We start from the raw sequence: 57,488 nt of genomic DNA, 5'->3' as shown, positions 1-57,488 counted from the left end.
AAGCTTGCTCGCAAGCGCCGGGCCGACAAGGCACGCGCCGAGAAGTAGTGGTGTCCTTACCGGGCATCGGCGACCGTACGCAAGACGGGGCACCCTGGGGTGCCCCGTCTGTCATCACGACTCGGTCCATCGTGCTGTCCGAGCGCTTGCGGGCATGCCGTTTCCCGCCAGCGGGCCCCGTCGATGACGGGCCCGCTGGCGGTCGACTTACAGCTCGTCCGGCAGGTCAGCGGCGCCTGCACCACTGTCGTTGCGGTTCGGCTGTGCGGCACGCGGGTCGATGTCGAGGTCCGGCACGATGACGGTTTCCTTGTCGATGTCGCCGCTCTTGTCGATGGTGGAAAGCACATCGCCGTCGAAATTCAGCGTGACGCGCTTGTTGATGATCTCGCCGTCCGCTTTCTTGAGGCGATATACGTAGTCCCAGCTATTCTCACTGAAGGGAGCGGTTAGCAGCGGTGAACCCATCACATAGATGACCTGTTCGCGGCTCATGCCCGGCTTCAATTGCTCGACCATTTCCGGCTTGATCAGGTTGCCCTGTGGAAGGTCGCGCTTGTAGACGCTGAAGTAGCTACACCCGGTGAGCAGCGACAGGGCGCTGCAAAAGGCGACTGTTTTGATCAAGTTTTGCATTTGCCCTGAAGATTCCCTATCGTTTTGCCTTGGCCGATCATACCTGATACATCAAGCGACTGCGAAGAGTACCCCAGCATGGCCGATCAGAACCATGAACTGCGCAAGGCGGGACTCAAGGTAACCCTACCGCGAGTCAAGATCCTGCAGATCCTCGAGAAATCGATGGATCGACACCTGAGTGCCGAGGACGTGTACAAGGCGTTGCTTGAGGCTGGCGAAGATGTCGGTCTGGCGACGGTTTATCGTGTGCTCACCCAGTTTGAAACTGCTGGACTGGTGATGCGTCACAATTTCGATGGCGGCCATGCTGTCTTCGAATTGTCCCAGGAAGAACACCATGACCACATGGTATGTCTGGACAGCGGCGAGATCATAGAGTTCTGTGATCCCGAGATCGAGCGCCGCCAGCGCGAGATCGTCGAGGAGCATGGCTATGAGCTGGTCGAGCATGCGCTGGTGCTCTACGTGCGTCCCAAGGACACCAAGAGCGACAGCTGATGCTCAGGCCTCGCCTGTGTCAGGGATGACAAGGTTCGCTGCAGGACAGAAACACCAACGGCCGCCCCACAGGGGCGGCCGTTGGTGTTTCTGGCGTTCGAACTGCCAGGAGGTTCATTGGACGAATGGACGTCGGGAAGGCGGCCTGTCGGGGCTCAGTGACGGCTGTCCGCCGCGCTGAGCATCTCGCGAGCGTGTGCCAGGGTCTGCTCGGACAGGTGAATGCCGCCCAGCATGCGTGCCAGTTCCCGCACGCGGCCACTCTCGTCCAGCAGTGCCATGTGGGTACGTGTGGTGTTCTTCTCTGCCTGCTTCTCGATATGCAGATGTTGATGCGCCTGGGCCGCGACCTGAGGCAGGTGGGTGACGGTCAGCACCTGACCCTTGTCGCCCAGTCGGCGCAGCAGCTGACCGACGATCTCGGCGGTCGCACCGGAGATGCCGACATCCACTTCATCGAAGACCAGGCTGGGAATGGTCGAGCGACTGGCGGCCACCACCTGAATGGCCAGCGAGACGCGGGACAGTTCACCGCCCGAAGCGACCTTGGCCAGCGCCCGCGGCGGCTGCCCCGGGTTGGCACTGATGCGGAAGTGGATGCGCTCCATGCCTTCGGGTTGCGGGCGCTCGCGTGGCTCGACGGCAACCTCGAACGTCGCCTTGCCCATGCCGAGGAAGGCCAGTTGATCCTGGATGTCGCTGGCCAGCTGGGGGGCGGCAGCGGCTCGTGACGTACCGACCTCAGTAGCCAGGATCTTCCAGGCATCCCGGCGGGCCGCCACTTCCTGACGCAGGGCCTCGATGGCCTCCTCGTCACCCCCGAGCCCTTCCAGCTCCTCGCTCAGTCGCTGGTGCAGGCCATGCAGCTCCTCGGGCAAGACATGATGCTTGCGGGCGATCTGGTGGATGCGCCCAAGGCGCTCATCGACGAAGGCCAGGCGCTCCGGGTCGAGTTCGGTGACTTCGACGAAGCGGTTCAGCTCGCGTGCCGCTTCTTCTATCTGGATGCGTGCCTCTTCCAGCATGCCCAGTGCGCTGGCCAGCGAACCCTGCTCGCTGCCCGGCAGGTGTGTCAGTCGCGCCACGGCCTGATTGAGGCGCGCGAGGGCGCCTTCATCATCATGATCGCAGCACTCGGCGGCGGCCTGCGCCTCGCTGAGAATCTGTTCGGCATTGGCCAGGGTTTCCTGCTCTTGCTCCAGTGCCTCCAGCTCGCCCTCGCTGAGTGCCAGCTCATCAAGCTCCTCGACCTGATAGCGCAACAGCTGGCGACGAGCGCGTACCTCGTCGCCATCATTGCTCATGCGCTTGAGGCGGCGATGTGCCTCCTGCCAGTGGCGGAAGTCCTCGCGCAGCTGCGTGACCTGCGTCTCGATCCCGGCGTACTCGTCGAGCTGACGCAGGTGCGTCTCTTCCTTCAGCAGCGAGTGGTGGGCGTGCTGGGAATGGATGTCGATCAGGTGCTCACCCAGTTCCCGCAGGTCCGCGATGGTGCAGGGGGTGCCGTTGATCCAGGCCTTCGAGCGTCCGCTGGCGGTGATCACCCGGCGCAGCAGGCAGTCGTCGCTGCCCAGCTCGCGTTCGTCCAGCCACTCGCGCGCGTCGCTGAGGCTTGTGATATCGAAGCGTGCGATGAGATCCGCGCGATCCGCGCCGTGTCGCACGCTGCCAGCATCGGCACGTTCGCCCAGGCACAGGCCGAGTGCACCGAGCAGGATGGACTTGCCGGCACCCGTCTCGCCGGTGATGGCGGTCATGCCGCGGCGAAAATCGAGTTCCAGTGTCTCGACGATGGCGAAATCTTGAATGGCGAGCTGTAGCAGCATGACTACCTCCGAAGGGAAGCTGGGGCGTACGCCGTGCCGATCATTGCCCGTTTCGGGGGTGACTACGGAGTCGCCATACAGGATGTACATACAGTGTATATGGCTTTTTATACAGCACGCTCCGTCGGCCTTCAATCCATGCCGGACTCAGCTGGCAGAAAAGCCGCATCGAAGGCTTGAGAAGCCGAGTGCCGGCCCCATATAAAGGCCCTGACACTCATCGTCGGCAGCAATGGCGCGGCCTTGCTGCCCTACAGGCAACTCATGGCCTGTCTTCAGGGGCTTGCCATCGTCGTCTCGAGGCAGGCTCCGCAGGCCACGAACAGGGCAATGGCGCACAGACGTCGGCCCGCAGGAGAACAGCATGGCTCAGGATCCGCAGACCCCGATGGATGAAGAACTTCAGCGTGCCGCTCGCGACGCCGAGCCGCAGCCGGAAACTCCGGAAGGCGAAGTGATTGAAGACATACTGGATGCCACCGATGTCGCCGCCGAAAGCGAAGGTGAGCTGATCGACAATCCGGAAGCCGAGATGCTGGCCGCTCAGGTCGAGGAACTCGAGCAGGCGGTGAAGGAGGCGAAGGACCAGGCGCTGCGTTCAGCTGCCGAGGCGCAGAACGCGCGCCGTCGCGCCGAACAGGATGCCGAGAAGGCTCGCAAGTTCGCGCTGGAGAAGTTCGTCAAGGAAATGCTGCCGGTGGTGGACTCGCTCGAGAAGGCGCTTGAGTCCATGAGCGACGACGAGGCAGCCAAGGCACATGTCGAAGGTATCGAGATGACCTTGAAAATGCAGCTGGATGCCCTGAACAAGTCAGGCGTCGAGCAGCTGGACCCGCACGGCGAGCCCTTCGACCCGGAATACCATCAGGCGGTCGCCATGGTGCCATCTCCGGATGCCGAGCCGAACAGCGTCATCGACGTGATGCAGAAGGGCTACACCCTCAATGGTCGCCTGGTGCGTCCGGCGATGGTCGCGGTCAGCAAGGCCAACTGAGGCCCTGCGGGGTCGAGTGGCCATGAGGGCATGTGTCGTGATGGCACATGCCCGCCCTGCGGGGCTTCAAGGAGGATCAGGGCGGCAAAAAATGCCAGCACACCCTTGAAAGCCTGACGCGCGACCCCACTTATTGAAGCAAGTTCAGGTGCCGACACAAGGTACCGACAACCAGACTCATCTTTCAGGCTAGCAACAGATTCGAGGTATACGATTATGGGACGCATCATCGGTATTGACTTGGGTACTACCAACTCTTGTGTGGCAGTGCTCGACGGCGACAAGACCAAGGTCATCGAAAACGCTGAAGGTGGCCGCACCACGCCGTCCATCATCGCCTACACCGACGACAACGAGATCCTTGTTGGTCAGTCGGCCAAGCGTCAGGCAGTGACCAACCCGGAGAACACCCTGTTCGCGGTCAAGCGTCTGATCGGTCGCAAGTTCAAGGATGATGTCGTCCAGAAAGACATCAAGATGGTGCCGTACAAGATCGTCGAAGCCGACAATGGCGATGCCTGGGTCCAGGTGAAGGACAAGAAGATGGCACCGCCGCAGATCAGTGCGGAAATCCTCAAGAAGATGAAGAAGACCGCGGAAGACTACCTCGGTGAAGAAGTCACCGAAGCGGTCATCACCGTGCCGGCCTACTTCAACGACTCCCAGCGTCAGGCGACCAAGGACGCCGGCCGCATCGCGGGTCTCGAGGTCAAGCGCATCATCAACGAGCCGACTGCCGCGGCACTCGCCTACGGCATGGACAAGTCTCGTGGTGACAAGACCATCGCGGTCTACGACCTGGGTGGCGGTACCTTCGATATCTCCATCATCGAAGTCGCGGACGTCGACGGTGAGACCCAGTTCGAAGTGCTCGCCACCAACGGCGACACCTTCCTGGGCGGTGAAGATTTCGACATGCATCTGATCAACTACCTCGTTGACCAGTTCAAGTCCGACAGCGGCATCGACCTGTCCGGCGACAATCTCGCCATGCAGCGTCTGAAGGAAGCTGCCGAGAAGGCCAAGATCGAGCTGTCCAGCGCTCAGCAGACCGACGTGAACCTGCCGTACATCACCGCAGACAACACCGGTCCGAAGCACCTGAACGTCAAGGTGACCCGTTCCAAGCTCGAGTCGCTGGTCGATGAGCTGGTCGCTCGCTCCCTGAAGCCGTGCCAGACCGCTCTGGCCGATGCCGGCCTGTCCGCTTCCGAGATCGACGATGTCATCCTGGTCGGTGGTCAGACTCGCATGCCGCTGGTGCAGTCCAAGGTCGCTGAATTCTTCGGCAAGGAAGCGCGCAAGGACGTCAACCCGGATGAAGCGGTCGCCGTCGGCGCCGGTATCCAGGGTGGCGTGCTGGGTGGCGACGTCAAGGACGTGCTGCTGCTGGACGTGACGCCGCTGACGCTGGGCATCGAGACCATGGGTGGCGTGCTGACTCCGCTGATCGAGAAGAACACCACCATCCCGACCAAGAAGTCTCAGGTGTTCTCCACCGCTGACGACAACCAGGGCGCGGTGACCATCCACGTCCTGCAGGGTGAGCGCAAGCAGGCGGCACAGAACAAGTCCCTGGGTCGTTTCGACCTGGCCGACATTCCGCCGGCCCCGCGTGGTGTGCCGCAGATCGAAGTCGCCTTCGATCTGGATGCCAACGGTATCCTGAACGTGTCCGCCAAGGACAAGGCCACCGGCAAGGAACAGTCCATCGTCATCAAGTCTTCCGGCGGCCTGTCCGACGAAGAGATCGAACAGATGGTGCGTGACGCGGAAGCCAACGCCGACGAGGACAAGAAGTTCGAGGAAATGGTCCAGCTGCGCAATCAGGCCGATGGCATGATCCACGCGACCAGAAAGACCCTGACCGAAGCCGGTGACAAGGCCGAAGCCAGCGAGAAGGAAGCCATCGAGACGGCGATCTCCGAGCTGGAAGAAGCCCTGAAAGGCGATGACAAGGACGCGATCCAGGCCAAGCTGGATGCGCTGACCGAAGCCTCCGGCAACCTGGCGCAGAAGATGTACGCCGAGCAGGGTGCCCAGGGTGAGCAGGCTGGCGACGGTCAGGCTGACAAGAAGCAAGACGACGACGTGGTTGACGCCGAGTACGAGGAAGTCAACGACGACAAGAAGTCCTGAGGGATCTCTTGAACGACGTCTGATGACAGCGCGGGAGCCTTGCGAAGGTGTCCCGCGTTGTCGTTTGCACCGGTAGCGTATCGCGTGGGCGCACGCTGTCGGTGACAGCCGATATCCCAGAACAGACAGGCAGCCTTGGGCTGCCAGCAATCCAGGCGGACCTGATCCATGTCCAAGCGTGATTATTACGAAGTGCTTGGTGTCGAGCGTGGCGCCGACACCAAGGACATCAAGAAGGCGTACCGACGCCTGGCTCAGAAGCATCACCCTGACCGCAATCCGGATGATGAGGCCTCGGCGGAGAAGTTCCGCGAAGTGTCGGAAGCCTATGAAGTGCTGTCCGATGCGGACAAGCGCGCGGCCTATGACCAGTTCGGTCATGCCGGTGTCGACGGCCAGGGCGGCGGTGGCTTCGGCGGCGGTGGCTTTGGTGGTGGTGCCGGTGGCTTCGGCGACGTGTTCGGCGATGTCTTCGGTGACATCTTCGGTGGCGGCGGTGGTCGTCGCAATCCGAACGCTCCTCAGCGTGGCAGCGACCTGCGCTACAACCTTGATCTCGATCTGGAATCGGCGGTCGCCGGTACCACGGTCGACATCCGCGTGCCGCGTCTGGCTGCCTGTGGTCACTGTGATGGTGACGGCGCCGAGCCGGGTTCCACCAAGGAAACCTGCCCGACCTGCAACGGCATGGGCAAGGTGCGCATGCAGCAGGGCTTCTTCGCGGTCGAGCAGGCATGTCCGACCTGCCACGGGCGTGGCGAGAAGATCAGCGTACCGTGCCGCAAGTGTCACGGCGAAGGCCGCGTGCAGGAATCCAAGACCCTCTCGGTCAAGATTCCGCCGGGCGTCGACACCGGTGACCGTATCCGCCTGAACGGCGAAGGCGAGGGCGGTGTCAACGGCGGGCCGTCAGGTGATCTGTATGTCCAGGTCAATCTGCGCGAGCACGAGATCTTCAAGCGTGATGGGCGTCACCTGCAGTGTGAAGTGCCGATCAGCTTCGTGGATGCAGCGCTCGGTGGTGAGCTCAACGTCCCGACGCTGGATGGTCGTGTCGTGCTCAAGATTCCGGCCGAGACCCAGACGGGCAAGTTGTTCCGACTGCGCGGCAAGGGCGTCAAGCCGGTGCGTGGTGGCCCTGCCGGCGATCTGCTGTGCAAGGTGGTCATCGAGACACCTGTCAGCCTGAACGAAGAGCAGAAGGAGCTGCTGCGCCAGTTCCAGCAGAGTCTTGGCGATACCGGCAAGAGCCACTCGCCGAAGGAGAACAGCTTCTTCGATGGCGTGAAGAAGTTCTTCGAGGATATGAAGCCCTAGGCTGCGTCTTCGTTCTCCTCCGCGCTGGCGGATGCGCAACGCGAAAGCCCCACCCCGATGACTCGGGTGTGGGGCTTTTTCATTGTCAGGGCTCGCCTGACATGTCATCAGCGATGCGCTGTCAGGCGATGTTTCACTCTTGAGAGGCTGGCGTGAAGGCCTCGGGCTCGATCACCGCGAAACAGCTCAGCAGCGTGGTCTGGAAGCTGCTGAAGTTGTCATCCGAGACCATCAGGAAGCGATTGCCCTCCAGGTGCGTGAGCCCTTCGAAGTTGTCCAGTGACCACCCCTCGCCACTCGACAGGCGGGCAAGGGTGCGGACCTCGACGGTCGTCCCCGGCTCTCCCAGATGTGCGCGACGCAGGCTGATGACCAGCGGATAGGGCGGCGAGAAGGCGCGCTCCAGCATCAGGATGTCCCCGTCCGGCAGCATCTCCATGGCGGTCAGGCTCGAGCCCGTGTCGCTGGCCAGGGGGTAGCGCCATTCCTGCTTGCCATCCAGCGTAAACAGGCGCGTGGTGCCTTCGTCCATGCCCTCCGGGGTGGCTTCCAGACCGGCGAGCAGGCCGTACTCGGGGTGCAGGGTCAGCGCCTCCATGCCATTGTTGGGGGCGGCACCGCGTACGCCCACGGGGGTGGCGGGTTCGCTGATCGCCAGTCCGCTGGGCAGGAAGTGCTCGACTCGGGGTTGCTGCTCGAAGCTGATGACCAGACGGGTATCGCCGCGCCGGCCGTTGTGGTCCTTCAGCAGCTGCATGCCTTCGGCATCGCTCAGGGCGCCTTGCAGGGAGATGTCGGTCTCGTCGCGCAGCGTATAGGTCTTGAGTGCCTTGGCACCGACCAGCTCCCCATGGCGGAAGGCCAGGCGCAGACGGTGCAGCCAGCCCCGGTCCGACACGGCGTACAGCAGGGATTCATCCTTGTCCCAGCCGATATCGGACAGGCCGCCGACGGGGGTGCCATCCAGCCACTTGCCTGGCAGCTTGAGGGTGCCGCACCACTGGATCTCCGGCAGCTGGCTCATCTGCTCCGGCGAGGCCAGCGAGTAGGGGCGCGGGTGAACGCCACAGGCACTCAGCAGGCCGGCAACTGCCGTGGCAAGGGTCGCGAGGCGCAGCAGGCGCCAATGACGAATGGCATAACGATGAAGTAGCGACATGCTGACTCCGGGAACTGAGCGGTGAAGAGGGAGTGGCGTGGACGGGCAGGAACTCAGTCTCCCGCTACTCTAGCGCGTAACGAGGGCAAATACATGACGTCAGCCAACGCTGCAGGCGGCTGATATACTCGCGGGGACAGCACAGGTGGCACACCCTCATCATCGCCGTGGGGTGGCTGCCCTCAAGACCCACAACAGGCAGGAGTCAGCATGACCCGTATCGCAATCATGGGCGTCGCCGGACGCATGGGACGCACGTTGGTCGAGGCCGTCGGTGCCGTGGAAGGCCTGACGCTGACAGCGGGCATCGTCGAGGCCGGCAGCTCCCTGGCAGGTGCCGACATCGGCGAGCTGGCGGGGCAGGGGCGTCTGGGTGTGGTCGCCAGTGACAGTCTGGCCGCCGTGGTGGATGACGTTGATGTCGTGATCGATTTCACCGCGCCGCAGGTGACGCTGGCCAACCTGGCGCTGTGCTCGGAGCACGGCAAGCGCATGGTCATCGGCACGACCGGTTTCAGCCCGGAGCAGCTCGAGCAACTGGATGGCTATCGCGACAGCGTGCCCTTCGTGTTTGCCGCCAACATGAGCTCCGGCGTCAATCTGACGCTGAAGCTGCTGGAAACGGCAGCCCAGGCACTGGGGGATGCGGGGTATGACATCGAGATCATCGAGGCGCACCACCGCCACAAGGTCGATGCCCCCTCCGGCACGGCACTGGCGATGGGCGAGGCGGTGGCACATGCCATCGGTCGTGATCTCGAGACCCACGGTGTCTTTGCACGCGAAGGGCAGTGTGGCCCGCGTACCGACAAGGAAATTGGCTTCGCCACCGTGCGTGCCGGTGACATCGTCGGCGAGCATACCGTGATGTTCGCCACCGAAGGCGAGCGCATCGAGATCACCCACAAGGCCTCAAGCCGCATGACCTTCGCCAAGGGTGCGGCGCGTGCCGCCGAGTGGCTGTCAGCGCGTGGCGTCGGACGCTACGACATGCAGGACGTGCTGGGTCTCAAGTGATGTCCCGTCGGGGGCTCGGGTCGAGAACGCGTCCTGGGCACTCGATTTGCCGCGTTCGAGTGGCTTCCGGGAGCATCGTGGAAGCTGTCACTGCCGACAGGATATTGTCGGTCGGCGGTGATGGATGTTGCACCTTGCGGCGGGAAACGTTCCTGGCAGGTGATTCGGGGGACAGGCTCGCGATCACTCCCGATGCTCCGCAAGCTGACTGCTGTGACGAAACGACCGTATGGTGGGCACTGCCGCCCGCTCGCGGTGCAGTCATGGGGTGGTCAGCACCGCAGGATTCGGGTAATCTCTACCCAATTTGGCCGCACTCTTGGGGCCGCTGTGACAAGCAATATTCCGAAGAATGATAACAAGCGGGATGAAGCCTGATTTTTCGGTTTCGTCCCGCTTTTTTGCAGCCTGAATTTGCCGCTTCCGGCGAGCGCTCCTCACATGGGGAAGGCGCGTGGGAAGAGTGGCAGCGGGACCCAGACTCGGCGTCAGCCGAGTACGACAATCAAGCAGCATGTCCGGTGTTCGACCGCGGATTCCGGGCAGGAAAGTGGACACTTAGGGGAGGACGTTGCGTTGATCAAACCCGCGATACTGGCCTTGGAAGACGGCAGTGTATTTCACGGCAGCGCCATCGGCGCTGATGGGCAGACCAGTGGCGAGGTGGTGTTCAACACTGCCATGACCGGCTACCAGGAAATCCTGACCGATCCCTCCTACACCCGACAGATCGTCACTCTGACGTATCCGCACATCGGCAATACCGGCATCAACGACGAGGACAACGAGTCCGATCATGTCGCGGCCGCCGGCCTGGTCATCCGCGACCTCCCGCTGCTGGCCAGCAACTTCCGCTCCACTCGCTCTCTCGATCAGTACCTGCGTGACGAGAATGTCGTCGGCATCGCGGATATCGACACGCGTCGTTTGACGCGCATCCTGCGCGAGAAGGGCTCGCTGAACGGCGCCATTCTCGCCGGTGAGGATGCTCAGGGAGATGACGCCGTCGAGCGTGCGCTGGAAGCCGCTCGTGCCTTCCCTGGCCTCAAGGGCATGGACCTGGCCAAGGAAGTCTCCTGCCGCGAGTCATTCGAGTGGCACGAAGGCGAATGGACCCTGGGAGAAGGCTACGCCGACACCCGTGAGTCAGAGCGCCCCTTCCACGTGGTCGCCTACGACTACGGCGTCAAGCACAACATCCTGCGCATGCTGGCATCGCGTGGCTGCCGTCTGACCGTCGTGCCGGCGCAGACGCCTGCCGCCGAGGTGCTGGCGCTCAACCCGGATGGCATCTTCCTGTCCAACGGTCCGGGCGACCCCGAACCCTGCGACTACGCCATCACCGCGATTCGTGAAGTGCTCGAGACCGAGACGCCGGTCTTCGGTATCTGCCTCGGTCACCAGCTGCTGGCCCTGGCCTCCGGTGCGAGCACGGTCAAGATGGGCCACGGTCACCATGGTGCCAACCACCCGGTGCAGGATCTCGACAGTGGTGTGGTGATGATCACCAGTCAGAACCATGGCTTCGCGGTGGATGAAGCCGGTATGCCGAGCCATCTGCGCGCGACCCACAAGTCGCTGTTCGACGGCAGTCTGCAGGGCATCGAGCGCACCGACCGTCCGGCCTTTAGCTTCCAGGGTCACCCGGAAGCCAGCCCCGGCCCGCAGGACGTCGCCCCGCTGTTCGATCGTTTCATCGAGATGATGCGCGCGCGACGCTGAGCCGAGCGCAGGCCCGAGGGCCTGATCCATCGTTGAGTTCAGTCACCAGATCATTGCGGGAAGAGACATGCCGAAACGTACAGACCTGAAAAGCATCCTGATCATCGGCGCCGGCCCCATCGTCATCGGCCAGGCGTGCGAGTTCGACTATTCCGGCGCACAGGCCTGCAAGGCCCTGCGTGAAGAGGGTTACCGGGTCATCCTGGTCAACTCCAACCCGGCCACCATCATGACCGACCCGGTGATGGCCGACGCGACCTACATCGAGCCGATCACCTGGGAGACCGTGGCGCGCATCATCGAGAAGGAGCGTCCGGACGCCATCCTGCCGACCATGGGTGGCCAGACCGCACTGAACTGTGCACTGGCCCTGGAGCGCGAAGGCGTGCTCGAGAAATTCGGCGTCGAGATGATCGGTGCCAACGCCGATACCATCGACAAGGCCGAAGACCGTGATCGCTTCGACAAGGCGATGAAGAAGATCGGCCTGGCGTGCCCGAAGGCCAAGGTCGCACACTCCATGGAAGAGGCCTGGGAAATCCAGGCCGAGCTGGGCTTCCCGTCCATCATCCGTCCCAGCTTCACCATGGGCGGTTCCGGCGGCGGCGTGGCGTACAACCGTGAAGAATTCGAAGAGATCTGCCATCGCGGTTTCGAGCTGTCGCCGACCCGTGAGCTGTTGATCGACGAATCGCTGCTGGGCTGGAAGGAATACGAGATGGAGGTCGTTCGTGACAAGAACGACAACTGCATCATCGTGTGTGCCATCGAGAACTTCGACCCGATGGGCGTGCATACCGGTGACTCCATCACTGTCGCCCCGGCACAGACCCTGACCGACAAGGAATACCAGCTGATGCGTGATGCATCGCTGGCCGTCCTGCGCGAGATCGGTGTCGAGACCGGTGGCTCCAACGTCCAGTTCGGCATCTGCCCGGACACCGGTCGCATGGTCGTGATCGAGATGAACCCGCGCGTGTCGCGCTCCTCTGCGCTGGCCTCCAAGGCGACCGGTTTCCCGATCGCCAAGATCGCCGCCAAGCTGGCCATCGGGTATACCCTGGACGAGCTGCAGAACGACATCACCGGTGGCAAGACGCCGGCGTCCTTCGAGCCGTCCATCGACTATGTCGTCACCAAGATTCCGCGCTTCACCTTCGAGAAGTTCCCGCAGGCCAATGACCGTCTGACCACGCAGATGAAGTCGGTCGGCGAAGTCATGGCCATCGGTCGTACCTTCCAGGAATCCCTGCAGAAGGCACTGCGTGGCATGGAGACCGGTGTCGATGGTCTCGATTCCATCGTGGCCGACTACGGCGACGAGAACATGGCGCGCATCAAGGGCGAGCTGCAGGCCGCCGGTGCTGAGCGTATCTTCTACATCGCCGACGCCATGCGTGCCGGCCTTGGCATCGAAGAGATCTTCCGTCTCACCAACATCGACCGCTGGTACCTGGTGCAGCTGGCCGACCTGATCGCTCAGGAAGGCGAAGTGGCGGCAAGTTCTCTGGGCGAGATGGATGCCAATCGTCTGTTCCGTCTCAAGCGCAAGGGCTTCAGTGATGCCCGTCTGGCGCGCCTGATGGGCGTGTCCGAGAAGGCCTTCCGCAAGCATCGTCAGCAGCAGGGCATCCGCCCGGTCTACAAGCGTGTCGATACCTGTGCCGCGGAGTTCGCTTCCGACACCGCCTACATGTACTCCACCTACGAGGAGGAGTGTGAGGCCGAGGTCAGCGACAAGAAGAAGATCATGGTGCTGGGCGGTGGTCCGAACCGCATCGGTCAGGGCATCGAGTTCGACTACTGCTGCGTCCACGCCTCCCTCGCCATGCGCGCGGACGGCTACGAGACCATCATGGTCAACTGCAACCCGGAAACCGTGTCCACCGACTACGATACCTCCGATCGCCTCTACTTCGAGCCGGTGACGCTGGAAGACGTGCTGGAGATCGCCGACAAGGAACAGCCTGTCGGTGTCATCGTCCAGTTCGGCGGTCAGACGCCGCTGAAGCTGGCCCGTGAGCTCGAGGCCGCCGGTGTGCCGATCATCGGTACCACGCCGGACGCCATCGATCGCGCCGAAGACCGCGAACGTTTCCAGCAGATGATCGAGAAGCTCGGTCTCATCCAGCCGGAAAACGCCACCGCACGCAGCTTCGAGGAGGCCTTCGTCAAGGCCGAAACCATCGGCTACCCGCTGGTGGTGCGTCCGAGCTACGTGCTGGGCGGCCGCGCGATGGAAATCGTCTACTCCGCCTCCGAGCTCGAGAACTACATGACCCACGCGGTCAAGGTCTCCAATGACTCGCCGGTGCTGCTGGATCACTTCCTGAATGCCGCCATCGAGGTCGACATCGACGCGGTGTCCGACGGCAAGCAGGTCGTGATCGGCGCCATCATGCAGCACATCGAGCAGGCTGGTATCCACTCCGGTGACTCGGCGTGCGCACTGCCGCCTTACTCGCTGCCGGCAGACGTCCAGGAAGAGATGCGTGAGCAGGTCAAGCGCATGGCGCTGGAGCTCAACGTCGTCGGTCTGATGAACGTTCAGCTGGCCTGGCAGGATGGCGTGATCTATGTCATCGAGGTCAACCCGCGTGCCTCGCGTACCGTGCCGTTCGTCTCCAAGTGCATCGGCCAGTCACTGGCGCAGATCGCCGCGCGTTGCATGGCCGGCCAGACCCTGGAAGAGATCGGTTTCACCCAGGAAATCGTGCCGACCTTCTACAGTGTCAAGGAAGCGGTGCTGCCGTTCGCCAAGTTCCCGGGTGTCGATCCGATCCTGTCACCGGAGATGAAGTCCACCGGTGAAGTGATGGGCTCTGGCGATACCTTCGCCGAGGCCTTCTACAAGGCGCAGCTGGGCGCCGGGGAAGCCATCCCGACATTGACGGGCGATCGCAAGGCGTTCCTGTCCGTGCGCGAGTTCGACAAGGCGGGCGTTATCGAGGTGGCCCGCTCTCTGGTAACATTGGGCTTTACGCTTTGTGCTACCCGTGGCACGGCAGAGGTGATTGCCGCTGCCGGGCTCGAGGTTGAACCCGTCAACAAGGTGTTCGAGGGGCGGCCGCATATCGTCGACATGATCAAGAACGGCGAGATCGCCTACATCGTCAACACCACTGAGGGACGTCAGGCCATCAATGACTCGTCCGTGATTCGCCGCACTGCGCTGGCGCACAAGGTGCCCTATGCCACGACGCTGGCGGGTGCCAATGCCGTGTGCATGGCGCTCGAGTACGGAAACGATGTCAAGGTCCGTCGTCTCCAGGATCTGCATGCAGGAGTCATGATATGAGTAGAAGTCCGATGACCGTCGAGGGCGAAGATCGCCTGCGCAAGGAGCTCGAGCACCTCAAGGGCACGGAACGCCCCAAGGTCATCGCTGACATCGCGGAAGCACGTGAGCACGGCGATCTCAAGGAGAACGCCGAGTATCACGCCGCGCGTGAGCAACAGGGTTTCATCGAGGGGCGTATCCAGGAGATTGAAGCCAAGCTCTCGATGTCCCAGGTCATCGATGTCACCAAGCTGCCCAAGACAGGCAAGGTGATCTTCGGTACCACGGTTGATCTGATGAACCTCGATGACGACAGCGAAGTGCGCTATCGCATCGTGGGTGAGGATGAGGCCAGCATCAAGGACGGCAAGATCTCCGTTACCTCACCGATCGCGCGTGCGCTGATCGGCAAGGAAGAAGGGGATGTCGTGGTCGTGCGTACCCCGGGTGGCGATGTGGAGTATGAAATCTCCGAAGTGCATCACATCTGAAGCACGTCACATCTGAAGAGCATCGCCTCTGATTCGTCAGATCCTGATGTCGTGACAGCCCTGCCGGTCATCCCGGCAGGGCTGTTTTTTTGCCTGCGGGCACGAAATCCTTCAGGGAGGGAGTAATGGAAGTACAGGGAAGTCAGCCGGAAAAGCGCATCATGGCAACCTCCATGGTGGCCATCTTCATGGTGCTCGGGTTCATGCTGTTCGGGGTGGCATATGTGGTCTCCCAGTCGTTTGCCTATCGGTACACCGGGGACTCGGCGCTATTGACGCCGTCATTGGTCCTGGGGAGTGCCCTGTTGGCGAGGGGAGTTTTCCACTTGGTGGTGCCGCTGGCGCACTTCGGCAATCAGTCGCTTTATCTGCGGCCGTCACCACTCATGGGGTGTCGCAAGATCGAGTATGAGCTGATCGAGGATTTCACCTTCGACAAGAAGACGCTGGTCATCAAGTATCGTGATGCCGGCAGCGGTGAGGGGGAGTCCAGACAGACGACACTCAAGCGTCATCAGGTCACCCAGCGGGCGCTGGACGACATCACCTTTGAGCTGAATCAGCGCGTCAGGTCGTGATTGTCAGTCACAGAAAATAGAAACGCCGCCCTCGATGAGGGCGGCGTTTCTGTCTGCGGCAGGCGTGGCGTGCGAGGTGAGCCTCGTCAGGCCTGGGCCCGGCGGCTTACTTCTCGCTGAAGCGCTGTACGTTGGACAGCTTCGGCTTGGCCTGCGGGTTGCGGCGATACAGCAGGGCGATCTTGCCGATGCTCTGGATCAGGGTCGCGCCGGTTTCGCTGCACAGGTGGCGAGCCACCTCGCCACGGGCTTCGCGATCATTGATCGCCAGCTTCAGCTTGATCAGTTCGTGATCGTGCAGTGCGCGCTCGAGTTCGGTCACGACGCCGTCGGAAAGGCCGTTTTCCGAGACGGTGACGATCGGGTCAAGATGGTGCCCGATGCTGCGAAATGCTTTCTTTTGTGACTGTGACAAGCTCATGGTATCGTAAAGTTTCCCTGTTGGCGTCCGATGGGAGCGGGGAGCGTAGCGAAAGACAGGGTCGACTCCAGGGCTTGAAATCCAGGGGTGTGAACCCGTCTGTTGCGCAGGCAATGTCTGTGCCCGCGGGCGGAACCGCGCGCAGGACCCGCCATTCTACTCCATGACGACGCTCATGACACGACCCGTGCGCAAGCTTGCCACGCCTTTCGTGACGTCGTTATCCCCCCCGCACCATCTCCCGCCAGTATTCGATTTCCCCCGACATTCCAGGTGACAACGTGGCTCACCCCAGCAAGAGCAGCGCTGGCTGGATGAAGGAACACTTTGATGACGCCTATGTCCAGCGCAGCTGGGCCGATGGCTATCGTTCCCGTGCCAGCTACAAACTGATTGAAATCGATGACAAGGACCGCCTGCTCAAGCCGGGCGCTACCGTCATCGACCTAGGTGCCGCCCCCGGTGGTTGGAGCCAGATCGCCGCGGATCGCGTCGGCATGGAAGGCGTGGTCATCGCCTCCGACATCCTTGAGATGGACGCCCTGGCCGGTGTCGATTTCATCCAGGGTGACTTCACCGAAGAGACCGTGCTGAACCAGATTCTGGCCACCTTGGGGGATCGCCCGGTGGATCTCGTGATCTCCGACATGGCACCCAACATGAGCGGCATGAGCGCGATAGATCAGCCTGCCGGCATGTATCTGGTCGAGCTGGCGCTGGATCTGGCGCGCCAGACGCTCAAGCCGGGTGGCAACTTTCTGGTCAAGGTCTTCCAGGGAGAGGGCTTCGATGCCTACCTGAAGGACATGCGTGGCAGCTTCAACAAGGTCGTCACGCGCAAGCCGGAAGCGTCGCGCGCCCGCTCGCGCGAGGTCTACCTGCTTGGGCAGGGGTTCAAGGGCTGACGTTGCCCTCGATGCCAGGCGATCCCGATTTCTGCCCCGGACGACGACTTCATCACCGGTTAAGGCGGCCGATGGCATACTTGGTCAGGCTGGAATCATTGTGCCTCGGTCGAAGTCGTTGTATCTCTGATATAGGCCGACTATCGGCTGAATAGTCCGGTGCCGGCCTTTAAGCAATGGTTGCCGGCCCCCATCTGGTGTAGTGTCGATAGCATTGGGCCTTGAGCACGGAGGGCCGGTAACAGGTTGATGAGATGCCAAGGTCGCATCATCATCGATCGGCAAGCAGAACAACGCAGGCAAGCTTTGAGTGACTCGGTAGGCAAGGCGGCGTGTTGCGTCGTTTGATACCCCGCAGGCACGATCAGATAGCATGGCAGGCCACCACAAGACGGCAGTCGGAGTATTCACGGCATGCCAAGACAGATTCATGCAATGAGGGTGTCCCCTTGAACGACATGGCGAAGAACCTGATTCTCTGGTTGATCATCGCGGCAGTGCTGCTGACGGTGTTCAACAACTTCAGCGTCGATACCTCGCCGCAGGCGATGAACTATTCACAGTTCGTCCAGCAGGTGCAGAACGACCGGATCAAGAGCGTGACCATCGATGGCTACACCATCGAGGGTGAGCGGGCCGATGGCTCCAGCTTTACCACCATCCGGCCGGCGGCGTCCGATCCCAAGCTGATGGATGACCTGCTCTCCAACAAGGTGGAGGTCATCGGCAAGAAGCCTGAGCAGCAGTCGCTGTGGACACGTCTGTTGATTGCCAGCTTCCCGATTCTGATCATCCTGGCCATCTTCATGTTCTTCATGCGCCAGATGCAGGGTGGTGGTGCCGGCAAGGGTGGCCCGATGAGCTTCGGCAAGTCGAAGGCCAAGCTGCTGAGCCAGGATCAGATCAAGACCACCTTCAGCGACGTCGCGGGCTGTGACGAAGCGAAGGAAGAGGTCGAGGAACTGGTCGACTTCCTCAAGGACCCCAGCAAGTTCCAGCGTCTTGGCGGTCAGATTCCGCGTGGCGTGTTGATGGTGGGTCCGCCGGGTACCGGCAAGACCCTGCTCGCCAAGGCGATTGCCGGCGAGGCCAAGGTGCCGTTCTTCAGCATCTCCGGTTCTGACTTCGTCGAGATGTTCGTCGGTGTCGGTGCCTCCCGTGTGCGTGACATGTTCGAGCAGGCCAAGAAGCAGGCGCCGTGCATCATCTTCATCGATGAGATCGACGCCGTCGGCCGCCACCGTGGCTCCGGCATGGGCGGTGGTCACGATGAGCGCGAGCAGACTCTGAACCAGCTGCTGGTCGAGATGGATGGCTTCGAAGCGAATGACGGCATCATCGTCATCGCGGCAACCAACCGTCCAGACGTGCTTGACCCTGCGCTGCTGCGCCCGGGCCGTTTCGACCGCCAGGTCATGGTAGGCCTGCCGGACATCCGTGGCCGCGAGCATATCCTCGGCGTTCACCTGCGCAAGGTGCCGATGGGCGACGACGTGGTGCCGGTCAATATCGCACGGGGTACGCCGGGCTTCTCTGGCGCGGATCTGGCCAACCTGGTCAATGAAGCGGCCCTGTTCGCTGCACGTCGCAACAAGCGCCTGGTCGGCATGGAAGAGCTCGAGCTGGCCAAGGACAAGATCATGATGGGCGCCGAGCGCAAATCGATGGTCATGTCCGAGAAGGAGAAGCGCAACACGGCCTATCACGAGTCCGGTCACGCCATCATCGGTCTGGTGATGCCAGAGCATGATCCGGTCTACAAGGTCTCGATCATTCCGCGAGGCCGTGCGCTGGGTGTGACGATGTTCCTGCCGGAAGAGGATCGCTACAGCTATTCTCGCCAGCAGATCATCAGTCAGATCTGCTCGCTGTTCGGCGGTCGTATCGCCGAAGAGATGACGCTGGGGCCGAATGGTGTCACCACCGGGGCTTCCAACGACATCAAGCGTGCCACCGAGCTTGCCCACAACATGGTCGCCAAATGGGGTCTCTCCAGTGAAATGGGCCCGATCATGTACGATGAGGACGAGTCTCACCAGTTCCTCGGCGGTCCGGGTCAGGGCGGCGGCAAGCTGAAGTCGGGCGACACCACCTCACGTCTCGACAAGGAAGTGCGTCGTATCATCGACGAGTGCTACGCCAAGGCACAGCAGATCCTTGAGGAGAATCGCGACAAGCTGGATGCGATGACCGAGGCGCTGATGACCTACGAGACCATCGATGCCGAGCAGCTGGCCGACATCATGGCAGGGCGTACTCCGCGTCCGCCCAAGGACTGGGGTGGCCCGGCCGGTGGTGGTGACAGTGGTCTCGTCGCACCGGTGGCCGACACGCCGAAAGCTGAGGCGCCTGAGGCCCCCGGGTCTGACAGCGATGACGCAGACACTGACGACGGTGAGGAAGATACGCGCCGCCGTCCGTCAGATCCGCTGGGTGGTCCAAGCGGTCACTGAGCCATGAATCAGCCATCATCGCGCTGACTCTCACAACGCCCGAGCGGACCTTCCGCTCGGGCGTTGTCGTTTTCGGGGCAGACATTCGCGGCGCCCTGGATGCCCCGAGGCGGCTGATGGCAGATGATGTCATCCGCGATCAGGCGTCGGGGTGAGCCGGGTAAGTGTGGGTGAGGCGGTGTGACTCACTATCCTGCGCGGCGTGGCTCAGGTTCCTGGCCCTGATCAGATGATTTGCCTGGGCAGATGGCGTTGCCATCTGCTGACGCCCCATGTGGCGGCCGTTCGACGCCTTGCGCGGCCGATGAGGCCTCTTTAAAGTGGGTGCCCGATTCCTTCTCCGGCAGCCATGATGTTCGTCCTGGCTGCCCGTTTTCTGCATGGGTGATCATGTCGACTTACGCTGATTCACTGCCACGCGAGCCCGTGGTGGGCCATTCAATGGCGCTTGACTGCGGTGGACGCACGCTTGACCTGTCACGCCCGCGTGTCATGGGGATTCTCAATGTGACCCCGGACTCCTTCTCGGATGGTGGGCGCAGCGCGACCTTGGATGCCGCGCTGCGCCATGCCGAGCGGATGCTGGCCGATGGCGCTGCCATCATCGACGTGGGCGGTGAGTCGACCCGCCCGGGGGCGAGCCCTGTCAGTGCGGATGAGGAGCTGGCACGTGTCTGTCCGGTCGTCGAGCGGCTGGTGAGCGAGCTGGGGGCGCTGGTGAGCGTCGATACCAGTACCCCGGAGGTGATGCAGGAAACGGCGCGTCTCGGGGCTGGCATGATCAATGACGTGCGTGCATTGCGTCGTGAGGGCGCCCTTGAGGCGGCCGCACGCAGCGGCCTGCCGGTGTGCCTGATGCACATGCGTGGCGAGCCGGACACCATGCAGCAGGATACCGCCTATGCGCAGTCGATCGAGGATGAGGTCAGTGACTTTCTAGCCGAGCGCATCACCGTCTGTGAGGCCGCAGGGATCGAGCGTTCGCGTCTGTTGCTGGACCCCGGCTTCGGCTTCGGCAAGTCCCTGCAAGACAATCTGCGTCTGTATCACCGCATGGCGCAGCTGCACGAATTCACCCTCCCGCTGCTGATCGGCACCTCTCGCAAGAGCATGATCGGCAATGCGCTCGGGCGCGCGGTAGAGGATAGACTGGCTGGCAATCTGGCGCTGACGGCACTTGCCGTCCGTGAAGGTGCCCGATTGCTACGCGTTCACGACGTGGCCCCGACTGTCGATGCTGTCGACATGACGTGGGCCGTGCTACAGGAAGGCACGATACGATGAGTCGACGTTATTTTGGTACGGATGGTATTCGCGGCACGGTCGGTGAATTCCCGATCACGCCAGACTTCATGCTCAAGCTGGGCTGGGCGGCCGGGCGTGTCTTTGCACGCCATGGCCGCGGCAAGGTACTGATCGGCAAGGACACGCGCATCTCGGGGTACATGTTCGAGTCGGCGCTCGAGTCCGGTCTTTCTGCCGCAGGCGTGGATGTCTCCCTGCTGGGGCCGATGCCGACACCGGGCATCGCCTATCTGACGCGGACCTTCCGCGCGGATGCCGGTATCGTGATCTCGGCCTCGCACAATGCCTATCCGGACAATGGCATCAAGTTCTTCTCCGCGGCCGGCACCAAGCTGGATGATGCGCTGGAAGCCGAGATCGAGGCCGAGCTGGATCGCGATATCGAGATCGTCGGGCCGGATAGCCTCGGCAAGGCCTCGCGCATCCAGGATGCCGCCGGCCGTTACATTGAATTCTGCAAGTCCACCCTGCCGGGCCGTCTGGGCCTGCATGGCATGAAAGTGGTGCTGGATTGCGCGCATGGCGCGACCTACCACATCGCGCCGAATGTCTTCCGTGAGCTGGGCGCCAAGGTCAGCGTCATCGGTGGCGAACCAGATGGTCTGAACATCAACCAGGATGTCGGCTCCACCAACCCGCAGGCACTGCGTGCGGCCGTGATCGAGCAGGGCGCCGATCTTGGCGTGGCCTTCGATGGCGACGGGGACCGTCTGATCCTGGTCGATGCCGATGGCCGGGTCATCGATGGCGATGACATCCTCTACATGATCGCGCGGGATCGTCACGAGCGTGGGGTGCTGGGGGGCGGTGTCGTCGGCACGCTGATGTCCAACTTCGGTCTGGCGGCAGCGCTGGAAGGTCTGGGAATTCCCTTCGAGCGTGCCAAGGTCGGTGACCGCTACGTCATCGAGCGTCTGGAAGCCAATGGCTGGCAGTTGGGGGGGGAATCCTCCGGTCACATCGTCTGCAGCCATATCCAGAGCACCGGCGATGGCATCGTCTCCGCGCTGCAGGTGCTGGCGATCATGGCGCGTGAGGAATGTTCTCTCAGTGAGTTGCTGGTCGGTTTCGAGAAGGCGCCGCAGGCGTTGATCAACGTGCGTCTGACTCCGGGCTGTGACAACCAGGCGCTGATGGCGGCGGATGCCGTCCAGGCCGCGGTAGCGGAAGTGGAAGAGACGCTGAGCAGCGAAGGTCGCGTACTGTTGCGTCCCAGTGGTACCGAGCCACTGATCCGTGTCATGGTCGAGGGGCGGCCGCACTTTGATGTGCAGGCACTGGCCCGTCAGATCGCCTCGGCGGTCGAGGCCAGCATGCAGGCCCGCTGATATCACCCGCGGTCATCAGAATCGACGACAGGCGCCCAGTGCGCCTGTCGTCGATTCTGAGCGTAATGAAAGGCCCGATCGAGCGTGCCTGCAGGGCTTGACAGTTCGCGATGAGGTTGTCAGTCAGGGGCCGCTCCATTACCATCCTCGCACTGCTCATAAGGGAGAAGCACATGCGTACACCGCTGATTGCCGGTAACTGGAAGATGAATGGCGATCTTGCCCTGATCGACGGGTTCGCCGACGCACTGGGGGCCGCAGCGCTGCCCCAGGGTGTTCAGGTGGCGTTGGCATTGCCTTTCCCTTATCTGAGCGCTGCGCGCGAGCGGCTGCCGGCGACGGTCCTGCTGGGCGCCCAGACGTTGAACCCGGCGGAATCAGGCGCCTTCACCGGTGAGGTGGCAGGCAGCATGCTCAAGGATGTGGGCATGACGCTGGTGCTGGTCGGGCACTCCGAGCGTCGCAGCCTGTATGGCGAGGACGATGCTGCCGTGCTTGCACGAGTCAATGCGGCTCTCGCGTCAGGCCTCACGCCGGTACTGTGCATCGGTGAGACACTGGAAGAGCGTGAAGCCGGTGAGTCGGAGCGTGTCGTGCTGGGTCAGCTGGAGGCCGTGTTCTCCGAGCTGTCCGCTGAGGCGCGTGCCCGTCTTGTCGTGGCCTATGAGCCGGTCTGGGCGATCGGTACCGGCCGCACGGCATCGCCTGAGCAGGCGCAAGCCATGCACGCCGCTATCCGTGCACGCCTGGGCGAGTGGTCCGCGTCTCTCGCGGATGCCATGCAATTGCTGTACGGCGGTAGCATGAAAGCTGCCAATGCCGCCGAGCTGCTCGCGCAGCCGGATATCGACGGCGGCCTGGTGGGAGGTGCTTCTCTCCAGGTCGACGAATTCCTAGCCATTTGCCAGTCTGCAGGTTGAATCTCATGCAAGTAGCCGTTCTGATGGTCCATGTGGTACTCGCGGTCGCACTGATCGTGCTCGTCCTTCTCCAGCAGGGCAAGGGTGCCGAAGCTGGCGCTGCCTTCGGTGGTGGTGGTGCTTCCCAGACCGTTTTCGGGTCCAGCGGTAGTGGCAACTTCCTCGCGCGCTTCACCGGCGTGCTGGCAGCAGGCTTCTTCGCGACGTCCCTGACCCTGGCCTGGTTCGCCTCCAATGCCAACCAGACCTCCGTGGAAGCGGGCATCCCGAATGCCACCGTGATCGAGCAGCAGAAAAATTCACTGCCATCACTTGACGACTCCAGTGAAAGTGTGGAGAATACGTCGCCAGTGCTCGAGGAAAGCGGCAACGCAGACCAACCAGTACTCTAAGGAATTCAAGGCATTATCGTTTGAATTCTTCCGGGTAACGTCTCAGGCGATACCCGCCCCCGTGCCGAAGTGGTGGAATTGGTAGACACGCTATCTTGAGGGGGTAGTGACCTTATGGTCGTGGGGGTTCAAGTCCCCCCTTCGGCACCATCCTGTTAGATCGATTGGCAGTCTGGACGCAACTCTGCCACCTTTGAAAGACGTCATTCCTTGACCTCCTTTTACGGTGACATTACCATCGTCCGACTATTGTTGCGGGGTGGAGCAGTCTGGTAGCTCGTCGGGCTCATAACCCGAAGGTCATCGGTTCAAATCCGGTCCCCGCTACCAAGTTTCTTGAAAGGCCCCTTCCTATGAAGGGGCTTTTTGTTAGCACCAGTGCCAATCAGCCACCTAGCTCTCCTCTCTACTCCCGGTCAGGTGCCTGATGCAACTGCTGTAGGAGCCTCGTCTGTGTCAACCAAGGACGCTACGCTTAAAGCGCTTATCGATCCCGTCGTTTCTGCTCTGGGCTTCGAGCTCTGGGGTATCGACTATCTCTCCCAAGGCAAGCAGTCCCGTCTGGTGATCTATATCGACCATTCCGATGGCATTTCCGTGGATGACTGCGCAAGCGTCAGTCGTCAGGTCGGAGCCGTGCTGGATGTCGAGGACCCCATCACGGGCCAGTTCCAGCTTGAAGTTTCATCCCCAGGCATGGATCGTCCGCTGTTCACGCTTGATCAGTACGAGCGCTACATCGGTCATGTGGTGGCACTGCGACTGCGTCAGGCCTTCGATGGCCAGCGCAAGTACCAGGGGCTGGTGACTGGCACCGAAGACGGTGATGTCGTGATCCGGGTCGACGAAGAAGAATACTGCTTTCCGATCGAAAGCATCGACCAGGCACGCATTGTGCCGCAGTTCAAATAACTGACGTTGTCGGCACATTGCTCGCTTGGCGAGCTCGAGTCGATGCGCAAGGACAGGTTTCTGGCGAGGCAAAGTCATGAGCAAAGAGATTCTGCTGGTCGTTGACGCCATCTCCAATGAGAAGGGCGTGCCGCGGGATGTGATTTTCGAGGCCGTCGAGGCGGCACTGGCTTCGGCTTCACGCAAGCGTTTCGATCAGGAAGAGGCGGATATCCGCGTCAAGATCGATCGTGTCACCGGTGATTATGCGACCTTCCGTCGCTGGGCCGTCGTGGAAGACGACGAGTTCGAGACGCCGGACTACGAGATCAAGGCCAGTATCGCCGAACAGCGCGAAGAGCCGCTGGCGCTGGGCGCCGTGGTCGAGCAGCAGATCGAGTCCGAAGCCTTCGGTCGTATCGCTGCCCAGACGGCCAAGCAGGTCATCGTACAGAAGGTGCGCGAAGCCGAGCGTGCCGAAGTCGTTCGCCTGTACGCGGAGCGTGAAGGCGAGCTGGTCGCGGGGATCGTCAAGAAAACGACACGTGACGGCCTGATCATCGACCTGGGCGACAACGCCGAAGGCTTCCTGCCGCGCGGCGAGATGATCCATGGCGAGCGTTACCGCTTGAACGAGCGAGTACGCGCATTGCTCTGGAAGGTTGATACCGAGGCGCGTGGATCCCAGTTGATACTCTCGCGGACGCGTCCGGAGCTGATCATCGAACTGTTCAAGATCGAGGTGCCGGAAATCGCCGAGCAGCTGATCGAGATCAAGGGCGCGGCTCGCGATCCGGGCTCGCGGGCCAAGATTGCGGTCAAGAGCAATGACAAGCGCATCGACCCGATCGGTGCCTGTGTCGGCATGCGCGGCTCGCGTGTGCAGGCCGTGTCAAACGAACTGCGTAATGAACGCGTGGATATCATCCTGTGGGATGACAATCCTGCCCAGTTGGTCATCAACGCCATGGCACCGGCCGATGTCGGCTCCATTCTGGTCGACGAAGACACCCATTCCATGGATGTCGCTGTCGCCGCGGACAATCTGGCACAGGCCATTGGTCGTAGCGGTCAGAACGTGCGCCTGGCCAGTGAGCTGACAGGTTGGTCGCTCAATGTCATGACCGAGGCGGAAGCCGAGGGCAAGCGCGAGCAGGAAATCGACAGCTTTGTCGAATATTTCATCACTCATCTCGAGATTGAAGAGGATCTAGCCCGTGTCCTGGTGGACGAGGGCTTCACCTCACTCGAGGAAATCGCCTATGTCCCGCTCGAGGAAATGCTCGAGGTCGAGGGCTTTGACCAGGATCTGGTCGAGGAGCTGCGCGCTCGGGCCAAGGATGAACTGCTGAATCTCGCCATCGCCACTGAAGAGCAGCTGGACGGCGCACAGCCGGCCGAAGATCTGCTCAACATGGAAGGCATGGAGAGTCATCTGGCATACATCCTGGCCAGCAAGGGTATCGTCACCATGGAAGACCTTGCCGAGCAGGCCATCGATGATCTGAAAGACATCGAAGGCGTCGACGAAGAGCGAGCAGCGGCGTTGATCATGACCGCCCGCGCGCCCTGGTTCGCAAGCGAACAGTAACTAGGTCACGGGCTCAGGAGGGTCGTACATGTCAGAAATGACAGTCAAAGAATTCGCCAAGAAGGTGGGCCGCGAGTCAGCCCGCCTACTGGAACAGATGCACGAAGCTGGTTTGAAGCACAAGTCAGAGAACGACGCCGTGTCCGAGGTCGACAAGCAGAAGCTGCTTGACCACCTCACCAAGAGCCACGGCGGTGGTGCTGCCCCGGCAGCGCCGAAGAACCGCATTACCCTGACCCGCAAGACCAAGTCACGCATCAACACTGGCGGCGGTCGCGGCAAGTCCATCGAGGTGCAGGTCCGCAAGAAGCGTACCTACGTCAAGGATGGTGAAGAGCAGGCTGCAGATGCGCCGGCGACTGAGGCACAGGCTGCCAAGGCGCCTGCCGCCGAGAAGCCGGCTGCTGCCCCGCAGCGTGATGAGCGTCGTGGCAACGACAACCGTCGCGAAGAGCGTCCGCGTCAGAGTGCTCCGGCCGCTGCCGCTGCACCGGTCGCGGATGCTGCGCCGGAAGTCAATGCGCCGCCGAAGGAGCCGCGTGGTGATGCACCGCGTCGCGCCAAGGCTGCGCCGCGTGATGAATCACGTGATCGCCGTGAGGCCCGTGAAGATCGCAGCGAGCGCAAGCGTGGCGGGGCCAAGAAGGTCAAGCGCGCAGAGCGTCGCGGCGGTCGTCGTGGTGGTCGCGATACCAATCGCCAGCCGCCGAAGCCGGTCCAGACCTTCGTGCGTGAAGTCTCCATCCCCGAGTCCATCTCGGTGGCAGACCTCGCCGACAAGATGGCCGTCAAGGCGTCTGAAGTGATCAAGGCCATGTTCAACATGGGCGCTGCGGTCACCATCAACCAGACGATCGATCAGGAAACCGCGACCATCGTGGTCGAGGAAATGGGTCACACGCCCAAGCTGATCAAGGATGACGCGCTCGAGACAGCCGTTCTCGAGGGTATCTCCTACGAGGGTGAGCAGATCACTCGCGCGCCGGTCGTCACTGTCATGGGTCACGTTGACCACGGCAAGACCTCGCTGCTGGATTACATCCGCCGTACCAAGGTGGCCACAGGTGAAGCGGGTGGTATCACCCAGCACATCGGTGCCTATCACGTCGAGCACGACAACGGCGATGTGACCTTCCTGGATACTCCGGGCCACGCGGCGTTCACCGCCATGCGTGCTCGTGGTGCCAAGGCGACTGACGTGGTCATCCTGGTGGTGGCTGCCGATGACGGCGTGATGCCGCAGACCATCGAGGCTGTCGAGCACTCCAAGGCCGCGGGTGTCCCGCTGGTCGTGGCAGTGAACAAGATCGACAAGGAAGGCGCTGATCCGGACCGCGTGAAGAATGAGCTGTCCCAGCACGGCGTCATCTCCGAGGAATGGGGTGGTGATACCCAGTTCGTCCACGTTTCCGCCAAGACTGGCGAAAACATCGACGCGCTGCTGGAAGCCGTCCTGCTGGTCTCCGAAGTGCTCGAGCTTCAGGCCGTGCCGTCCGCGCCGGGTAAAGGCGTCGTGGTCGAGTCGCGTCTCGACAAGGGCCGTGGCCCGGTCGCGACCGTGCTGGTCCAGAACGGTACCCTGAAGAAGGGCGACATCGTCCTCGCTGGCCTGCACTACGGCCGCGTGCGTGCGCTGATCAACGAAGTCGGCAAGCAGGTCGATTCCGCGGGTCCGGCCATGCCGGTCGAGATCCAGGGCCTAGGTGGCACGCCGGAAGCCGGTGAAGAGTTCACCGTGGTCCCGGACGAGAAGAAGGCGCGTGAAGTCGCCAACTTCCGCCAGGGCAAGTACCGCGAGGTGCGTCTGGCGCGTCAGCAGAAGGCCAAGCTGGAGAACATGTTCTCCCAGATGGGTCAGGAAGAAGTCGCCAAGGTCAACGTCGTCCTCAAGGCCGACGTGCAGGGGTCTCTGGAAGCCATCCGTGGCGCTCTGGAAGAGCTCTCCACCGACGAAGTCAAGGTGGCCGTGGTCTCTTCCGGCGTCGGCGGCATCACCGGCACCGATGCCAACCTGGCACTCGCTTCCGAAGCGATCCTGGTCGGCTTCAACGTCCGTGCTGACGCTTCCGCCCGTGAGATCGTCGAGCGTGAAGGCCTGGATCTGCGCTACTACAGCGTCATCTACCAGCTGATCGACGAGGTCAAGCTGGCCATGAGCGGCATGCTGGCACCGGAATTCCGCGAGCAGATCGTGGGTGTGGCCGAAGTGCGCGATGTCTTCAAGGCACCGAAGATCGGCGCCATCGCCGGTTGCATGGTCGTCGAAGGCACCATGTACCGCTCCAAGCGCATCCGCGTGCTGCGTGACAACGTGGTCATCTACGAAGGCGAGCTGGAATCCCTGCGTCGCTTCAAGGATGACGTCAACGAAGTCCGCAACGGCATGGAATGTGGTATCGGCGTCAAGAACTACAACGACGTGCAGGTGGGCGACAAGATCGAGGTGTTCGACCAGATTCAGGTCGAGCGTAGCCTCTGATAGCGCCCCTGCGAGGAGAGATCACGGATGCGTGAATACAGCCGTACTGACCGCGTGGCGGACCAGATCCAGCAGGAGCTCGCGCTGTTGATTCAGCGCGAGGTCAAGGACCCGCGCCTTGGCATGCTGACGGTCAGCGCCGCCAAGGTCAGCCGCGACCTGTCCTACTCCGATGTCTACGTGACCCTGCTGGGTGACGACAGTCCGGAACGCATCAAGGAAAATCTTGCCGTGCTCAAGCGCGCGGCAGGTTTCCTGCGCTCCCAGCTGGCGCGCACCATTCAGCTGCGTCACGTGCCGGAACTGCGCTTTCATTACGATGAGAGCGTCGTTCGTGGCCATCACCTGTCTTCACTGATCAATACGGCGGTCGCTGATGACCGCAAGCGCAGTGCAGAACGTGGTGATGATGACAGCGAAGACGGTGCCCCGGGCACCACGCCGGACGCCTGATGGGCCGTCGTCGTCGCGGCCTGCCGATTGACGGCGTACTGTTGCTGGACAAGCCCAAGGGCATGTCCAGCAACTACGCGCTTCAGAAGGCACGCCGCCTCTACCAGGCACAGAAGGCAGGGCATACCGGCACGCTCGATCCGATGGCAACCGGCTTGCTGCCGGTCTGCTTCGGTGAGGCCACCAAGTTCTCCTCGCATCTGCTCGAGGCGGACAAGGTCTATCGGGCACGGATCAAGTTTGGCCAGGTCACCGACACCGGTGATGCGGAAGGCGAGATACTGCGTGAGCGGGAGATTCCCGAGCTTGCGGAGTCCGAGCTGGAAGCGGTGCTGGACCGGTTCCGTGGCGAGATAGATCAGGTGCCGCCGATGTACTCCGCGCTCAAGCACCAGGGACGTCCGCTCTATGAGCTGGCGCGCCAGGGAATTGAAATCGAGCGTGCAGTCCGTCGCGTTACCATCTACAATATGGCGCTTCTTGCACGGCACTCCGATGGTATCGAGATCGAAGTGGCGGTCAGCAAGGGCACCTACATACGCAGTCTGGCCGAGGATATCGGCGAGGCGCTGGGCTGTGGAGCCCACCTCACGGCACTGCGTCGTCTCAAGACAGGCCCGTTCACGGGTGATGCCATGCTGGATTTCGAGCGCCTCGAGGCGCTGGCAGATCAGCAGGCACGTGAAGGCGTTCTGTTGCCTGTCGACATCCTGCTCGATCATCTTCCACGTCTCGACATCACTGCCGAGATGGCTCGGAAGATATTGCGTGGTCAACAGGCTGAAACGACGACAGGGTCGCTGGAAGTGGACTCCCTGGCTCGTGTGTATCAGGACCAGCAGTTGCTCGGGCTGGTCCGGATTGCGGCGGAGGGCATCATCGCTCCTCGCCGACTGCTCAGCTCCGCTGTCGAGGCGGCGGCTGGGTGAGCTGATTGCGGCCTGGCCGCAAGCCGCATGAAGACTGCAAATATGCGTGGTCTTCGACATTTCTTATCTACCAAGCATATTGCTTACTGGAGAGACAGATGGCACTTACCGCTGAGAAGAAGGCTGAGATCGTTAGCGAATTCGGCCGTGGCGAGAACGACACCGGTTCCCCGGAAGTTCAGGTTGCACTGCTGAGCGCCAACATTGATGGCCTGCAGGGCCACTTCAAGGCCAACAAGCAGGATCACCACTCCCGTCGTGGTCTGATCCGCATGGTCAACCAGCGCCGCAAGCTGCTTGACTACCTCAAGCGCAAGGATTTCGAGCGTTACACCGCTCTGATCCAGCGTCTGGGTCTGCGTCGCTAATCAGCGATGTTGCCGCCATGCATTCCGGTGCATGGCGGGCCCCCGGTGGGCACAGGAAAACCGACACTGCCTGCGGGCGGTGTCGGTTTTTTTGTGCCTGATACCGTGGGGAGAAGCGGGCGGGCAATCGCCTCCCGATCCGGCTGCAGCCCGCATGCTGCGTGAGACTCACTCGCTTTTCATTGTCTGCGCCGCGCATTACCATGAGCGCCGGACATCGACGACATCAGACTAAAGGACATGCGCCGTGAACCCGGTTACGCACAGCTTCCAGTACGGTAATGACACCATCACGCTCGAGACCGGTCGCATCGCGCGTCAGGCCACCGGCAGCGTGATGGTGACCATGGGCAATACCTCGGTGTTGTGCACGGTAGTGGCCAGCAAGTCCGCCAAGCCTGGACAGTCCTTCTTCCCGTTGTCGGTGCATTATCAGGAGCGCTCCTACGCGGTCGGCCGCATCCCCGGCAGTTTCTTCAAGCGTGAAGGGCGCCCGACGGAAAAGGAAACGCTGACCTCGCGGCTGATTGATCGCCCGATCCGTCCGCTGTTCCCGAAAGGCTTCATGAATGAGGTGCAGGTGGTCTGCACGGTGATGTCGGCAGAGCGCAATGTCGATCCGGATATCGCGGCGCTCATCGGTACCTCGGCGGCGCTCAGCATCTCGGGTGTGCCCTTTGCCGGCCCCGTGGGAGCGGCGCGTGTCGGCTTCAGTGAGCAGCGGGGCTACTTCCTGAATCCCGGCTACAGCGAGCTTGCCCACTCCGAGCTGGACATGGTGGTGGCAGGTACCGAGCAGGCAGTGCTGATGGTCGAGTCCCAGGCGCAGGAACTCCTGGAAGACGAGATGCTGGGCGCGGTGCTCTACGGCCATCATGAGATGCAGAAGGTGATCACGGCGATCGAGATGTTTGCCGCCAAGGTCAATCGTCCCCAGTGGTCCTGGGTCGCCCAGACGCACGATAGCGTGTTGATGGAGGCGCTGGAGCGTGAGGTGGGCGAGGAGATCGGTGAGGCCTACCGTCTGCATGACAAGATGGAGCGTCAGGATGCGCTGGCATCACTCAAGGCTCGGGCGATTCAGGCGCTGGAGACGCAAGGGGATGCACGCTTCGAGGCGAGTGCGGTGGCCAGTGCCTTCGCTGCACTGGAGAAGCGCATCGTCCGTCAGCGCGTGATTGCCGGTGAGCCGCGCATCGATGGTCGTGATGCACGCACCGTGCGTCCGCTGGACATTGCCGTTGGCGTTCTGCCCAAGGCCCACGGCTCTGCGCTGTTCACTCGCGGCGAGACACAGGCCATGGTGACGGCAACGTTGGGCACCACACGTGACGCCCAGCTGGTGGAGGGACTGTCAGGTGAGAAGCATGATCGCTTCATGCTGCACTACAACTTCCCGCCTTACTGTGTCGGCGAGACGGGCTTCATCGGTTCTCCCAAGCGTCGTGAGATCGGTCATGGGCGTCTGGCGCGACGCGGGATCGAGTCGATGTTGCCTACCGTCGAGGACTTCCCCTACGCGATCCGTGTCGTCTCCGAGATCACCGAGTCCAATGGTTCAAGCTCCATGGCGTCCGTGTGTGGTGCGTCGCTGGCATTGATGGATGCCGGGGTACCGCTCAAGGCGCCGGTGGCGGGGATTGCCATGGGGCTGGTCAAGGACGCCGACGGCGTGGCCGTGCTGACCGATATTCTCGGGGATGAAGACCACCTGGGGGATATGGACTTCAAGGTCGCGGGGACGGCAGAGGGCGTCACGGCATTGCAGATGGACATCAAGATCGAGGGGATCGATGAGGCCATCATGGAGCAGGCGCTGGAGCAGGCCCTTGAGGCGCGCCTGACCATTCTCGAGCAGATGAACGCTGTCTTGAAGGGTAGCCGCGAAGAGGTGTCCGACAACGCCCCGGCGATGCTGTCGCTGAAGATCGCGCCGAACAAGGTCCGTGACGTGATCGGCAAGGGTGGCTCGACCATTCGCAAGATCTGTGAAGAGACCGGTGCCAATGTCGATCTCGACGATGACGGCAGCGTGCGTATCTATGCCGAGCACAAGGCCCAGGCCCAGGCGGCCGCTCACTATGTCGAGGGCATCATCGCCGAGGCGGAGATCGGCAAGCTGTACGCCGGCAAGGTCGCTCGCATCGCCGATTTCGGGGCCTTCATCACCTTCATGCCGGGCACCGATGGCCTGCTGCATATCTCCCAGATCGTCGAGGAGCGCGTCAATGACGTGCGCGATTATCTCAATGAAGGCGATGAGGTCGTGGTCAAGGTGCTCGACATCGACAACCGCAATCGCGTCAAGCTGTCGCTGAAGGAGATCAGCGAGGAAGAGAAGGCGGCTTTCGTGGCACGTCAGGCAGCCGAGAAGCTTGCTGAGGCGGCAGACGGCCAGTAAGGCCACCATCCCCTCAGCCCAATGAAAAGCCCCCGCCAGCAGGACTGGCGGGGGCTTTCTTGTCTCCTGGTGCCCGTGATCGCGGGGGCAGCGGGAGATCATCCGTGAGCGATCAGCTGCGCTCGATGGCCAGTGCGACACCCTGGCCGCCGCCGATGCACAGGGTCGCCAGACCCTTCTTGGCATCGCGGGCGATCATCTCGTGTACCAGCGTGACCAGTACACGGCAGCCGGATGCCCCGATCGGGTGGCCCAGCGCGATGGCACCGCCATTGACGTTGACCTTGTCGACATCCCAGCCCAGCTCCTTGTTGACGGAGAGCGCCTGGGCGGCGAAGGCTTCGTTGGCTTCGACGAGATCGAGATCTTCCAGGCTCCAGCCGGCCTTCTTGAGGCACAGGCGGGTGGCGGGAGCCGGCCCGATGCCCATGATCTTCGGGTCGACACCGGCGTTGGAGTACGCCTTGATGGTCGCCAGCGGCGTCAGGCCAAGTTCGCGGGCCTTGTCGACGGAACACAGCATGACCACGGCGGCACCATCATTGAGCGCCGAGGCGTTGCCTGCGGTGACGGTACCCTCCTTCTTGAAGGCTGGACGCATGCCGGCGAGTTTCTCGGCAGTGGTGCCGGCACGCGGGTTCTCGTCGGTGTCGAAGACGATTGGGTCGCCCTTGCGCTGCGGAATCTCGACCGGAACGATCTGGCTCTTGAAGCGGCCCGCCTCGATGGCCTCGCAGGCCTTCTGCTGGGATGCGGCAGCGAAGGCATCCTGCGCTTCGCGGGTGATCTCGTACTTCTCTGCCAGGTTCTCGGCGGTGATGCCCATGTGGATATCATTGAAGGCATCCCAAAGTCCGTCGTGGACCATGGTGTCGATCGCCTTCCAGTCGCCCATGCGCTTGCCATTGCGGGAGTTGGGCAGCACATGAGGAGACAGTGACATGTTCTCCTGACCGCCGGCCAGAATCAGCTGGGCATCGCCACAGCGGATGGCCTGGGTGGCCAGATGCAGTGCCTTCAGGCCAGAGCCACAGACCTTGTTGATGGTCATCGCCGGCACGCCTTCCGGCAAGCCTGCCTTGATGACGGTCTGACGAGCCGGATTCTGGCCGCAGCCTGCCGTCAGCACCTGGCCGAGCAGAACTTCGTCGACCTGATCACCGCTCACCCCTGTGCTGGCGAGGATATCCTTGATGACATGTGCCCCGAGGTCAGCGGCGGAAATGCCGGCGAGGCTGCCACCGAAGGCACCTACGGCGGTACGACGAGCTGCTACGATCACCACATCTTGCATCTGAACGCTCCTGTTCTCTCGCGAGACTGTCTGAGTCAAAGACGCTGCGCCCTGCACTGTCGAATCGGGTAGAGGGCTTGCAGCCTTGCTGATGCGAGATTCCAGCATAAGGCAGTGTTGTGCAATGCGGCAATCGTCAAAGCGTCGTGGGTCTGTCAGCCATTTGCCATACGTGCTCCGGGGGGGCGCCCCTTTGCGTGGCCATCAACGACGACGCCAGCTCCGCTTTCGCGGGGCTGGCGTCGTCGTTGCGTGTTTCATTGCCGTGGGAGGACGGCGATCAGGCCATCTGCACCGGAATGGCGTTGGCCGTGTGGCTGACCTCATTGCCTTCCATCAGATAGACCATGGAGGGCTTGTGGGCCTCCAGCTCGCTCTCTGCATAGTTGGCGAAGGCGCAGATGATCACGCGGTCACCGACGTCGGCCTGGTGGGCCGCGGCACCATTCACCGAGATGATCTTCGAACCTTCTTCACCGCGGATGGCATAGGTGGTGAAACGCTTGCCATTGTCCACGTTGTAGATCTGGATCTGTTCGTACTCACGGATGCCTGCCATGTCGAGCAGGTCACCATCGATGGCGCAGGAGCCTTCGTAATTGAGAACGGCATGGGTCACGCGGGCCATGTGCAGCTTGGCCTTGAGCATGATGGCTTGCATCGGGATATCTCCGGTTGAGCGCCGCCGGGCGCAGGAGGCCTTGATGACCGGAACGCGGGACACGGTCGTGAAGGCAGGGCGGCGCAGTCTATTCAGGCATCAGGCCACCGGCAAGGCGACCTTCAGGTTATCGAGCAGACGGGTACGTCCCAGGTGTGCCGCGACCAGAATCACGGCATCACGGGTGTCGTCCTGCACCGGGCCCAGGTCCTCGGCGCGGCGCAGTTCGAGATAGTCCGGCTTGAAGCCGCACTCGCTGATGGCGGCCAGCGCGACGCGCAGGGCCTCGGCAGGCGCGGTGCCACTTTCGAGGCTGTCCTTGAGCGCATTCAGGCATTGCGCAAGGCGAGGGGCGATGGCACGTTCTTCGGCGCTCAGGTAGCCGTTGCGCGAGGAGAGTGCCAGACCATCCTCGGCACGCACGATGGGCACGCCGAGGATCTCGATCCCGAAGTGCAGATCACTATTGAGCTTGCGGATCACCGCCAGCTGCTGGAAATCCTTCTCGCCGAAACAGGCGACATCGGGACGCACCAGATGGAACAGGATGCTGACGACGGTGGCCACGCCATCGAAGTGTCCCGGTCGGTTGCCACCGCACAGGCCTTCGGAGACCCCCGGGACCTGCACGTTGCACAGTCCGGTGCGCCCTTCGGGGTACAGCTCCGCTGTCGACGGGGCGAACAGCAGATCACAGCCCTCTGTGGTCAATGCGTTCTGGTCATCGACAAGCGTGCGCGGGTAGCTGTCGAGGTCTTCGCCCGGCCCGAACTGCAGCGGGTTGACGAAGATGCTGGCGACGACGAAGTCCGCCTGTCGGCGTGCCGCGCGCACCAGGGACAGATGGCCTGCATGCAGATTGCCCATGGTGGGCACCAGCGCGATGCGCAGGCCCTTGCGGCGCACCTCGGCCAGGCGCTCGCGCAGGGCGCTGATGTGAGTGAGGGTCTCCATCAGAAGGTGTGCTCCGTTGCCGGGAAGCTGCGTTCCTTGACGGCCCGATGATAGGCAGCGAAGGCGTCCTGCACGCTGCTGGCCTCAGCCATGAAGTTCTTGACGAAGCGCGGCTTGCGGCCCGGTGTCAGGTCGAGCATGTCATGCATGACCAGAATCTGGCCGTCCACCTCGACGCCTGCGCCGATACCGATCACCGGCACCTCGACCGCATCACGAATGCGTGCGGCGAGCTCGGCAGGCACGCACTCGAGCAGAATGATCGCGGCACCGGCGGCTTCAAGCGTGCGGGCGTCGGCGATCATCTGCGTGGCGCGCGCTTCCTCGCGGCCCTGCACCTTGTAGCCTCCGAAGGCATGGACATGCTGCGGCGTCAGGCCCATGTGCACGCAGACCGGCACGCCACGCTGGACGAGGGCCGTGACGGCCTCGGCGAGCCAGGCTTCGCCTTCCACCTTCACCATCTCGGCACCGGCACGCATCAGACGTGCGGCATGGTCGAGAAGTGTCTCGGTGCTGGCATTGCTCATGAAGGGAAGATCAGCCATGACCAGGCTGCCCTGTTTGCCACGCGCGACGGCCGCGGTGTGGTAACAGATGTCATCGATGGTGACAGGCAGGGTGCTGGTGTGGCCTTGCAGGACCATGCCGAGGGAATCGCCGACCAGCAGTACTTCAATGCCGGCTTCTCCAGCGAGGTGGGCGAAGGTCGCGTCGTAGGCAGTGAGGCAACTGAACGTCTCACCGTCGGCCTTGAGGCGGCGCAGGGTGCTCAGGGTGACGTTTTTCATCAGGAAGCGTACTCGTTGCGGCGCGTGTGCCTTGTCGTGTCCGTGGCGTCGGACGGACGACGTGGCCAGGATCGTCGCAGGCGGGGAGCCATGTGCGCGACCTGACAGGACGAGCCGGTGTTACCAGAAAGTGTTACCGAGCCACGATCAGTGGGCGCATCGGTAACAATGTGGCGAAACTCTACTCCCGAGGCCCGAGGGGGAGCAAGTCATCTCCTTCAACCCGCTGTGCCAGCGTCTCCAGGTCATCTTCGCTCAGGGAGGAAACGCGCACGGGGCCCAGCAGGTCCGCCAGTGGACGCAGCACGAAACCTCGTGTGAGCATCTCGGGGTGCGGCACTGACAGGCGCGGGGTAGTGATGGAGCGATCATCGAACAGTAGAAGATCCAGATCCAGGGTGCGAGGCCCCCAGTGGCGCAATCGTACGCGACGGTGCTGCTGTTCGAGTGCCTGCAGTTGATCCAGCAGCGCCAGGGGGGAGAGGCGTGTGGTGAGCTCGGCGACGGCATTGACGAAGTCAGGTTGATCCTGAGGCCCGACCGGCTTGCTGGCATACAGGTGCGAGTGGCGCGTGCAGCGGGTCAGCGGCAGGCGGTCCAGCGCCTCAAGTGCGCGCTCGAGTTGAGCGCGCGGATCGTCAAGATTGGCACCGAGGCCGATCAAGGCTGTCGAAGTCATGCGAGGTTCCTGCGTCGGCACGTCAGTGCTCAGCCTTGTCCACGACCATTGCGACGGCGCTTGCCGCGACGTTTGGTGCCCGCGGGCTTGCTGCCTGCCGGCCCCTCATCGGACACGCCTTCGATCATGGCGACCTGAGCACGGGAATCGACTTCCTGGAAGTCGGTCCACCACTTGCCCAGTCCCGGCTTCACTTCGCCGGCGAATTCCCGCAGCAGCAGGAAGTCATAGGCGGCGCGGAAGCGTGGATGCTCGCGGGTCTGGAAGGCGCGCTTGCCACGGCGACGCGGCAGCTTGGCCTGCATGTCCCAGATCTCGCGCATCGGGATGCTGAAGCGCTTCGGAATCGAGGTGTGGTTGAGCTGACGGGCGATCGCCTGCTGAGCCGCCTGGTGGGCGGCCGGGATGTCCGGCATGCCACTGGCGACCAGCTGGTCGGTGCGTGCCTTGACGCCAGGCCACAACAGCGCAGCGTAGAGGAAGGCCGGCGTGACCGGTTTGTCGTCACGGATACGATCATCCGTGCTCGCCAGCGCCTTCTCGATCAGCGGCATGGACCAGTGATAGTGCGCGAAGCTCTCTTCCGTTTCCGGGAACAGCATCTGGAACAGGCCGAACTCACGCAACAGGTGGAACGTTTCCAGAGCGTAGCCGGACATGAACAGCTTCAGCACTTCCTCGAACATGCGTGCCGGCGGAATCTGCAGCAGCAGCGGTGCCAGCTCGTACATCGGTTCGGCGGTGGCTTCCTCGATGTCGAAGTCCAGCTTGCCGGCGAAGCGGACCGCCCGCAGCATGCGGACCGGATCTTCGCGATAGCGCGTTTCCGGGTCACCGATCAGGCGGATCATGCGCGCTTCGATGTCACGCACGCCATGCGCCCAGTCGTGGATCGTGAAGTCGGACACGTCGTAGTAGAGGGCGTTGATCGTGAAGTCGCGGCGCAGCGCGTCCTCCTCGATGGAGCCCCAGACGTTGTCGCGCAGCAGCATGCCATCTTCCGACTGCTGGGTATGCTGGCTCGGCGTGCTGTCGGCAGGCTTGCCACGGAAGGTGGTGACCTCGATCACCTCACGGCCGAAGCGTACATGCACGATGCGGAAGCGTCGGCCAATGATGCGTGCGTTGCGGAACAGCTCGCGGACCTGTTCCGGCGTGGCGTTGGTCGCCACGTCGAAGTCCTTCGGGCGCTCGCCGAGCAGGGCATCGCGGATGCAGCCACCGACCAGATAGGCCTGATAGCCGCCGCTCTGCAGGCGATAGAGCACCTTCAGCGCGTTTTCGCTGAGCTGGCGGCGGGACACGGGATGCTCATCCCGCGGTATCACACGCAGGCTGGGCAGGGTGGCCTCGGGCGCGTCAGTTGCATTGAAAAGCGTCTTCAAGCGGTCACCGGGGCGTTGGAGAAAGCGGGTAAATCCTTTGAACATGCAGCGATTCGACTCGTGCGTAGCAGGCCGCCCAGTGTAGCGGAGGGCAGATACCTTGGCAAAGCGCCGGTCTGCCACTGATGGGCCGAGACTGCACTTCAAGGTGCCTGATGAGGGAAGAAATGCCTCTCGGGCAAGGAAAAAGGGAGACCGATTTCTCGGTCTCCCTTTCAGGTAGAGTACACGCATCCTTGAGCAGATGTTCTTTTTCGTGAAGGCGCATCGCCTTGAATACGCACCACAGTCGCCAATCACGCAGACAGATGAAGCTATTGTTGTTATCTGACCGTCTGTTCAGTGACCATCTCGTATTCAAAACAATCTTCCATTCACCGACGGCTGAATAGCCTCCCCCCGCGAGTTGTTGTTGGGTCGGGGGTGATCCGGGGTCGAGTATCTTGTTGTTGTTGGCACTCGAGGCCGGATTCGTCGCGTCCTGGTCAGTAGATTCCGGACTGCCGATATCTTGTTGTTGTTGGTTCGGCGGATGATGACGTGCGGCCGCTTGTTCTTGTTGTGGCTCCAGCATCCGGCCATGAATCTCGGCCGTGCTTGCCTGTCATCATCAATGTCACTCGCTCGACGAATCTTGTTGTTGTTGGTGTCGAGGGTTTTCGAAGCCTTGCGCAATCTTGTTGTTGTTGGGCGCGCTTCGTATTTCCGGTTGTTCTTTTTCTTGACCGTGTTATTGCATCGGATGTGCCACAGCTTAAAAAAAACACGTAATTCAGTCATTTAGACATAGGTCGCTGAGACGTGAGGCGTAGGTGAGGCTGAGGTGTTACCTGACGTGGCCATTACCGCGCTGGATGGGGGCACTGTTTGGGGTCGATGGTAACAATTGGTGCGAAGGTCTAACGGAGTGACTCGCAAGCTAATGATTGGGAAGTGTTTTCCGGCATGGATTCGGCACTAAAGTCTAGCGAGGCCGGCAGGCTGCCTGCCGAGTCCTGAAGGGTTTGAGTGTTGATGTCTCGAAGACGGCCAGGTGAGTCGTGGGGGCGAGCACCCGCTTGGTGCAATGCGGATGGGGAGCCCGCAGGTCGGCTGGTGATCGTCAGCCTGCCCATGCGCCTGCTTGAGGGAGACATGTGCTGATGATGCCTCAGGACGTCGCGCTGCCACGGCGTGCCTTCTTGCGCGGGATACCCAGCCGCTGACGGCGCTCCCACAGATTCTTGCGGCTGATGCCGAGACGACGGGCTAGCTCCGTTTCGCTCATGTGGTCCTGATGTTCGAGAACGAAATGCTGGAAGTAGTCCTCGAGAGACAGGTCCTCCTCTTCCGGTGTCGGGTTGGCGAGTGGAGGTGCGGGTCGAGGGGGGGCGGTCTCCCGTGCCGGAGAGGCACCTTCGGCCTGCGGACGCGGTGCTGAGGTGACGGGAGGCGGCTGGTGGGCGAGGGGCTCCTGTGGACGGCCGCCAGCAGTATCGCTTCGCAGGACATGCTCGGCGCGCAGGCCCAGGTCTTCCGGGGCGATGATCCGACGGTCTGCCAGGATCACGCCGCGCTCCAGGGCATTCTCGAGCTCGCGCACATTGCCGGGCCAGCCGTACTGATGGATTTCCTGGCGCGCACGCTGTGACAGCCGCATCCCCTCCCGGGCATGCCGGCGCGCGATGCCCTTCAGCAGGTGTTCGGCCAGTTCCAGCACGTCATCTCCCCGCTCACGCAGCGCAGGCAGGTCAATTTCCATGACGTTGAGGCGATAATAGAGATCCAGGCGGAATTCGCCGGTCGCGGAGAGGCGGTGCAGGTCACGGTGAGTGGCCGCGATCAGGCGGACATCCACATGGCGCGTCTCGATGGCACCGACGCGACGTATCTCACCCTCCTGAAGGACACGCAGCAGGCGAGCCTGAGCATCCAGCGGCAGTTCCCCGATCTCATCCAGGAACAGGGTGCCGCCATCCGCGGCTTCGATCAGGCCGGTGCGTGAATTCGTCGCGCCGGTGAAGGCGCCCTTTTCATGCCCGAACAGCTCGGATTCGATCAGGGTTTCCGGGATGGCGGCACAGTTGACGCAGATCAGCGGTGCCTGATGCCGTCCGCTCTGGCGATGAATCGCACGTGCGACCAGCTCCTTGCCGGTACCGGATTCGCCAAGTACCAGTACGGTGACATCCGCGGGGGCCACCTTGCGGATGCGGGTGTAGACCTGCTGCATCGCACGGCAGTGGCCGATCATCTCGACCTGCGAGCCGGTGGCTCCGGAATGAGAGGAGGGGCGCGATGAGGGGGACGGCGCATCGTCATTGCGCGGCAAGGCCAGCGCCTCACGTACGCTGCGCGCGAAGGCCTCCTGATCGAAGGGTCTGGGCAGATAATCCGCGGCGCCGGCTTTCAGGCAGGCGATGGCGCCATGCAGGCTGGGGGGATCCGCCAGCAGGATCACCGGGGCAGGGTGACTGGCCTCGAGAACGGGCTTGGCATGTTCTCCGGCGAGCGCGACATCGCAGATGACCAGTGCAAACTCGCCGGGTTTCTGACGACAGGCGTCTTCAAGTCCATTGGCATGCACCACGCCGTGCCCGTCGCGCTCCAGCAGATGCTGAAGGGCAGTGCGTGTGGCACCTTCCTTTTCGATGATCAGAATCCGGGCCATGGAATGCTATCGCTCGCCTGATGGAGTGCGTGAAGAAATGAGATGGCGCTGATGCCTTGGCTATCTCGTACAAAGTCTCCCCTGTTCCCCGTGGGCTGGCAATCCGACAATCGTGGCTGGCCTGGTCGTCATGGAAATGGCATGGCCATGCGCAGTGACTGGGCCGCGCCAACGTTCGCGAGCGACCAGCGTGGCGTGGCGTGCGCCAGTTGTTCCGCGGGGCTGGCAGTGGCCAGCTCGGCTGGCGGTGCCTGTCCGAGCAGCGTCAGCGTGTGATGCAGCAGTTGGCGAATGGCGACTTCATCGACCGGCAGGGCCGGGGCCAGGTTCTGCTTGGAGAGCTTCTGCCCATTGTCGGCGGTGATCAGTGGCAGGTGCGTCAGGCGCGGTGTGGGGAGACCAAGGGACGCCTGCAGGAGGCGTTGCCAGGGCGTGTTGTCGAGCAGGTCCAGGCCGCGTACGACGTCGGTGATTCCCTGTTCGGCATCATCCACCACCACGGCCAGCTGATAGGCCCACAGGCCATCGCGACGCTTGAGCACCACGTCGCCGAGTGTCGTCAGTTCCTGCTGGATCGGACCTTGCAGGCGATCGTGCCAGCCGGCGATGGCACCGGCTCCACCGAAGCGCTCTGCCGCTCGCACGTCCAGACGCCAGGCGTGCTCGCCAGCGGGTGGCTCATCGCGATCGCGACACCAGCCCGGATAGACCGCGAAGTCCCGCCACTGCTTGCGGGAGCAATCACAGGGATAGGCGATACCCGTGGCCTTGAGCTTCGCGAGCGCCTCGTCGTAGGCGGCATGGCGATCACTCTGATAGCGCACCGCGCCGTCCCAGTGCAGCCCGAAGGCCTCCAGTTGACGCAGGATGGTGTCGGCGCTGCCTGCGGGGCAGCGTGGCGGGTCGATGTCCTCGATGCGCACCAGCCATTGGCCAGCGTGATGCCGGGCATCCAGGTAGCTGGCCACGGCCGCCAGCAGTGAACCGGCGTGCAGTGGGCCAGAGGGGGTCGGGGCAAAACGGCCACGGTAGGCGGTGGGCATCGGCAGGGCTCCGGCGTCCGTGATTGGGGGAATGTCTGGCTGTCCGGACCCCAACGCATACGGGCACCGCTCCAAGGAGGGTGCCCGTATGGGGGATGAGGTCGACGGCGGGCCGTCGGTTCACCGACAGCGGGGCTTAGCGGCCCAGCTGCTTTTCCTTCAGCTCGGCCAGCGTCTTGCAGTCGACACACTGGGTCGCGGTCGGGCGTGCTTCCAGTCGGCGGATACCGATCTCGACGCCACAGGCTTCGCAGAAGCCGTAATCGTCCTCATCGATGTTCTCGATGGTCTCGTTGATCTTCTTCAACAGCTTGCGCTCGCGGTCACGCGTTCTCAGTTCGAGACTGAAGCCCTCTTCCTGAGTGGCACGGTCTGCAGGGTCCGCGTAGTTGTTGGCATCTTCCTGCAGGTGACGCACGGTGCGATCAACCTCTTCCATCAGCTCCTGTTTCCAGTCCAGCAGGATTTGACGGAAGTGCGCTAGCTGCTTCTCGTTCATGTACTCTTCACCCGCTGCCGGCTCGTACGGGGTGAATTTCTTAAGCGCTTCCGGCTTGGTTTCAGCTACTGGCATGGGACCGCCTCATTCCGCAAGGTGACTTGGGCCGTCGACAGTCTGTTGCACTGCCTCCTTGGCCACGGCGAGGGGGCTGTCCTGACTGCTGCCCTCGCGAGAAGATCAGCTTATTTAGCGTAAAAATGACAAGTTTGCAACCGAACTCCGACGATAGTTTGTGCCGGCTCATGAACAGGCCTGTTCACGCAAACATGCATTTTCCTGTGAAAAGGGGGTGGGAATGGGCCTTGGCAGGTGCCTAGAATGAAGCTTCCGTCACGAGGAGTGCCATCATGCAGTTTGCCCGCCGTCTTGAATCCGTTGCCGCCTTTCGCGTGATGACGCTGCTGGAAGCCGCCCAGGCGCGAGAGGCTGCCGGGCATGATGTCATCCATCTGGAAGTGGGCGAACCCGACTTCCCGACCCCTGCGCCGGTGATCGCGGCCGGCCAGGCGGCATTGGCCGCCGGCCAGACTCGCTACACGCCCGCCTGTGGCCTGCCCGCGCTGCGCGACGCCATCGCGGCAGACTACCAGCGCCGTCACGGTGTCACGGTCTCGCCCTCGCGCATCATCGTCACGCCCGGCGCCTCTGGCGCTCTGCTGCTGGCCACCCTGCTGTGTGCCGAGCGCGGTGACAGCGTGCTGATGGCGGATCCGACCTACCCGTGCAATCGCCATTTCATGGGGCTGGTCGATGCCCAGCTCGACGTGGTGCCTGTCAGCGCCGAGAGCGGCTGGCAGCTGACCGCGGAGCTTGCCGATGAGGTCTGGCGCGAGAACACCCGTGCGGTGATGGTGGCATCTCCTTCCAATCCCACCGGGCACGTGTTGTCGCCACAGGAGCTGCAGGCGCTGGGGGAGCTGTGCAGAGCCCGAGACGCTCACCTGCTGGTCGATGAGATCTATCAGGGCCTGACCTATGGCGTGCCTGCACATACGGCGCTGGCGGAATGTCCGGATGCCTTCGTGATCAACAGCTTCTCGAAATATTTCGGCATGACCGGCTGGCGACTGGGCTGGCTGGTGGCGCCGGAAGCGGCGGTCGAGCCGTTGTCGCGCCTGGCCCAGAATGTCTTCCTGGCCGCCTCCACCCCCGCGCAGCATGCGGCGCTGGCGGCCTTCACGCCGGAGTGCGAGGCCGAGCTCGAACGCCGCCGCCAGGTGCTGGAGGCGCGGCGCGGCGTGCTGCTGGCCGGACTCGAACGTCTCGGGCTGGCACCGTCGGTTCCCCCGCAGGGCGCCTTCTACGTCTGGCTGGATATCTCGCACTTGAGTCATGACAGCGAGGCCTTCTGCCGTGCCTTGCTGGAGGAAGAGAACGTTGCCATCACGCCGGGGACCGATTTCGCGCTGGCAGATGGACGTCGCCATGTGCGGATCGCCTTCACGGCCGATGAGGCGCGTCTGCGCGAAGCCCTGACGAGACTTGAGCGCTTCCTGGAGCGGCGTGCTGCCCCGGCGGGAGCATCTGCCTGATGCAGTTGACAGGGTTGTATCGTGGTCGGCTGATCCGGCGCTACAAGCGCTTCTTCGCTGAAGTGGAGCTGCTCGAGGGTGAACGGGCAGGCGAGGTGGTGACGGCGCATTGTCCGAATACCGGCTCGATGCGTGCCGTGTGCGTGGAAGGCTGTGAGGTATGGCTGTCACCGTCCAACAACCCGAAGCGCAAGCTTGCCTGGACCTGGGAGCTGATTCGCCTGCCCCTGGACCCTCCCGGGGCTGGCGGTCGGCGTGAGGCCTTGGTGGCGGTGCATACCGGACGTGCCAATGCGCATGTCGAGGCGGTCCTGCGGGAGGGTGACTCGTCAGAGTGCCCGCCTGCACTGCATGCTGCGCTGCGTGAGAGAGGGCTGACGAATCTGGCGCGAATCGAGCGGGAGGCGCGAGTCGAGGTCATGCCAGCAGGCAGTGAGGTCGCGGAGCGCTCGCGGCTCGATTTCCAGCTATGGCCGCGCGATGAGCAGGCCGCCTCGATCTATGTCGAGGTCAAGCAGCTCACCCTGCGTGAGCCGGATGGGCATGGGTATTTTCCGGACTCGGTCAGTACGCGCGCGCGCCGTCACCTTGCCAGTCTTGCCGCGCTGGTCGCGGCCGGTCATCGCTGTGTGCTGGTGTTCTGCGTCGCGCACGATGCCATCGAGGATGTCGCGCCGGCGGCTCACCTGGACCCGGCCTATGCCGAGGCCTTCGCCGCGGCCCAGGCCGCCGGTGTCGAGGTGCTGGCGCTGAGGATGCAGGTCGCACTGGCGCCCTGTCACGATGACGCGAGGCAGCCGCTCTGGCAGGCGTCGTTGACCCTCAAGGAGGTGCTGCCGCTGCACGAAGCGCGCTTCTACGGGTAACGCCTGAGCTCACTCTGATCATCGCGGGGCACTTCAGTGCCGACTCTTCAGCACCAGCTGCGCCGGCGAGCCGTCAGGCCGCTCGATCGTCACGTCCAGCGCGGTCAGTCGCTGCCCCGTGCAGGGGCCACTGAGGCACAGGCCCTGCTGCGGCTCGAAGCAGGCCTGGTGACGATGACACAGGATCAGTCCGCCGGTGGCGTCCAGATAGGGGTCGCGGTGTTCGCGCTTGTCATGGGCGGGGTCAGCGATCAGGCGGCTGCCGCGGTGGGGACAGGCGTCGAGATAGGCGTGCAGTCCATCGGCCAGCCGGATCAGCATGGCCGGGCGGCCATCCTCGAGCCTGATCGGCAGGCTGCAGCCGATGCGCAGCTCCGGCAGCGGCAGGCGGAGCAGGCGGCGTGTCATGCGGTTCTCCTCTGAGTGGGCGAGAGGCGTTGGTGAAGAACGCGGTGCGTTCGGGCATCAGGGGGCTCGCATCGGGTATCATGGGGCAATGACGGCCAGCAGGGAATGCTCGGCTGCCGCTGGCAGTGCTCGACCTTCCGTGCGCGATGGACTGTGTCGCCGTTGGCCATTATCGCCTTTCTTCACGCCTGGTTATCTTCATGTCGCTATTTCATCGTCCCGCCTTCCTCCGTCCTGCCCCAGCTGGGCAGGCAGGCCTCACGCGTCGCCAGTTGCTGGCTGGCCTGGTCGCCGGCGCCGGCGGTCTCTCGTTGCTGGGGAGCGGGGCGCTGCAGGCGGCTCAGGCGCCGCCGGGGCCGCTTCCGCCCTTGCCTGCCTGGCATGATCCCGACGCCTCACATCCGTTGCTGGGCAGCATTCTCGTGGCGCAGGGCAATCGACGCCTGTCACCGGCGGCACTGGTGGACTGGGCGCAGGCGCATCCGCTGGTGCTGCTGGGAGAGCATCATGACAACCCGGATCATCATCTGCTGGAGCGCTGGCTGATCGATGCACTGGCGGCACGTCGTCAGTTGGGTGGCGTGGCAATGGAAATGCTGGATTCCCGTCAGGATGCGGCGCTGTCACTGGTCAATCGCACCTCGCTGGCCGTGGCGGGCCTGCCGGATGAGGAGCTGATGCGCCTGCTGGCATGGGATGCACGCTGGAAATTCACCGATTACTCGAGCGTGTTGCGTGGTGTGCTGGACAGCGGCGCCCCCCTGTCGTCCGCCAGTCTGACCAGAGAGCAGGTGCGCGCGGTGATGGCCCAGGACCAGACGGCGCCAGCACTGCCGGAGGCCGTGCTGAGGCTGCAGCGCGAGGCGCTGGATGAAGGCCACTGTGGTCTGCTGGGGGCAGAGCGCCTGGATGGTCTGCTGCGTGCCCAGCTGGCGCGTGATCAGCAGATGGCGGAGCGTCTCGAGGCGCTGGCCAATCGCGATGCCACGGCGTTGCTGGTGGCCGGCAGTGGCCATGCGCGTCGCGATATCGGCGTGCCGCGCTGGCTGACCCGGGATTCGCTCTCCATCGCGCTGATGCCGGTGGCCTGGGGGGAGGAAGGTCAGCCGCTGACCCAGCTCGATGACTATCTTCCGGAAAGTGCGGGGGCGGCCCCGGCGTATGACCTGGTGTGGTTCACCCCGGCCGTCGCTCAGACGGAGGATGCCTGTGCGGGACTGCGTGAGGCGGCGGATATCGCCACGCCGGATCTGCCGGGCTGAGAAAGCGGGCCGGGCGAGCAACGCTGGCATGAAAAAAGGCACCTCCTGTGAGGTGCCTTTTGCGTTCTTGCATCGCGTCGCTCAGTCGGGCTGCGATCAGTCGGGCTGCGCTCAGCCGGGCTGCGCTCAGCCGCTCTTGACGTCGACCTGGCCTTCCGCACGACGACGGGCCGCTTTCTGCGGCGTGGCATCCCCGTCGGCGTCATTGGCCTGGCTGTCGTTGCTGCCGGCCTGCTCGCGGAAGCGATCCTCGATATACGTGATACGAGTGCGTCCGTGGGGCACCGGCTTGAAGTCGGCATCGACACTGACCAGCACGATGCGGTCGATGGTCAGGATGCGTTCACGCGTGATCTTGTTGCGGATCTCGACGCACAGCGAGATGGACGTGCGGCCAAAGGCGCTGGCGGTGATGCCCAGCTCGATGATATCGCCCTGGCGCGCACTGGAGACGAAGTTGATCTCCGACATGAACTTCGTCACCACGCGGGAAGTCCCCAGCTGGACGATGGCGTAGATGGCCGCTTCTTCGTCGATCCAGGCCAGCAGACGTCCACCGAACAGGGTGCCGTTGGGGTTGAGGTCTTCGGGCTTGACCCATTTGCGGGTATGGAAGTTCATGCACTCTCTCCTCGGGATGCCGGCGCACCTCACCGGAAGTGCGAGCCGTGATCCTCAGCTGCGTTTACCCCGAAAGTATATAGACTTTAGTTGCGACTGTCTGTGCATGGCCCGGATAGCGCAACGCTATCGCGGCGCGGGGAGAGCGCGGGGAGAATTGGCGGCGTCATGACGCGAAACGGCCGGCAGGGACTCCCTGTCGGCCGTCTTTCCAAAGGCGGTGTGGCGAGTGTGATCAGCGCTTGTCGGGCGGACAGTTGTCGCGGCAGACGCGGAAGATGGCCACCTCTCCGAACAGATTCGGCCACCAGGTCGCCGCCGGATGTGGCTCGTGATCGCCATTGCCGACTGCGCGGTCGATGATCTTGAGGCCCTGGGCACGACACAGCCGCTCGAAGTCCGCAAAGGTCGAGAGGTGGATGTTGGGGGTATCGTACCAGGCGTGCGGCAGTGACTTGGAGACCGGCATGCGCCCCTTGAGCCCCAGGTGCAGGCGGTGACGCCAGTAGGCGAAATTGGGGAAGGTGATGATGGCTTCACGTGAGACGCGCATCATCTCTTCCAGCGCACGGTCCGGGCGGCGCAGTACCTGCAGGGCCTGGGACATCACCACGCGATCAAAGGTGTCATCGGCGAAATTGGCCAGACCATCATCGACGTTCTGCTCGATGACGTTCACGCCGCGCGCCACGCAGGCGCTGATGTTGTCGGGATCGATCTCCAGTCCGTAGCCGAATACCCCCTTGGTCTCCTTGAGCGAGGCCAGCAGGGTGCCATCCCCACAGGCGAGATCCAGCACGCGGCCACCTTCGGGAATCCAGTCGTGGATCTGGGCGAGGTCGTTACGCATGGCTGGCCTCCTGGGGAGCGGTGTGCAGGGGAGAGGCTGCGTTGCAGGCCTTGTCGTATGCGCGGGTCAGGAAGTTGCCCAGCACTGCCTGATAGCGCTCTCCCGGCAGCAGGAAGGCGTCATGGCCGTGAGGAGAATCGATGTTGGCATAACTGACGTTCTTGCCGGCATGGATCATGGCGTTGACCAGCTCGCGCGAGCGTGACGGAGCGAAGCGCCAGTCGGTGGTGAAGCTGACGACGAGTACCGGGCAGCTGATCGGTGCCATGGCCGCGGCCAGATCATCGCCGGCCGTGGCGGCGGGGTCGAAGTAATCGAGTGCCTTGGTCATCAGCAGGTAGGTGTTGGCGTCGAAGGCGGTGGAGAAGGTGTCGCCCTGATGGCGCAGATAGCTCTCGACCTGGAAGTCGACGTCGTAACCGAAGTTGAGGCGGTCCTGGCGCAGGTCACGCCCGAACTTGGTCCCCATCGAGTGCTCGGAAAGATAGGTGATGTGACCGACCATGCGGGCCAGCTTGAGACCGCGCTTGGGCACGGCATCGACGCGTGAGTACCAGCCGTCATGGAATTCCGGGTCCGAGCGGATGGCCTGGCGCGCGACTTCGTTGAAGGCGATGTTCTGCGCCGAGAGCTTGGGGGTACAGGCGATGATGGCGACGTGCCCGACGCGCTCGGGATGATCCATCGCCCACTGCAGTGCCTGCATGCCGCCCAGTGAGCCACCGACCACCGCGGCGAAGCGCGTGATGCCGAGACGTTCGGCGAGGCGCTTCTGACTCTCGACCCAGTCCGGCACGGTCACCAGCGGGAAATCGGGGCCCCATTGTTCGCCCGTTTCCGGGTTGATCGAGGTCGGGCCGGTACTGCCGTGACAGCCGCCGATATTGTTCAGCGCGATGACGAAGAAGCGTGAGGTATCGATGGGCTTGCCGGGGCCGATGTAGTCGTCCCACCAGCCGGGCTTGCGATCACTCATCGCGTGGTAGCCGGCGGCGTGATGGTGTCCGGTCAGGGCGTGGCAGATCAGGAGGGCGTTGCTGGCATCAGCGTTCAGCTCGCCATAGGTCTCGTAGACCAGCGAGTACTGTTCGAGGCGTCTGCCGCAGGCCAGCTCCAGCGGTGTATCGAAGTGGGCAGTCCGGGGCGTGACGAGACCGACCGAATCCGGGGGAAGGGAATCAGGCATCGTGGTGAAGGTTTCCAGCATCATGTCCAGCAGAGTGTTCGGGCAGAGCCCGTGTCCGGGGCGCGAAGCCGCGGTGATGCGCCTTGTGGGCGTCTCGTGCACCGTGGTTCTGGCTTCGGCCGAGGGATCACTCTAGCACAGCGTCGGGCGCGCGTGAGCCAGTGGCACAGGCAGGAAGCACAGGCGCCCGCAGCGGAGGTTCCGTTGCGGGCGCCTGGAGGGACACCGCGAAGCGGCGATGTCACGTCTGGCAGGGAGGAGCGTGCGTATCAGCCGAAGACGCTACGCAGCATGCCGATGGTCGGCAGCGTCTGACTGACCAGACTGCCGATCAGGTTGAGGGCGATGAACACGAAGATCGGCGACAGATCGAGCATGCCGATCGACGGGATCACCTTGCGCACCGGCTTCATGATCGGGTCCACCAGCTGATGGACCAGGATGGCGCCCGGGTGGTTGGCCTGGGGGGCGACCCACGACAGGATGATCATCGCGATCAAGGCGAAGAAGTAGATGTTGATGATGCTGTCGAGCATGGTGCCCAGTGCCGTCAGCGCGATGAAGCCGATCGGCAGCATGCCGCCGAACAGCGCGCCGATGGCGACCAGCGCCAGGCTGACGACGATGAAGGCGGCCGCCAGTGTGGCGATGTCGAAGCGCCCCAGCGGGCGCAGGATGCCCTGCAGCGGTGCCACCAGCGGATTGGTCGCCTTGACCACCGACTGGGTGACCGGATTGTAGAAATCTGCACGAGACAACTGCAGCAGGAAACGCAGCATCAGTATATAGACGAACAGTTGCAGCAGGATGGTGACCAGCTGAAGTCCGATGTTACCCATAGCACCCATGGGGCCTTCCTTAAGACGGTGAGTTGAGGACGCGAATCTGGTGTCGGCGTGTCATGCCATCAGCATGCCAATCCGAGATGAACGCAGCATGATGGCGGTTTCCCGAGTGGGCTGCCAGTCAGGCGCTCTGCACGCTGCCACTCGTGGCGTGGCAATCCCGCCACTGGGGTTACTGGTCCAGCTCACGCGCCAGCTCTGCAGCCCTTGCGCTGGACGCCTTGGCTGCACGGCTGACGATCTCGCGCAGGCCATCTCCCTCGAAGCTGTTGATGGCGCGTTCGGTGGTGCCATTCGGCGAGCAGACACGGCGACGCAGCTCTGCCGGCTCGTGCTCGCTGGTGAAGGCCATCTGCGCGGCGCCGCGTCCGGTCTGGATCGCCAGTCGGCGCGCCGTCTCGGCATCCAGTCCCAGTTCGATACCGGCGGCTTCAAGCGCTTCGATGAACAGGAAGAAGTAGGCCGGGCCGGAACCGGAAATCCCGGTGACCGCTTCCAGCAGACCTTCTTCCTCGACCCATTCGACGATACCGACCGCGGTCAGCATCTCGTCCATCAGCGCACGTTGCTCATCGGTCACGCGCGAGGTGGCGTAGAGGCCGCTGGCACCGACGCCCACCAGCGAGGGGGTATTGGGCATGCAGCGGATGATGGCAAGCTCTCCCCCCAGCCAGCGCTCGAGACTGTCGCAGGTGATGCCGGCCGCGACCGAGATGACCAGCGGCTTGCGCTCCTGTACGGCAGGCGCCAGGGCCTGGCAGACGTCATGCATCATCTGGGGCTTGACGCCCAGCACGATGACATCGGCACGTGCGACGGCGTCAGCGTTGTCCTGGGTCGTGGTCACGCCGTAGCGTTGCTCGAGCGCCTCGAGGGTATCGCGTGAACGGGCCGTCGCGATGATGCGGTCTGCCGGATAGCCGGCCTCGATCATGCCGCCGAAGATGGCGCTGGCCATGTTGCCGGCACCGATGAAGGCGATGGTGCGGGGAGTGGCGGAGGTCTGGTGCGTCATGCGGTGCTCCTGATCGTTCGGATGGGATGGGCCGGCGAGCGGTGAGTCTGTGCACTTTACCGCGGCTGCTTCGCGAGAGTGACGTTCGTGGCAGTGAACCGTGCGTCCGAGGCTGCCGGAGGTGACTCGTCCGCGGGCTGCGCATGCGTCAGTGGCGTGCGTGAATCGTGTGCGGGCGGCGTCAGTGAGTGGTCTCAGTGGGCGCTGGAATAGTCACGCGCTCCGAAGAGGGCCGTGCCGAGACGGACCAGCGTCGCGCCTTCGGCGACGGCGGCCTCGAGATCACCACTCATGCCCATGGACAGGGTGTCGAGCTTGGCCTGAGGGTAGCGGGCCGCGGGGAAGCGAGCCTGCAGCTGCTCCAGCAATACGCGCAGTGTCCTGAAGGGCGCCTGCCTTTCCTGCAGGTCAGCCTCGGATGAGGCGGGGGCGGGAATCGCCATCAGGCCTCGCAGTCGCAGGTTGGGCAGTGCCAGCACCGTCTCGGCCAGGGCAATCAATTCCTCGGGTGTGACGCCTGCCTTGGTGGCCTCGCCGGAGACGTTCACCTGCAGACAGATGTCGAGTGGCGGCAGGGTCTCGGGGCGTTGCTCGCTCAATCTGCGAGCCACCTTCTCACGCTCGACGGCATGTACCCAAGAGAAGTGTTCGGCAATCGCGCGGGTCTTGTTGGACTGGATGGGGCCGATGAAGTGCCATTCGATATCGGTGAGGTCCGACAGCGCCTGCTGCTTGTCCAGCGCTTCCTGCAGATAGTTCTCGCCGAAGGCCCGCTGGCCATTGCGCCAGGCAGCACGAATCATCCGGTCGGGCTTGGTCTTGCTCACCGCCAGTATCCGGGCTGCCTCTACGTTGCGTTTACTTGCCAGCAGTGCCTTTCCCAGCCGCGCACGGGCCTCTAGGATACACTGAGTAACACAAGCTTCGTCGTCGGGGACTGCAGTCATGCGGCTCGGCTCCAGAATTTGCGAAATATCTTCACGGTTGATGGCTCGGCGTCGTGGGCGCCACCGGTAGTATGGGCTGGATAGGGCGTTCGTCATGATATCCACCGCACCATCTGCTGAAGAGCCACATCACACTTACACCCGAGTCCACGGGACTCGTTGGTACAAGAGCTTCGGTCTTCGCGAGGGATCTGCATGGATATTACCGAACTGCTGGCTTTTTCGGCAAAACAGAACGCATCGGATCTGCACCTGTCCGCCGGCCTGCCACCGATGATTCGCGTCGATGGTGACGTACGACGCATCAACGTCCCTTCGATGGATGACAAGCAGGTGCGTGCGCTGATCTACGAGATCATGAACGACAAGCAGCGTCGCGACTTCGAGGAGTTCCTCGAGACGGATTTCTCCTTCGAGGTTCCGGGCGTCTCGCGCTTCCGTGTCAATGCTTTCCATCAGGGGCGGGGGGCGGGTGCCGTCTTCCGTACCATCCCGTCGGAAGTGCTGACGATGGAAGATCTGGGTCTCGGCGAGGCGTTTCGCAAGATGTGCATGCTGCCGCGTGGCCTGATTCTGGTCACCGGTCCGACGGGGTCGGGCAAGTCGACCACGCTGGCGGCAATGATCGATTACATCAACGAGAACAAGTACGACCACATTCTCACCATCGAGGACCCGGTCGAGTTCGTCCACCAGTCCAAGCGTTGCCTGGTCAACCAGCGTGAAGTGCATCGTGATACCCACGGCTTCGCGCCGGCTCTGCGTTCGGCACTGCGTGAGGACCCGGACGTCATTCTGGTCGGCGAGCTGCGAGATCTCGAGACCATCCGTCTGGCACTGACGGCCGCCGAGACCGGGCACCTGGTCTTCGGCACCCTTCACACCACCTCGGCGACCAAGACCGTCGACCGCATCATCGACGTCTTCCCGGGCGAAGAGAAGGCGATGGTGCGTTCGATGCTGTCCGAATCCCTGCAAGGGGTCATCGCGCAGACGCTGCTCAAGAAGGTGGGCGGCGGGCGCGTGGCAGCGCACGAGATCATGCTTGCCACTCCTGCCATCCGCAACCTGATCCGTGAGGACAAGGTGGCGCAGATGTATTCCTCCATCCAGACAGGTGGTGCGTTGGGGATGCAGACGCTGGATTCGGCGCTGACGCGACTGTTGGCCGAGGGGCTGGTGACCAGCGAAGACGCGCAAGCGAAGGCCAAGGGGCTGCTGGGATAGTGCGCGACGGCCGTGCAGTGGTGTTGCCAGACGACATCAGTGACAGGGCAATGCCCATGGCCGAATCCAGGTCGAGACAGGCGAGACGGCACGCCTGAAGACCATCACGGGCGTTGTCTTCGTCGGGACGGATGGTCGTTGCGATAAACGATAATAAAACCGTAGTTTGAATGTGACTTCACAGAGTGGATCGGGACACGGCTCATGACTCCTCATGAATGGCTGCAGGAACTCCTGCAGTTGATGGTCAGCAAGGGCAGCTCGGATCTTTTCATCTCGACGGGGACTCCGCCGCAGATGAAGGTCAATGGGCGAATGGCGGCGCTGGGTGACAAGAAGCTCGGTGTCGATCAGGTGCGAGAACTGGTGCTTGCGCCGATGAGCGACATGCAGCGAGAGCGCTTCGAACAGGAGCGTGAGGCCAATTTTGCCCATAGTTTGCCGGGGGTGGGGCGTTTCCGGATCAGCGCCTTCTATCAGCGTAGCCAGATGGGCATGGTCATCCGTCGCATCCAGCTGTCGATTCCCAGCCTGGAAGAACTGCGCCTGCCGGAAATCATCAAGAGTCTCTCGGAGACCAAGCGTGGTCTGGTGATCTTCGTCGGGGGCACGGGTGCCGGCAAGTCGACCTCGCTGGCCTCGATGATCCAGCACCGCAACCAGACCTCGAGTGGCCATATCATCTGCATCGAGGATCCGATCGAGTACATCCATCCCCATCAGCGCTCCATCGTGACCCAGCGCGAAGTGGGGATCGACACCGATTCCTTCGAGGTGGCGCTGCGCAACACGCTGCGCCAGGCGCCGGACGTGATCATGATCGGCGAGATCCGTTCGCGTGAGACCATGGAGCATGCGCTGACCTTTGCGGAAACCGGTCACCTGTGTCTGGCGACCTTGCACGCCAACAACGCCAACCAGGCGCTGGATCGCATCATCCACTTCTTCCCGGAAGAGCGTCACGAACAGGTATGGATGGACCTGTCACTGAATCTCAAGGGCATCGTGGCCCAGCAGCTGCTGCCTCACAAGAGTGGCAATGGCGCACAGCGAGTGCCGGCCATCGAGGTGATGCTGCGCTCGCCGCTGATCGTCGATCTGATCCGCAAGGGGGCGGTGGTGGAGATAAAGGACGTGATGAAACGCTCCCAGCAACAGGGCATGATGACCTTCGATCAATCGCTCTATGCGTTGCATCAGCAGGACCTGATCACCGAGGAGGTGGCATTGGCGCATGCCGATTCCGCCAATGACCTGCGTCTGATGATCAAGTTCGGCGATTCCGACAGTGCTCAGGAAGCGCAACTGGATGTGATGAATGCCGCCAGTCGCTTCTCGCTGCAGGACGACGATGGCTGAAGTCCGTGGAGAATCTGGCCTGCGACGGTAGATGTCTCAGGTACTCGACGAAGCCGCGCTTCTGTTTTGCCAGGAGCGCGGCTTTTTCATGTCTGCGCGCGATGGGTCAGCGTGCGTAGAGGCCCCCCAGGACTCTGGGGCCGCGTGCTCCCGTCACGCTGACGAGATTGCCGGGGCGCTCCAGCACTCTGCGGGCGGCCAGCCACGCGAAGGCGCTGGCTTCGAGGAGATCGGCATTCCAGCCAAGCGAGGCGCAGGTGGTCAGGCCGGTGGGGTGGCTTGCATGCGCAAGGCGCTGTTCGAGCGCGGCCATCAGGGCGGTGTTGCGCGCTCCGCCACCACAGGGTGTCAGTCCCGCCAGTGATACGCCGGTATGCTCAAGTGCACGCGCGATGCTCTCTACCGTCAGGCTCAGCAAGGTGGCCTGCACATCGGCAGGGGCCTCGCTGCCTGTCAGGTGCTGCTCCAGCCAGTCGAGATGGAAGTCCTCGCGTCCGGTACTCTTCGGCAGCGGTCGAGTGAAGTAATCCGCGCTGAGCAGACGATCCAGCAGCTCCTCGATGACATGGCCGCTGGCGGCCCAGCTGCCCTGAGGATCAATCGCGGCCCCCTGATGGCGTGCATGCCAGGCATCCAGCAGGCAGTTGGCCGGGCCGGTATCAAAGCCGATCACTGACGCCTGCGAGTCCAGCGGCGGGAGCAATGTCAGGTTCGCGATCCCCCCAAGGTTCAGCAGTCCCCGCCACTGGTCTGGCTGAGCGAACAGCGCTGAGTGAAATGCCGGCGCCAGAGGCGCTGCCTGCCCACCGGCCGCCAGATCCCTGCGGCGGAAGTCTGCCACCACGGGGATGCCGGTCAGCTCGGCCAGCAGGCTGGGGTTGTCGAGCTGCAGGGTGTAAGGCGTCTGACAGGGCTGATCGCTGAAGCCATGCGGGCGGTGCTCGATGGTCTGTCCATGACTGCCGATGGCGCGAATGTCTTTCGGTGCCAGTCGCTGGCGAGACAGCAGCTGGCGGATCGCGTCGGCGGCCAGTTCGGCCAGCGCCTGCTCGGCTGCGGCAAGATCACGAAAATGCGCATGGTCCTCGTGCATCAGGCGCCAGAGGCGAGTGCGCAGGGGTTCCGGAAGCGGCAGATCCAGACCGTCGATGAAGCGGATGTGCTCGCGCAGCGCAGTGCAGTCCTGATGGGGTTCGATATCGAGCAGGGCGACATCGAGGCCGTCGAGGCTGGTGCCTGTCATCAGGCCGAGGTAAAGCGCCATGGAGATCTCCCGGGCAGTGAAACGTGGGTCAGCGAGTCTGCCGTGCGCCCCCGAGTCGCGGAAGTCTGGTTGGCATCCTCATGGCCAGAGGCAGAGCAGGGGTGCATGGTCTGCGTGTCATGCTAACATTCTCGGCCAACATGCCCCGTTACGAGGGGAGCAGCAACGGTCAGAGAGGGCAGGATGAGCGACAAGTCAGTAGTGGAAGCGCTGGAGATCATCAAGCGCGGTACCGATGAGGTGCTGGTCGAGGAAGAGCTGATCAAGAAGCTCGAGTCCGGACGCAAGCTCAGGGTCAAGGCGGGTTTCGATCCGACGGCGCCGGACCTGCACCTCGGGCATACCGTGCTGATCAACAAGCTGCGTCAGCTGCAGGATCTTGGCCACGAGGTCATCTTCCTGATCGGGGACTTCACCGGACGCATCGGTGATCCGACCGGCAAGAGCGTGACGCGCAAGCCGCTGACCGAAGAGGACGTGAAGGCCAATGCCCTGACGTATCAGGAGCAGGTCTTCAAGATTCTCGACAAGGATCGCACGCGAATCGCCTTCAACTCCGAATGGATCAGCAAGCTCTCTGCCAGCGACATGATCGAACTGGCGGCTTCCAGCACGGTGGCTCGCATGCTCGAGCGCGATGATTTCGACAAGCGTTACACCGGCAACCAGCCGATCTCCATTCACGAGTTCCTCTATCCCCTGATCCAGGGCTATGACTCCGTGGCGCTGGAGGCGGATATCGAACTCGGCGGTACCGATCAGAAGTTCAACCTGCTGATGGGCCGTGAGCTGCAACGCCAGCGTGGCCAGGAGCCGCAGGTCGTGATCACCATGCCGATCCTCGAAGGTCTGGATGGCGTGCAGAAGATGTCCAAGTCGCTGGGCAACTACATCGGTATCAATGACCGTCCGGGCGAGATGTTCAACAAGATCGTCTCCATGCCGGACTCGCTGATGTGGCGTTACTTCGAGCTGCTCTCGCTGCGCCCCATGGAGGAAGTGAAGGCGCTGATGGCCAGCATCGAGAATGGCGCCAATCCGCGCGACATCAAGATGGAGCTGGCTCGCGAGCTGGTGGCGCGTTTCCACGATGAAGAGGCGGCTGCCACGGCTCACCTCTCCAGTGGCAACCAGCTGGCAGAAGGTGAGCTGCCCGCGGACATGCCGGATGTCACCGTGAGCCTTGAAGGGGCAGAGGTCGCGCCGATCGCCGCCGTGCTCAATCGTTCAGGTCTGGCCAACAACAGCGCCCAGGCCAAGGACATGCTCAAGAATGGTCGCGTGAAAGTCGATGGAGACGTGATCGAGCCTTCCTACATGGCGCCTTTCGATACGGCCATCGTCATCCAGGCTGGCAAGAAGCGCTACGCACGTGTGACGGTGACTCGCTGATCCGACGCGAGATGTCTGACCGACCATTCGGCCCCGCCATTTCTGGCGGGGCCGAATGTGTTTCTGGCCAGGGAAGAAAGGTGTCAGCAAGCGACGGCGAGACGAGGTCAAAGGAGCAAGAAGAGGTGATGAGAGAATAGGTGTCGCCCGCATGTCCTCGAAATGACAATCGATGGAAAAAGCCCTTGCCCTCAGCCCGGATCGTGCGTAAAGTACGCATCCGCTGCCGGGGACGCATGGCGTTACCAGCGGTGAAAGA

The 57,488-nt window shown here is 62.8% G+C and carries 50 protein-coding genes and 2 tRNA genes (1 of these 52 running past the window's edge); 31 read left to right on the top strand and 21 right to left on the bottom strand.

What is annotated here, in order from left to right; translation table 11 throughout:
- Nucleotides 1-48, top strand: the 3' portion of a protein-coding gene (locus OW493_RS07150) for an RnfH family protein (protein ID WP_077379521.1). The gene continues 261 nt to the left of window position 1, outside the view; only the last 48 of its 309 coding nucleotides appear in the window; the start codon falls outside the window, past its left edge; the stop codon is at nt 46-48.
- Nucleotides 49-207: 159 nt separating this feature from the next.
- On the opposite strand, the gene OW493_RS07145 is transcribed toward OW493_RS07150, so the two are convergent.
- A complete protein-coding gene (locus OW493_RS07145) occupies nt 208-636 on the bottom strand; it encodes an outer membrane protein assembly factor BamE (RefSeq protein WP_077379518.1) in 429 nt (142 codons plus the stop codon).
- Nucleotides 637-714: 78 nt separating this feature from the next.
- Between OW493_RS07145 and fur the strand changes: the two genes are divergently transcribed.
- A complete protein-coding gene (gene fur, locus OW493_RS07140) occupies nt 715-1,137 on the top strand; it encodes a ferric iron uptake transcriptional regulator (protein WP_077379516.1) in 423 nt (140 codons plus the stop codon).
- A 155-nt stretch (nt 1,138-1,292) separates the two neighbouring features.
- Here fur and recN read toward each other — a convergent pair whose 3' ends face one another.
- Nucleotides 1,293-2,963 (bottom strand): DNA repair protein RecN, encoded by a 1,671-nt coding sequence (recN, locus tag OW493_RS07135; RefSeq protein WP_077379980.1) that lies wholly within the window; start codon nt 2,961-2,963, stop codon nt 1,293-1,295.
- A gap of 364 nt (nt 2,964-3,327) precedes the next feature.
- On the opposite strand from recN, the gene grpE reads away from it, so the two are divergent.
- The 3 genes from grpE (at nt 3,328) to dnaJ (ending at nt 7,413) form a co-directional block, all read left to right on the top strand.
- On the top strand, nt 3,328-3,957 hold the full coding sequence (gene grpE / locus OW493_RS07130) for a nucleotide exchange factor GrpE (RefSeq protein WP_077379514.1): 630 nt from the start codon (nt 3,328-3,330) through the stop codon (nt 3,955-3,957).
- 216 nt (nt 3,958-4,173) lie between these two features.
- Complete coding sequence (gene dnaK, locus OW493_RS07125; RefSeq protein WP_077379512.1) at nt 4,174-6,096, top strand: molecular chaperone DnaK; 1,923 nt, start codon at nt 4,174-4,176, stop codon at nt 6,094-6,096.
- Nucleotides 6,097-6,264: 168 nt separating this feature from the next.
- Nucleotides 6,265-7,413 carry a molecular chaperone DnaJ gene (gene dnaJ / locus OW493_RS07120; RefSeq protein ID WP_077379510.1) on the top strand — a complete coding sequence of 383 codons (1,149 nt, stop codon included), beginning with the start codon at nt 6,265-6,267 and terminating at the stop codon, nt 7,411-7,413.
- A 133-nt stretch (nt 7,414-7,546) separates the two neighbouring features.
- Here dnaJ and OW493_RS07115 read toward each other — a convergent pair whose 3' ends face one another.
- On the bottom strand, nt 7,547-8,572 hold the full coding sequence (locus tag OW493_RS07115; protein ID WP_077379508.1) for an esterase-like activity of phytase family protein: 1,026 nt from the start codon (nt 8,570-8,572) through the stop codon (nt 7,547-7,549).
- Between the two features lie 210 nt (nt 8,573-8,782).
- Here OW493_RS07115 and dapB point away from each other — a divergent pair, with 210 nt between their 5' ends.
- The 5 genes from dapB (at nt 8,783) to OW493_RS07090 (ending at nt 15,660) form a co-directional block, all read left to right on the top strand.
- On the top strand, nt 8,783-9,589 hold the full coding sequence (gene dapB, locus OW493_RS07110) for a 4-hydroxy-tetrahydrodipicolinate reductase (protein ID WP_084209490.1): 807 nt from the start codon (nt 8,783-8,785) through the stop codon (nt 9,587-9,589).
- A 576-nt stretch (nt 9,590-10,165) separates the two neighbouring features.
- Nucleotides 10,166-11,311, top strand: a complete 1,146-nt coding sequence (gene carA / locus OW493_RS07105; protein WP_174775661.1) for a glutamine-hydrolyzing carbamoyl-phosphate synthase small subunit — start codon at nt 10,166-10,168, stop codon at nt 11,309-11,311.
- Between the two features lie 67 nt (nt 11,312-11,378).
- Nucleotides 11,379-14,609, top strand: a complete 3,231-nt coding sequence (gene carB / locus OW493_RS07100; protein ID WP_289863730.1) for a carbamoyl-phosphate synthase large subunit — start codon at nt 11,379-11,381, stop codon at nt 14,607-14,609.
- On the top strand, nt 14,606-15,082 hold the full coding sequence (gene greA, locus OW493_RS07095) for a transcription elongation factor GreA (RefSeq protein WP_077379500.1): 477 nt from the start codon (nt 14,606-14,608) through the stop codon (nt 15,080-15,082). The genes carB and greA overlap by 4 nt, the downstream gene beginning before the upstream one ends.
- A 125-nt stretch (nt 15,083-15,207) precedes the next feature.
- Nucleotides 15,208-15,660, top strand: coding sequence for a hypothetical protein (locus OW493_RS07090; protein WP_084209487.1), 453 nt, complete (start codon nt 15,208-15,210; stop codon nt 15,658-15,660).
- Nucleotides 15,661-15,766: 106 nt separating this feature from the next.
- On the opposite strand, the gene yhbY is transcribed toward OW493_RS07090, so the two are convergent.
- Nucleotides 15,767-16,081 carry a ribosome assembly RNA-binding protein YhbY gene (gene yhbY, locus OW493_RS07085; RefSeq protein WP_077379496.1) on the bottom strand — a complete coding sequence of 105 codons (315 nt, stop codon included), beginning with the start codon at nt 16,079-16,081 and terminating at the stop codon, nt 15,767-15,769.
- A 254-nt stretch (nt 16,082-16,335) separates the two neighbouring features.
- Between yhbY and rlmE the strand changes: the two genes are divergently transcribed.
- The 15 genes from rlmE (at nt 16,336) to pnp (ending at nt 32,496) form a co-directional block, all read left to right on the top strand.
- Nucleotides 16,336-16,986 (top strand): 23S rRNA (uridine(2552)-2'-O)-methyltransferase RlmE, encoded by a 651-nt coding sequence (rlmE, locus tag OW493_RS07080; protein ID WP_289863829.1) that lies wholly within the window; start codon nt 16,336-16,338, stop codon nt 16,984-16,986.
- Between the two features lie 449 nt (nt 16,987-17,435).
- Complete coding sequence (gene ftsH / locus OW493_RS07075) at nt 17,436-19,439, top strand: ATP-dependent zinc metalloprotease FtsH (protein ID WP_289863728.1); 2,004 nt, start codon at nt 17,436-17,438, stop codon at nt 19,437-19,439.
- A 441-nt stretch (nt 19,440-19,880) separates the two neighbouring features.
- Nucleotides 19,881-20,723 carry a dihydropteroate synthase gene (gene folP, locus OW493_RS07070; RefSeq protein WP_240499765.1) on the top strand — a complete coding sequence of 281 codons (843 nt, stop codon included), beginning with the start codon at nt 19,881-19,883 and terminating at the stop codon, nt 20,721-20,723.
- Nucleotides 20,720-22,072 (top strand): phosphoglucosamine mutase, encoded by a 1,353-nt coding sequence (gene glmM, locus OW493_RS07065; RefSeq protein ID WP_289863727.1) that lies wholly within the window; start codon nt 20,720-20,722, stop codon nt 22,070-22,072. The genes folP and glmM overlap by 4 nt, the downstream gene beginning before the upstream one ends.
- Before the next feature lie 173 nt (nt 22,073-22,245).
- Entirely contained in the window at nt 22,246-22,992 is a 747-nt protein-coding gene (tpiA, locus tag OW493_RS07060) for a triose-phosphate isomerase (RefSeq protein WP_289863726.1), read from the top strand.
- Nucleotides 22,993-22,997: 5 nt separating this feature from the next.
- Nucleotides 22,998-23,384 carry a preprotein translocase subunit SecG gene (gene secG, locus OW493_RS07055; RefSeq protein WP_077379488.1) on the top strand — a complete coding sequence of 129 codons (387 nt, stop codon included), beginning with the start codon at nt 22,998-23,000 and terminating at the stop codon, nt 23,382-23,384.
- Nucleotides 23,385-23,447: 63 nt separating this feature from the next.
- Nucleotides 23,448-23,534 (top strand) — tRNA-Leu (locus OW493_RS07050).
- A 103-nt stretch (nt 23,535-23,637) separates the two neighbouring features.
- Nucleotides 23,638-23,714, top strand: a tRNA-Met gene (locus OW493_RS07045).
- A gap of 123 nt (nt 23,715-23,837) precedes the next feature.
- The gene (gene rimP / locus OW493_RS07040; RefSeq protein ID WP_077379486.1) at nt 23,838-24,296 is read left to right on the top strand and encodes a ribosome maturation factor RimP; all 459 of its coding nucleotides are present in this window, start codon (nt 23,838-23,840) and stop codon (nt 24,294-24,296) included.
- A 76-nt stretch (nt 24,297-24,372) separates the two neighbouring features.
- Nucleotides 24,373-25,866, top strand: a complete 1,494-nt coding sequence (nusA, locus tag OW493_RS07035; RefSeq protein WP_289863725.1) for a transcription termination factor NusA — start codon at nt 24,373-24,375, stop codon at nt 25,864-25,866.
- Between the two features lie 28 nt (nt 25,867-25,894).
- Nucleotides 25,895-28,345, top strand: coding sequence for a translation initiation factor IF-2 (infB, locus tag OW493_RS07030; protein ID WP_077379481.1), 2,451 nt, complete (start codon nt 25,895-25,897; stop codon nt 28,343-28,345).
- A 27-nt stretch (nt 28,346-28,372) separates the two neighbouring features.
- The gene (rbfA, locus tag OW493_RS07025; protein ID WP_065392581.1) at nt 28,373-28,798 is read left to right on the top strand and encodes a 30S ribosome-binding factor RbfA; all 426 of its coding nucleotides are present in this window, start codon (nt 28,373-28,375) and stop codon (nt 28,796-28,798) included.
- Nucleotides 28,798-29,727: a tRNA pseudouridine(55) synthase TruB gene (truB, locus tag OW493_RS07020; protein ID WP_077379479.1), complete on the top strand. Its 930-nt coding sequence runs from the start codon at nt 28,798-28,800 to the stop codon at nt 29,725-29,727. Before rbfA ends, truB begins: the two co-directional genes overlap by 1 nt.
- A gap of 98 nt (nt 29,728-29,825) precedes the next feature.
- The gene (rpsO, locus tag OW493_RS07015) at nt 29,826-30,095 is read left to right on the top strand and encodes a 30S ribosomal protein S15 (RefSeq protein ID WP_065392421.1); all 270 of its coding nucleotides are present in this window, start codon (nt 29,826-29,828) and stop codon (nt 30,093-30,095) included.
- Between the two features lie 247 nt (nt 30,096-30,342).
- Nucleotides 30,343-32,496 (top strand): polyribonucleotide nucleotidyltransferase, encoded by a 2,154-nt coding sequence (pnp, locus tag OW493_RS07010; protein ID WP_289863724.1) that lies wholly within the window; start codon nt 30,343-30,345, stop codon nt 32,494-32,496.
- A 112-nt stretch (nt 32,497-32,608) separates the two neighbouring features.
- Here pnp and OW493_RS07005 read toward each other — a convergent pair whose 3' ends face one another.
- From OW493_RS07005 to dksA, 9 genes are all read right to left on the bottom strand, one after another.
- Nucleotides 32,609-33,790: an acetyl-CoA C-acetyltransferase gene (locus OW493_RS07005; protein ID WP_289863723.1), complete on the bottom strand. Its 1,182-nt coding sequence runs from the start codon at nt 33,788-33,790 to the stop codon at nt 32,609-32,611.
- A gap of 280 nt (nt 33,791-34,070) precedes the next feature.
- On the bottom strand, nt 34,071-34,451 hold the full coding sequence (gene panD, locus OW493_RS07000; RefSeq protein ID WP_077379473.1) for an aspartate 1-decarboxylase: 381 nt from the start codon (nt 34,449-34,451) through the stop codon (nt 34,071-34,073).
- 99 nt (nt 34,452-34,550) lie between these two features.
- Nucleotides 34,551-35,405, bottom strand: a complete 855-nt coding sequence (gene panC / locus OW493_RS06995; RefSeq protein WP_289863722.1) for a pantoate--beta-alanine ligase — start codon at nt 35,403-35,405, stop codon at nt 34,551-34,553.
- Nucleotides 35,405-36,196 carry a 3-methyl-2-oxobutanoate hydroxymethyltransferase gene (gene panB, locus OW493_RS06990; protein ID WP_289863721.1) on the bottom strand — a complete coding sequence of 264 codons (792 nt, stop codon included), beginning with the start codon at nt 36,194-36,196 and terminating at the stop codon, nt 35,405-35,407. Before panB ends, panC begins: the two co-directional genes overlap by 1 nt.
- 181 nt (nt 36,197-36,377) lie before the next feature.
- Nucleotides 36,378-36,875 (bottom strand): 2-amino-4-hydroxy-6-hydroxymethyldihydropteridine diphosphokinase, encoded by a 498-nt coding sequence (folK, locus tag OW493_RS06985; RefSeq protein WP_289863720.1) that lies wholly within the window; start codon nt 36,873-36,875, stop codon nt 36,378-36,380.
- A 29-nt stretch (nt 36,876-36,904) separates the two neighbouring features.
- Complete coding sequence (pcnB, locus tag OW493_RS06980) at nt 36,905-38,305, bottom strand: polynucleotide adenylyltransferase PcnB (RefSeq protein WP_077379465.1); 1,401 nt, start codon at nt 38,303-38,305, stop codon at nt 36,905-36,907.
- Between the two features lie 1,105 nt (nt 38,306-39,410).
- Entirely contained in the window at nt 39,411-40,910 is a 1,500-nt protein-coding gene (locus OW493_RS06975; protein ID WP_289863719.1) for a sigma-54 dependent transcriptional regulator, read from the bottom strand.
- A 128-nt stretch (nt 40,911-41,038) separates the two neighbouring features.
- Nucleotides 41,039-41,953, bottom strand: coding sequence for a tRNA glutamyl-Q(34) synthetase GluQRS (gene gluQRS, locus OW493_RS06970; RefSeq protein WP_289863718.1), 915 nt, complete (start codon nt 41,951-41,953; stop codon nt 41,039-41,041).
- A gap of 136 nt (nt 41,954-42,089) precedes the next feature.
- A complete protein-coding gene (dksA, locus tag OW493_RS06965) occupies nt 42,090-42,527 on the bottom strand; it encodes an RNA polymerase-binding protein DksA (protein WP_077379460.1) in 438 nt (145 codons plus the stop codon).
- Nucleotides 42,528-42,802: 275 nt separating this feature from the next.
- Between dksA and OW493_RS06960 the strand changes: the two genes are divergently transcribed.
- Entirely contained in the window at nt 42,803-43,987 is a 1,185-nt protein-coding gene (locus OW493_RS06960; RefSeq protein ID WP_084209477.1) for an aminotransferase class I/II-fold pyridoxal phosphate-dependent enzyme, read from the top strand.
- A complete protein-coding gene (locus OW493_RS06955; protein ID WP_289863717.1) occupies nt 43,987-44,853 on the top strand; it encodes a DNA/RNA nuclease SfsA in 867 nt (288 codons plus the stop codon). The genes OW493_RS06960 and OW493_RS06955 overlap by 1 nt, the downstream gene beginning before the upstream one ends.
- 33 nt (nt 44,854-44,886) lie before the next feature.
- Here OW493_RS06955 and OW493_RS06950 read toward each other — a convergent pair whose 3' ends face one another.
- Nucleotides 44,887-45,261, bottom strand: coding sequence for a Rieske 2Fe-2S domain-containing protein (locus OW493_RS06950; RefSeq protein ID WP_289863715.1), 375 nt, complete (start codon nt 45,259-45,261; stop codon nt 44,887-44,889).
- Nucleotides 45,262-45,461: 200 nt separating this feature from the next.
- Here OW493_RS06950 and OW493_RS06945 point away from each other — a divergent pair, with 200 nt between their 5' ends.
- Nucleotides 45,462-46,523 carry a ChaN family lipoprotein gene (locus OW493_RS06945; protein ID WP_289863714.1) on the top strand — a complete coding sequence of 354 codons (1,062 nt, stop codon included), beginning with the start codon at nt 45,462-45,464 and terminating at the stop codon, nt 46,521-46,523.
- A 126-nt stretch (nt 46,524-46,649) separates the two neighbouring features.
- Here the strand turns inward: OW493_RS06945 and OW493_RS06940 are convergent, their stop codons facing one another.
- From OW493_RS06940 to OW493_RS06915, 6 genes are all read right to left on the bottom strand, one after another.
- Complete coding sequence (locus tag OW493_RS06940) at nt 46,650-47,144, bottom strand: hotdog domain-containing protein (protein WP_077379450.1); 495 nt, start codon at nt 47,142-47,144, stop codon at nt 46,650-46,652.
- Nucleotides 47,145-47,379: 235 nt separating this feature from the next.
- Nucleotides 47,380-47,994 (bottom strand): methionine biosynthesis protein MetW, encoded by a 615-nt coding sequence (gene metW, locus OW493_RS06935; protein ID WP_077379447.1) that lies wholly within the window; start codon nt 47,992-47,994, stop codon nt 47,380-47,382.
- A complete protein-coding gene (locus OW493_RS06930; protein WP_077379977.1) occupies nt 47,987-49,180 on the bottom strand; it encodes a homoserine O-acetyltransferase in 1,194 nt (397 codons plus the stop codon). Before OW493_RS06930 ends, metW begins: the two co-directional genes overlap by 8 nt.
- A gap of 269 nt (nt 49,181-49,449) precedes the next feature.
- Complete coding sequence (locus OW493_RS06925; RefSeq protein ID WP_289863713.1) at nt 49,450-50,028, bottom strand: YggT family protein; 579 nt, start codon at nt 50,026-50,028, stop codon at nt 49,450-49,452.
- A gap of 169 nt (nt 50,029-50,197) precedes the next feature.
- Nucleotides 50,198-51,040: a pyrroline-5-carboxylate reductase gene (gene proC, locus OW493_RS06920; protein WP_084209472.1), complete on the bottom strand. Its 843-nt coding sequence runs from the start codon at nt 51,038-51,040 to the stop codon at nt 50,198-50,200.
- A gap of 194 nt (nt 51,041-51,234) precedes the next feature.
- Nucleotides 51,235-51,987, bottom strand: coding sequence for a YggS family pyridoxal phosphate-dependent enzyme (locus OW493_RS06915; RefSeq protein WP_289863712.1), 753 nt, complete (start codon nt 51,985-51,987; stop codon nt 51,235-51,237).
- 195 nt (nt 51,988-52,182) lie between these two features.
- Between OW493_RS06915 and OW493_RS06910 the strand changes: the two genes are divergently transcribed.
- Both OW493_RS06910 and OW493_RS06905 read left to right on the top strand, forming a co-directional pair.
- Nucleotides 52,183-53,214, top strand: a complete 1,032-nt coding sequence (locus tag OW493_RS06910; RefSeq protein WP_084209471.1) for a type IV pilus twitching motility protein PilT — start codon at nt 52,183-52,185, stop codon at nt 53,212-53,214.
- Nucleotides 53,215-53,418: 204 nt separating this feature from the next.
- Entirely contained in the window at nt 53,419-54,573 is a 1,155-nt protein-coding gene (locus OW493_RS06905) for a PilT/PilU family type 4a pilus ATPase (protein WP_289863711.1), read from the top strand.
- Nucleotides 54,574-54,679: 106 nt separating this feature from the next.
- On the opposite strand, the gene OW493_RS06900 is transcribed toward OW493_RS06905, so the two are convergent.
- Nucleotides 54,680-55,837, bottom strand: a complete 1,158-nt coding sequence (locus OW493_RS06900) for an anhydro-N-acetylmuramic acid kinase (RefSeq protein WP_289863710.1) — start codon at nt 55,835-55,837, stop codon at nt 54,680-54,682.
- 183 nt (nt 55,838-56,020) lie between these two features.
- Between OW493_RS06900 and tyrS the strand changes: the two genes are divergently transcribed.
- The gene (gene tyrS, locus OW493_RS06895; RefSeq protein ID WP_084209468.1) at nt 56,021-57,229 is read left to right on the top strand and encodes a tyrosine--tRNA ligase; all 1,209 of its coding nucleotides are present in this window, start codon (nt 56,021-56,023) and stop codon (nt 57,227-57,229) included.
- Nucleotides 57,230-57,488 lie beyond the last annotated feature (259 nt).

The sequence above is a fragment of the Cobetia sp. 14N.309.X.WAT.E.A4 genome (assembly GCF_030397495.1).
Taxonomy (GTDB): domain Bacteria; phylum Pseudomonadota; class Gammaproteobacteria; order Pseudomonadales; family Halomonadaceae; genus Cobetia; species Cobetia marina.
The sequence above is the reverse complement of the archived record's forward strand: the minus strand, read 5'-3'. Positions and strand labels throughout refer to the sequence as shown.

Bases quoted from the DNA above. Each gene is read 5' to 3' on its own strand.
- OW493_RS07145 (WP_077379518.1), bottom strand. From the start codon at position 636: ATGCAAAACTTGATCAAAACAGTCGCCTTTTGCAGCGCCCTGTCGCTG.
- fur (WP_077379516.1), top strand. From the start codon at position 715: ATGGCCGATCAGAACCATGAACTGCGCAAGGCGGGACTCAAGGTAACC.
- recN (WP_077379980.1), bottom strand. From the start codon at position 2,963: ATGCTGCTACAGCTCGCCATTCAAGATTTCGCCATCGTCGAGACACTG.
- grpE (WP_077379514.1), top strand. From the start codon at position 3,328: ATGGCTCAGGATCCGCAGACCCCGATGGATGAAGAACTTCAGCGTGCC.
- dnaK (WP_077379512.1), top strand. From the start codon at position 4,174: ATGGGACGCATCATCGGTATTGACTTGGGTACTACCAACTCTTGTGTG.
- dnaJ (WP_077379510.1), top strand. From the start codon at position 6,265: ATGTCCAAGCGTGATTATTACGAAGTGCTTGGTGTCGAGCGTGGCGCC.
- OW493_RS07115 (WP_077379508.1), bottom strand. From the start codon at position 8,572: ATGTCGCTACTTCATCGTTATGCCATTCGTCATTGGCGCCTGCTGCGC.
- dapB (WP_084209490.1), top strand. From the start codon at position 8,783: ATGACCCGTATCGCAATCATGGGCGTCGCCGGACGCATGGGACGCACG.
- carB (WP_289863730.1), top strand. From the start codon at position 11,379: ATGCCGAAACGTACAGACCTGAAAAGCATCCTGATCATCGGCGCCGGC.
- greA (WP_077379500.1), top strand. From the start codon at position 14,606: ATGAGTAGAAGTCCGATGACCGTCGAGGGCGAAGATCGCCTGCGCAAG.
- OW493_RS07090 (WP_084209487.1), top strand. From the start codon at position 15,208: ATGGAAGTACAGGGAAGTCAGCCGGAAAAGCGCATCATGGCAACCTCC.
- yhbY (WP_077379496.1), bottom strand. From the start codon at position 16,081: ATGAGCTTGTCACAGTCACAAAAGAAAGCATTTCGCAGCATCGGGCAC.
- folP (WP_240499765.1), top strand. From the start codon at position 19,881: ATGGCGCTTGACTGCGGTGGACGCACGCTTGACCTGTCACGCCCGCGT.
- glmM (WP_289863727.1), top strand. From the start codon at position 20,720: ATGAGTCGACGTTATTTTGGTACGGATGGTATTCGCGGCACGGTCGGT.
- tpiA (WP_289863726.1), top strand. From the start codon at position 22,246: ATGCGTACACCGCTGATTGCCGGTAACTGGAAGATGAATGGCGATCTT.
- secG (WP_077379488.1), top strand. From the start codon at position 22,998: ATGCAAGTAGCCGTTCTGATGGTCCATGTGGTACTCGCGGTCGCACTG.
- nusA (WP_289863725.1), top strand. From the start codon at position 24,373: ATGAGCAAAGAGATTCTGCTGGTCGTTGACGCCATCTCCAATGAGAAG.
- infB (WP_077379481.1), top strand. From the start codon at position 25,895: ATGTCAGAAATGACAGTCAAAGAATTCGCCAAGAAGGTGGGCCGCGAG.
- rbfA (WP_065392581.1), top strand. From the start codon at position 28,373: ATGCGTGAATACAGCCGTACTGACCGCGTGGCGGACCAGATCCAGCAG.
- truB (WP_077379479.1), top strand. From the start codon at position 28,798: ATGGGCCGTCGTCGTCGCGGCCTGCCGATTGACGGCGTACTGTTGCTG.
- rpsO (WP_065392421.1), top strand. From the start codon at position 29,826: ATGGCACTTACCGCTGAGAAGAAGGCTGAGATCGTTAGCGAATTCGGC.
- OW493_RS07005 (WP_289863723.1), bottom strand. From the start codon at position 33,790: ATGCAAGATGTGGTGATCGTAGCAGCTCGTCGTACCGCCGTAGGTGCC.
- panD (WP_077379473.1), bottom strand. From the start codon at position 34,451: ATGCAAGCCATCATGCTCAAGGCCAAGCTGCACATGGCCCGCGTGACC.
- panC (WP_289863722.1), bottom strand. From the start codon at position 35,405: ATGGAGACCCTCACTCACATCAGCGCCCTGCGCGAGCGCCTGGCCGAG.
- panB (WP_289863721.1), bottom strand. From the start codon at position 36,196: ATGAAAAACGTCACCCTGAGCACCCTGCGCCGCCTCAAGGCCGACGGT.
- folK (WP_289863720.1), bottom strand. From the start codon at position 36,875: ATGACTTCGACAGCCTTGATCGGCCTCGGTGCCAATCTTGACGATCCG.
- pcnB (WP_077379465.1), bottom strand. From the start codon at position 38,305: ATGTTCAAAGGATTTACCCGCTTTCTCCAACGCCCCGGTGACCGCTTG.
- OW493_RS06975 (WP_289863719.1), bottom strand. From the start codon at position 40,910: ATGGCCCGGATTCTGATCATCGAAAAGGAAGGTGCCACACGCACTGCC.
- gluQRS (WP_289863718.1), bottom strand. From the start codon at position 41,953: ATGCCCACCGCCTACCGTGGCCGTTTTGCCCCGACCCCCTCTGGCCCA.
- dksA (WP_077379460.1), bottom strand. From the start codon at position 42,527: ATGCCAGTAGCTGAAACCAAGCCGGAAGCGCTTAAGAAATTCACCCCG.
- OW493_RS06960 (WP_084209477.1), top strand. From the start codon at position 42,803: ATGCAGTTTGCCCGCCGTCTTGAATCCGTTGCCGCCTTTCGCGTGATG.
- OW493_RS06955 (WP_289863717.1), top strand. From the start codon at position 43,987: ATGCAGTTGACAGGGTTGTATCGTGGTCGGCTGATCCGGCGCTACAAG.
- OW493_RS06950 (WP_289863715.1), bottom strand. From the start codon at position 45,261: ATGACACGCCGCCTGCTCCGCCTGCCGCTGCCGGAGCTGCGCATCGGC.
- OW493_RS06945 (WP_289863714.1), top strand. From the start codon at position 45,462: ATGTCGCTATTTCATCGTCCCGCCTTCCTCCGTCCTGCCCCAGCTGGG.
- OW493_RS06940 (WP_077379450.1), bottom strand. From the start codon at position 47,144: ATGAACTTCCATACCCGCAAATGGGTCAAGCCCGAAGACCTCAACCCC.
- metW (WP_077379447.1), bottom strand. From the start codon at position 47,994: ATGCGTAACGACCTCGCCCAGATCCACGACTGGATTCCCGAAGGTGGC.
- OW493_RS06930 (WP_077379977.1), bottom strand. From the start codon at position 49,180: ATGCCTGATTCCCTTCCCCCGGATTCGGTCGGTCTCGTCACGCCCCGG.
- OW493_RS06925 (WP_289863713.1), bottom strand. From the start codon at position 50,028: ATGGGTGCTATGGGTAACATCGGACTTCAGCTGGTCACCATCCTGCTG.
- proC (WP_084209472.1), bottom strand. From the start codon at position 51,040: ATGACGCACCAGACCTCCGCCACTCCCCGCACCATCGCCTTCATCGGT.
- OW493_RS06915 (WP_289863712.1), bottom strand. From the start codon at position 51,987: ATGACTGCAGTCCCCGACGACGAAGCTTGTGTTACTCAGTGTATCCTA.
- OW493_RS06910 (WP_084209471.1), top strand. From the start codon at position 52,183: ATGGATATTACCGAACTGCTGGCTTTTTCGGCAAAACAGAACGCATCG.
- OW493_RS06905 (WP_289863711.1), top strand. From the start codon at position 53,419: ATGACTCCTCATGAATGGCTGCAGGAACTCCTGCAGTTGATGGTCAGC.
- OW493_RS06900 (WP_289863710.1), bottom strand. From the start codon at position 55,837: ATGGCGCTTTACCTCGGCCTGATGACAGGCACCAGCCTCGACGGCCTC.
- tyrS (WP_084209468.1), top strand. From the start codon at position 56,021: ATGAGCGACAAGTCAGTAGTGGAAGCGCTGGAGATCATCAAGCGCGGT.